The organism is Planktothrix mougeotii LEGE 06226 (assembly GCF_015207485.1).
Classification (GTDB): domain Bacteria; phylum Cyanobacteriota; class Cyanobacteriia; order Cyanobacteriales; family Microcoleaceae; genus Planktothrix.
Genome location: NZ_JADEWU010000040.1, coordinates 1 through 49679, shown reverse-complemented (window position 1 = coordinate 49679; position 49679 = coordinate 1). Strand labels below are relative to the sequence as shown.

At 41.3% G+C, this 49679-nt stretch carries 51 protein-coding genes and 1 pseudogene; 31 read left to right on the top strand and 21 right to left on the bottom strand.

What is annotated here, in order from left to right; all coding sequences use genetic code 11:
- Positions 1-775 precede the first annotated feature (775 nt).
- On the bottom strand, positions 776-1408 hold the full coding sequence (locus IQ236_RS16650; protein WP_193870326.1) for a hypothetical protein: 633 nt from the start codon (positions 1406-1408) through the stop codon (positions 776-778).
- Between the two features lie 161 nt (positions 1409-1569).
- Here IQ236_RS16650 and IQ236_RS16645 point away from each other — a divergent pair, with 161 nt between their 5' ends.
- Positions 1570-1797, top strand: a complete 228-nt coding sequence (locus tag IQ236_RS16645; protein ID WP_193870325.1) for a hypothetical protein — start codon at positions 1570-1572, stop codon at positions 1795-1797.
- Positions 1781-2020 carry an EndoU domain-containing protein gene (locus IQ236_RS16640; RefSeq protein WP_193870324.1) on the top strand — a complete coding sequence of 80 codons (240 nt, stop codon included), beginning with the start codon at positions 1781-1783 and terminating at the stop codon, positions 2018-2020. Before IQ236_RS16645 ends, IQ236_RS16640 begins: the two co-directional genes overlap by 17 nt.
- A 41-nt stretch (positions 2021-2061) precedes the next feature.
- On the opposite strand, the gene IQ236_RS16635 is transcribed toward IQ236_RS16640, so the two are convergent.
- The gene (locus IQ236_RS16635; protein ID WP_193870323.1) at positions 2062-2517 is read right to left on the bottom strand and encodes a KGK domain-containing protein; all 456 of its coding nucleotides are present in this window, start codon (positions 2515-2517) and stop codon (positions 2062-2064) included.
- Positions 2518-2751: 234 nt separating this feature from the next.
- Here IQ236_RS16635 and IQ236_RS16630 point away from each other — a divergent pair, with 234 nt between their 5' ends.
- The 6 genes and pseudogenes from IQ236_RS16630 to IQ236_RS16605 all read left to right on the top strand — a co-directional run.
- The gene (locus tag IQ236_RS16630; protein WP_193870322.1) at positions 2752-4890 is read left to right on the top strand and encodes a heavy metal translocating P-type ATPase; all 2139 of its coding nucleotides are present in this window, start codon (positions 2752-2754) and stop codon (positions 4888-4890) included.
- A 19-nt stretch (positions 4891-4909) separates the two neighbouring features.
- Positions 4910-6364, top strand: a complete 1455-nt coding sequence (locus tag IQ236_RS16625; RefSeq protein WP_193870321.1) for an amidohydrolase family protein — start codon at positions 4910-4912, stop codon at positions 6362-6364.
- Complete coding sequence (locus IQ236_RS16620; protein WP_193870320.1) at positions 6361-6801, top strand: nuclear transport factor 2 family protein; 441 nt, start codon at positions 6361-6363, stop codon at positions 6799-6801. The genes IQ236_RS16625 and IQ236_RS16620 overlap by 4 nt, the downstream gene beginning before the upstream one ends.
- Positions 6802-6805: 4 nt before the next feature.
- Positions 6806-7558 (top strand): SDR family oxidoreductase, encoded by a 753-nt coding sequence (locus tag IQ236_RS16615; protein WP_193870319.1) that lies wholly within the window; start codon positions 6806-6808, stop codon positions 7556-7558.
- A gap of 240 nt (positions 7559-7798) precedes the next feature.
- A complete protein-coding gene (locus IQ236_RS16610) occupies positions 7799-8809 on the top strand; it encodes a sulfite exporter TauE/SafE family protein (protein ID WP_193870318.1) in 1011 nt (336 codons plus the stop codon).
- 159 nt (positions 8810-8968) lie between these two features.
- Positions 8969-9187, top strand: a pseudogene (locus IQ236_RS16605) (zinc ribbon domain-containing protein); the annotation flags it as partial.
- A gap of 55 nt (positions 9188-9242) precedes the next feature.
- Here IQ236_RS16605 and IQ236_RS16600 read toward each other — a convergent pair.
- Complete coding sequence (locus IQ236_RS16600) at positions 9243-9446, bottom strand: hypothetical protein (protein ID WP_228041682.1); 204 nt, start codon at positions 9444-9446, stop codon at positions 9243-9245.
- Positions 9447-9477: 31 nt separating this feature from the next.
- On the opposite strand from IQ236_RS16600, the gene tpiA reads away from it, so the two are divergent.
- From tpiA to purC, 3 genes are all read left to right on the top strand, one after another.
- The gene (tpiA, locus tag IQ236_RS16595; RefSeq protein WP_190517286.1) at positions 9478-10203 is read left to right on the top strand and encodes a triose-phosphate isomerase; all 726 of its coding nucleotides are present in this window, start codon (positions 9478-9480) and stop codon (positions 10201-10203) included.
- Between the two features lie 104 nt (positions 10204-10307).
- On the top strand, positions 10308-11189 hold the full coding sequence (gene folP / locus IQ236_RS16590; protein WP_193870317.1) for a dihydropteroate synthase: 882 nt from the start codon (positions 10308-10310) through the stop codon (positions 11187-11189).
- 96 nt (positions 11190-11285) lie between these two features.
- On the top strand, positions 11286-12017 hold the full coding sequence (gene purC / locus IQ236_RS16585) for a phosphoribosylaminoimidazolesuccinocarboxamide synthase (RefSeq protein WP_193870316.1): 732 nt from the start codon (positions 11286-11288) through the stop codon (positions 12015-12017).
- A gap of 124 nt (positions 12018-12141) precedes the next feature.
- Here the strand turns inward: purC and IQ236_RS16580 are convergent, their stop codons facing one another.
- Positions 12142-12915 carry a class I SAM-dependent methyltransferase gene (locus IQ236_RS16580; protein WP_228041680.1) on the bottom strand — a complete coding sequence of 258 codons (774 nt, stop codon included), beginning with the start codon at positions 12913-12915 and terminating at the stop codon, positions 12142-12144.
- A gap of 792 nt (positions 12916-13707) precedes the next feature.
- Between IQ236_RS16580 and IQ236_RS16575 the strand changes: the two genes are divergently transcribed.
- From IQ236_RS16575 to IQ236_RS16565, 3 genes are all read left to right on the top strand, one after another.
- On the top strand, positions 13708-15048 hold the full coding sequence (locus IQ236_RS16575; RefSeq protein WP_193870314.1) for a bile acid:sodium symporter family protein: 1341 nt from the start codon (positions 13708-13710) through the stop codon (positions 15046-15048).
- A gap of 106 nt (positions 15049-15154) precedes the next feature.
- The gene (locus tag IQ236_RS16570; protein ID WP_190516961.1) at positions 15155-16096 is read left to right on the top strand and encodes a spermine/spermidine synthase domain-containing protein; all 942 of its coding nucleotides are present in this window, start codon (positions 15155-15157) and stop codon (positions 16094-16096) included.
- A 264-nt stretch (positions 16097-16360) separates the two neighbouring features.
- Complete coding sequence (locus tag IQ236_RS16565; protein ID WP_193870313.1) at positions 16361-16957, top strand: M23 family metallopeptidase; 597 nt, start codon at positions 16361-16363, stop codon at positions 16955-16957.
- Between the two features lie 403 nt (positions 16958-17360).
- Here the strand turns inward: IQ236_RS16565 and IQ236_RS16560 are convergent, their stop codons facing one another.
- The gene (locus tag IQ236_RS16560) at positions 17361-17738 is read right to left on the bottom strand and encodes a hypothetical protein (RefSeq protein ID WP_193870312.1); all 378 of its coding nucleotides are present in this window, start codon (positions 17736-17738) and stop codon (positions 17361-17363) included.
- Positions 17739-18275: 537 nt separating this feature from the next.
- Between IQ236_RS16560 and IQ236_RS16555 the strand changes: the two genes are divergently transcribed.
- Complete coding sequence (locus IQ236_RS16555) at positions 18276-19745, top strand: CIA30 family protein (RefSeq protein WP_193870311.1); 1470 nt, start codon at positions 18276-18278, stop codon at positions 19743-19745.
- Positions 19746-20001: 256 nt separating this feature from the next.
- Positions 20002-20889: a carbohydrate ABC transporter permease gene (locus tag IQ236_RS16550; protein WP_193870310.1), complete on the top strand. Its 888-nt coding sequence runs from the start codon at positions 20002-20004 to the stop codon at positions 20887-20889.
- Between the two features lie 45 nt (positions 20890-20934).
- Here IQ236_RS16550 and IQ236_RS16545 read toward each other — a convergent pair whose 3' ends face one another.
- Entirely contained in the window at positions 20935-21321 is a 387-nt protein-coding gene (locus tag IQ236_RS16545) for a winged helix-turn-helix transcriptional regulator (RefSeq protein WP_193870330.1), read from the bottom strand.
- A gap of 426 nt (positions 21322-21747) precedes the next feature.
- Between IQ236_RS16545 and ppsA the strand changes: the two genes are divergently transcribed.
- A complete protein-coding gene (gene ppsA / locus IQ236_RS16540; RefSeq protein ID WP_190516973.1) occupies positions 21748-24291 on the top strand; it encodes a phosphoenolpyruvate synthase in 2544 nt (847 codons plus the stop codon).
- 127 nt (positions 24292-24418) lie between these two features.
- On the opposite strand, the gene IQ236_RS16535 is transcribed toward ppsA, so the two are convergent.
- A complete protein-coding gene (locus IQ236_RS16535) occupies positions 24419-25318 on the bottom strand; it encodes a tetratricopeptide repeat protein (RefSeq protein ID WP_193870309.1) in 900 nt (299 codons plus the stop codon).
- Positions 25319-25511: 193 nt separating this feature from the next.
- Here IQ236_RS16535 and IQ236_RS16530 point away from each other — a divergent pair, with 193 nt between their 5' ends.
- The 4 genes from IQ236_RS16530 (at position 25512) to IQ236_RS16515 (ending at position 28100) form a co-directional block, all read left to right on the top strand.
- Entirely contained in the window at positions 25512-25829 is a 318-nt protein-coding gene (locus IQ236_RS16530) for a hypothetical protein (protein WP_228041679.1), read from the top strand.
- A 7-nt stretch (positions 25830-25836) separates the two neighbouring features.
- Complete coding sequence (locus IQ236_RS16525; RefSeq protein WP_193870308.1) at positions 25837-26265, top strand: DUF488 domain-containing protein; 429 nt, start codon at positions 25837-25839, stop codon at positions 26263-26265.
- 61 nt (positions 26266-26326) lie between these two features.
- Positions 26327-26632 carry a hypothetical protein gene (locus IQ236_RS16520; protein ID WP_193870307.1) on the top strand — a complete coding sequence of 102 codons (306 nt, stop codon included), beginning with the start codon at positions 26327-26329 and terminating at the stop codon, positions 26630-26632.
- A gap of 211 nt (positions 26633-26843) precedes the next feature.
- Complete coding sequence (locus tag IQ236_RS16515; RefSeq protein ID WP_193870306.1) at positions 26844-28100, top strand: hypothetical protein; 1257 nt, start codon at positions 26844-26846, stop codon at positions 28098-28100.
- A gap of 29 nt (positions 28101-28129) precedes the next feature.
- On the opposite strand, the gene IQ236_RS16510 is transcribed toward IQ236_RS16515, so the two are convergent.
- A complete protein-coding gene (locus IQ236_RS16510; RefSeq protein WP_193870305.1) occupies positions 28130-28945 on the bottom strand; it encodes a carbohydrate ABC transporter permease in 816 nt (271 codons plus the stop codon).
- A gap of 277 nt (positions 28946-29222) precedes the next feature.
- Here IQ236_RS16510 and IQ236_RS16505 point away from each other — a divergent pair, with 277 nt between their 5' ends.
- Together IQ236_RS16505 and IQ236_RS16500 are read left to right on the top strand one after the other, a co-directional pair.
- On the top strand, positions 29223-29918 hold the full coding sequence (locus tag IQ236_RS16505) for an aldehyde oxygenase (deformylating) (RefSeq protein WP_190516983.1): 696 nt from the start codon (positions 29223-29225) through the stop codon (positions 29916-29918).
- 128 nt (positions 29919-30046) lie between these two features.
- Positions 30047-31072, top strand: a complete 1026-nt coding sequence (locus tag IQ236_RS16500) for a long-chain acyl-[acyl-carrier-protein] reductase (RefSeq protein ID WP_193870304.1) — start codon at positions 30047-30049, stop codon at positions 31070-31072.
- Positions 31073-31220: 148 nt separating this feature from the next.
- Here IQ236_RS16500 and IQ236_RS16495 read toward each other — a convergent pair whose 3' ends face one another.
- The 3 genes from IQ236_RS16495 to IQ236_RS16485 form a co-directional block, all read right to left on the bottom strand.
- Complete coding sequence (locus IQ236_RS16495) at positions 31221-31691, bottom strand: DNA phosphorothioation-associated protein 4 (RefSeq protein ID WP_193870303.1); 471 nt, start codon at positions 31689-31691, stop codon at positions 31221-31223.
- Positions 31692-31708: 17 nt separating this feature from the next.
- Positions 31709-32320 carry a hypothetical protein gene (locus IQ236_RS16490; RefSeq protein WP_193870302.1) on the bottom strand — a complete coding sequence of 204 codons (612 nt, stop codon included), beginning with the start codon at positions 32318-32320 and terminating at the stop codon, positions 31709-31711.
- A gap of 146 nt (positions 32321-32466) precedes the next feature.
- Positions 32467-32796: a nucleoside triphosphate pyrophosphohydrolase gene (locus IQ236_RS16485; RefSeq protein ID WP_193870301.1), complete on the bottom strand. Its 330-nt coding sequence runs from the start codon at positions 32794-32796 to the stop codon at positions 32467-32469.
- Positions 32797-32936: 140 nt separating this feature from the next.
- Here IQ236_RS16485 and IQ236_RS16480 point away from each other — a divergent pair, with 140 nt between their 5' ends.
- From IQ236_RS16480 to IQ236_RS16460, 5 genes are all read left to right on the top strand, one after another.
- Positions 32937-33689, top strand: coding sequence for a class I SAM-dependent methyltransferase (locus IQ236_RS16480; RefSeq protein WP_193870300.1), 753 nt, complete (start codon positions 32937-32939; stop codon positions 33687-33689).
- Positions 33690-33819: 130 nt separating this feature from the next.
- Positions 33820-35268 (top strand): glutamate--tRNA ligase, encoded by a 1449-nt coding sequence (gene gltX, locus IQ236_RS16475; protein WP_193870299.1) that lies wholly within the window; start codon positions 33820-33822, stop codon positions 35266-35268.
- A 20-nt stretch (positions 35269-35288) separates the two neighbouring features.
- Entirely contained in the window at positions 35289-36464 is a 1176-nt protein-coding gene (locus tag IQ236_RS27805) for a CAAD domain-containing protein (RefSeq protein WP_228041678.1), read from the top strand.
- A 17-nt stretch (positions 36465-36481) separates the two neighbouring features.
- The gene (locus IQ236_RS16465; RefSeq protein ID WP_193870298.1) at positions 36482-36979 is read left to right on the top strand and encodes a hypothetical protein; all 498 of its coding nucleotides are present in this window, start codon (positions 36482-36484) and stop codon (positions 36977-36979) included.
- A 279-nt stretch (positions 36980-37258) separates the two neighbouring features.
- Positions 37259-37720, top strand: a complete 462-nt coding sequence (locus IQ236_RS16460; RefSeq protein WP_193870297.1) for a hypothetical protein — start codon at positions 37259-37261, stop codon at positions 37718-37720.
- 27 nt (positions 37721-37747) lie between these two features.
- Here IQ236_RS16460 and IQ236_RS28225 read toward each other — a convergent pair whose 3' ends face one another.
- Together IQ236_RS28225 and IQ236_RS16450 are read right to left on the bottom strand one after the other, a co-directional pair.
- Entirely contained in the window at positions 37748-40633 is a 2886-nt protein-coding gene (locus IQ236_RS28225; protein ID WP_322744210.1) for an SUMF1/EgtB/PvdO family nonheme iron enzyme, read from the bottom strand.
- Positions 40634-40916: 283 nt separating this feature from the next.
- The gene (locus IQ236_RS16450; protein WP_193870296.1) at positions 40917-41597 is read right to left on the bottom strand and encodes a hypothetical protein; all 681 of its coding nucleotides are present in this window, start codon (positions 41595-41597) and stop codon (positions 40917-40919) included.
- A 10-nt stretch (positions 41598-41607) separates the two neighbouring features.
- Here IQ236_RS16450 and IQ236_RS16445 point away from each other — a divergent pair, with 10 nt between their 5' ends.
- A complete protein-coding gene (locus tag IQ236_RS16445; RefSeq protein ID WP_193870295.1) occupies positions 41608-41904 on the top strand; it encodes a hypothetical protein in 297 nt (98 codons plus the stop codon).
- 131 nt (positions 41905-42035) lie between these two features.
- Here the strand turns inward: IQ236_RS16445 and IQ236_RS16440 are convergent, their stop codons facing one another.
- From IQ236_RS16440 to bchI, 5 genes are all read right to left on the bottom strand, one after another.
- Positions 42036-42683 (bottom strand): Uma2 family endonuclease, encoded by a 648-nt coding sequence (locus IQ236_RS16440; RefSeq protein WP_228041677.1) that lies wholly within the window; start codon positions 42681-42683, stop codon positions 42036-42038.
- 261 nt (positions 42684-42944) lie between these two features.
- A complete protein-coding gene (locus IQ236_RS16435; protein ID WP_193870294.1) occupies positions 42945-44204 on the bottom strand; it encodes an aspartate aminotransferase family protein in 1260 nt (419 codons plus the stop codon).
- 85 nt (positions 44205-44289) lie between these two features.
- Complete coding sequence (locus IQ236_RS16430) at positions 44290-44664, bottom strand: hypothetical protein (RefSeq protein WP_190517003.1); 375 nt, start codon at positions 44662-44664, stop codon at positions 44290-44292.
- 17 nt (positions 44665-44681) lie between these two features.
- Positions 44682-45203, bottom strand: coding sequence for a crossover junction endodeoxyribonuclease RuvC (ruvC, locus tag IQ236_RS16425; protein ID WP_193870293.1), 522 nt, complete (start codon positions 45201-45203; stop codon positions 44682-44684).
- A 123-nt stretch (positions 45204-45326) separates the two neighbouring features.
- Positions 45327-46421: a magnesium chelatase ATPase subunit I gene (gene bchI, locus IQ236_RS16420; protein WP_193870292.1), complete on the bottom strand. Its 1095-nt coding sequence runs from the start codon at positions 46419-46421 to the stop codon at positions 45327-45329.
- 125 nt (positions 46422-46546) lie between these two features.
- Between bchI and IQ236_RS16415 the strand changes: the two genes are divergently transcribed.
- On the top strand, positions 46547-47011 hold the full coding sequence (locus IQ236_RS16415) for a DUF29 domain-containing protein (RefSeq protein ID WP_193870291.1): 465 nt from the start codon (positions 46547-46549) through the stop codon (positions 47009-47011).
- A 35-nt stretch (positions 47012-47046) separates the two neighbouring features.
- Here the strand turns inward: IQ236_RS16415 and IQ236_RS16410 are convergent, their stop codons facing one another.
- From IQ236_RS16410 to IQ236_RS16400, 3 genes are all read right to left on the bottom strand, one after another.
- Positions 47047-47256 (bottom strand): type II toxin-antitoxin system HicB family antitoxin, encoded by a 210-nt coding sequence (locus IQ236_RS16410; protein WP_193870290.1) that lies wholly within the window; start codon positions 47254-47256, stop codon positions 47047-47049.
- A complete protein-coding gene (locus tag IQ236_RS16405) occupies positions 47253-47411 on the bottom strand; it encodes a hypothetical protein (RefSeq protein ID WP_193870289.1) in 159 nt (52 codons plus the stop codon). The genes IQ236_RS16410 and IQ236_RS16405 overlap by 4 nt, the downstream gene beginning before the upstream one ends.
- A 189-nt stretch (positions 47412-47600) precedes the next feature.
- A complete protein-coding gene (locus IQ236_RS16400; RefSeq protein WP_193870288.1) occupies positions 47601-48830 on the bottom strand; it encodes a molybdopterin molybdotransferase MoeA in 1230 nt (409 codons plus the stop codon).
- A gap of 397 nt (positions 48831-49227) precedes the next feature.
- Between IQ236_RS16400 and IQ236_RS16395 the strand changes: the two genes are divergently transcribed.
- A complete protein-coding gene (locus IQ236_RS16395; RefSeq protein WP_190517014.1) occupies positions 49228-49491 on the top strand; it encodes a hypothetical protein in 264 nt (87 codons plus the stop codon).
- Positions 49492-49679 lie beyond the last annotated feature (188 nt).

Genomic DNA, 49679 nt, shown 5'->3' with positions numbered 1-49679 from the left:
GAGGGATGGGACTTAACTCACGGAGTTTCACCCATAAATGTAATCAGTTATCACCAGTCTTAACACCTGGGTTAACCGTCCCATAAGCCTTTTAGCTTATTTTGGGTTAAACGAATCGCACAAACCGAAATCTATCAGCATATCTCAGGTATTACCCCTGAGCTTTAGCTTCTGACTTCATCTCTCATCCCTATAACATACGCTTTAGATTTGTAGCTACCTAACAGTATTCGACCTCTGTAGGGGTTAATAGGGACTTTTAACGTTCCTTGAAAATGGGTGTTATTGCCTTTAGAATCATCCTTTCCACCGGGGGTATTTTGGGAGTCTTAACAAGTGTTTTAAAGATAACCTTGTCTTTTGTAAGTGTCATGGATAAACCCTTACCCTTTCCCCTTGTTCTTTTTGAACGCAGCGTATCAAATCAATTTCGCTACATAACAGTTACGATGGTTCACGCCGGATGTTCACTTTCGTTATTCGTTGGCAATTGGCTAGAGAACTTTTCTTAGACATTTGATTTATGTCCGATTTCCCGTTATTCCCAGCTTCAGCATTTGATAATCAGTCTTATACTGTGGGAATTGCCTTCATCTCTCAGGGTTTTGGTTGCCTTACCTGTTAAAGTTCGGTAATCCGTACCCTTTGACTCCGAGATTGACCTTCCTTTGGGGTCACATTTTCAAAGTTAAGACAGACTCGACTGGTTTTATGATTGGAATGGATTCCTCTCTACCAGTTGTCTCCATCTGTCTCCCTGCCTACGTTTCGGGTTTTATCCCTGTACTTTCGCAGGAACGTTTCGCACATCCGTATCTGTAATACATAATAGCCAAATTTGATAGTTTCGCTTATCTAGTCCAAACCAAGTGACATCCCAAGCGACATCAGCAAACCACTCTGTCCAAGGTTCTTGAGAAATATACATCTGAACTTCGTCATAGCGACTTTGAAACAACGCCTCACAAAATTTCATCCCTAAATCTTTGGCTTGTTTCGCAGTTCCTTCAAATTCTTCATAAGCACCTCCAAACACTAAAATCTCGGCTAATTCTCCATCCAAGGTAAAGGAACTCGTATCGTCTGTTAAATCTAAGGAGGTTGCTAAGGGGAGTTCAATTTCTAATGCTGATAAACCATCCATCACCGGAGGTAAGGTAACAAATTGTTCAAAAAAATTGATTTCATTGAGTAAATCCCGTGAACCAAACCACTCTAAGACGGGGTGAGGAGAAAGTTGAAACCGAGCAAATTCTGCACCCCCATTCAGATGAGTTTTTCGTAACTGTTTTAAGAGTTCGTCAATGGCCGGATCTTTTAACGGCGCAGATACAACTTCTAATTCCTGCCACATTTCGTCAATTTCTTCTTCCGAAGGACGGTATTGCTCTCGATTGGGAACTAACATTAACCCTGATCTCCAGTTAACAACATTTCTTCTACACTTTACTGGAATCTTTAAAACCCGACAAGATTACCTCCTAAAAATATTATAAAAATTAACACAAAAAATTGATTTTTAATGGTATTGATACTGATAATATTATCATGAAACGACATTGAGAGAATATGCTTAGATTATTGTCCGTAATATCCCGTTTACATCTCCCTAAAACGTTATATTTACTCCTGAGTTTCACCCTATTAACTACATTCCAGCTTCTTAATGTTGTACCAAATCCGGCTTGGGCGGCAACTCCCTATCAGGGAATATTTACATTAACAAAAGCCTGCGATGCTACCCTATCCATTAGTGGCAACTCCCCCACTCCTTTAACAATTGACTCAACCTATTAAGGGTTATGCTTATACGTTGAATTCGGAAGAAACTTTAACCCTTGCTGCAAAAACCTTTAAGAATAACTTTATTAATGACCCTAAACCTACTGCTTGTCTAGTCAAAATAACCGATGATGGAAAAACCTTTACTAACGTTTTTGTTTCTAAAAATGGAGGAATTCGCACATTTTATAGTGATGCTACTCCTGATTATAAAAAAGAGCCTGCTTGTAAGGGTTAGTTGATTTCAAAAAACGGTTTCTAAGCATTTCCTAAATTCTATTATTGATAAATTTGTAGTTTTTGTCTTAATTCATCCAAGGAACTATCAGAGGTTTCTAATGGTTCTGGTTTATCAGGACAAAATTCTAGTTCGATTTCAATAGCAAGTGGAGGTTCTGATAAGTTATTATAGTTAGCGATCGCTTTAAACCTCAATTTTCCACTTTTCCAAGATGTATCACCTAATTTTAAGAGTTGACAATCAATTTCCTCACTAACTGTATTCCAGCTACTTTGATTGATTTTAAAAGAAAACTTATTATCAATATTATATTCTGAATTTAGCTGTGGAAACATGGATTTCAAATAACTATCTCGGCTGTTTTTATAAAAAAGGAATAGCATTTTCTGATTTAAACCATTAAGTAAATGTTCTTTGATTTTTTCTACAATAAATATATTCTTTTCATACATTAACATACAATCATCACTCAGCGTATAAAATGTATTATTCATGTTGTTTTATTCTCCTCTAAATTTAATCTAATATAGCAATTGTAAACCAGAAAAGGGATTTTCTTCAAAGCGAACCGTCACAGGTAAATGAGTCGCCATATCCACAATCATCTATCCACATCGGCAGTGAGAGAAATCTTTGTAATTTTTTAATGCGACTTCTCTGTAGAATGGGGCTGGGAAAATTTTCCGCCAAAGTTTCCAATCGTATCCAACGATTTTTTTTGCAGTAGTATGATGACAATCGATACCATCGGCTTGTCGCCCTTTGATCTCTTAGTGATGTTCGCCCTCGCCGGTGCTGGATCCCTGCTGCTGCGCCCGAAGACCTCCGCCAATCAAGGGCAGTCAACAGCCCCCAGCGCGCCTCTGCCGGCGGCGATGGAGCGTCTTGGCAAGCATTCATTCGAGCGCATCGCGCGGCTCACCTCAGTGGAAGACCCGGAGCGTTTGCAGCAGATCGCGTCCCTGTCGTCGGACGCCGACGCGGTACCCGACACCCATGAGCAGGCGGGCTATCGGGAGCTTGGTTACGCCTTGAGTGCCCTCGGCGTTGGCCTTGCCGGCCGGCTATTGTACCCGCCGCTAGCGGTGCTCAGCGCGCCCTTGTTGGCGATCATCGGTGTTGGTCGAGCGCGGCTCGCCTACCGCTCACTCAGTGAGCGGAGGCAATTAGACCTCAGTGCCATCGACACACTGATATGTATCGCGATCCTCGCCACGGGAAACTTTGTGAGCGGAGCCCTCGGCTACACTATCGTCGCGGCGAGTTCGATCATGCTGAGTCGCATCCAGACCAGTTCTCGCCGCAAGCTCATCGACATCTTCGGTCAGCGCCCGCGCACCGCTTGGGTGCGAGTAGACGGCGTGGTGGTCGAGCGTCCCATCGAGGAGGTAGTGGTGGGCATCGAGGTCGTCGTTGGTGCCGGCGAGGTCATCCCCGTGGACGGCGTGGTGGTTGAGGGCCAAGCGACCGTCGATCAGCAAGCATTGACTGGTGAATCGGAGTATGTGCTGCGCGAGCCAGGTGACACGGTGCTGGCAACCACTATGGTTCGGAGTGGGCGCGTGGTCATCTCCGCCGAGCGCACTGGGTCTGCTACCACCGCTGGACAAATCGGCGAGATGCTGGAACGGACTTCAGCAGATAACCTGGATGCACAACTGCGGAGCGAGCGCCTCGGCAACGCCTCGGTGCTGCCGACACTGGTACTGAGCGGCGTTGCTCTCGGCATCATCGGCCCCTCGGCCTCCCTCGCCAACCTGGTGGCGACCTATGGCTGGTCGCTACGGCTGCTAACGCCACTTAGCCTGTACAGCTTCCTGACTGTCTGCTCACGGCGTGGCATTTTAATCAAGGACGGTCGCGGGCTGGAAGACCTACCGAGGGTTGACACCGTGGTATTCGACAAGACAGGCACTCTGACGCTGGATCGCCTGCAAGTCACGGACATCCATTGCTTCGAGGCAATACCTGCCACCGAAGTGCTGCGCTATGCAGCGATGGCTGAACAGAGGCAGAGCCACCCGATTGCCCGGGCGATCCTAGACGAGGCTGCTGCCAAGGGGATCGCGGCGGAGGTACTCGACGACATCCACTACGAACTCAGCCGAGGCATCGCCGGCACCCTCGACGGTGTTGAGGTGCGGGTCGGCAACGAGCGCTTCATGCACGACAGCGGCATCGAAGTGCCGGCTGCTGTACACGCACAGCAGCAAGCGATTCAGGAGGATGGTGGCGGTCTAGTGATGGTGGCCCTAGGTGGCCGACTCATCGGCGGCATCGAATGGCGCGCCAAGCTGCGGTCCGAAACCCCAGCCTTAGTGGCGAGGCTGCGCCAGCGCGGACTCAAGGTGCTAATCATCTCCGGCGACCGCGAGGCACCGACTCGATCACTTGCACACGAGCTGGGTGTCGACGGCTACCATGCCGAGGTTCTACCCTCTGACAAATCCGGGCTCATCGAGGCGATGCAGGCGGACGGGCGCTCGGTCTGCTTTGTCGGGGACGGCATCAACGATACCCTCGCGCTGCGCGCATCCACCGTGTCGATCTCCCTTTCAGGTGGCACCTCGGCTGCGGTGGACACAGCACAGATCATCTTGATGGACGGAAGCCTGGGACAGCTTGATGGGCTGTTCGAGATCGCAGCCCGCTTCGATGCGAATATGTCTCGTAACTTCGCGACTTCCATCATTCCCAGCGTCATCTGTACCTTTGGTGCCTTTTTCTTGCACATGGGCTTCGTGTCCGCGATCGTCGTCCAGACCACCGGCATCGCTGTCGGTGTATGCAACGCACTCGGTGCGCGCCAGGCACAGATGGATCTCGACCCTGAGCCGAACAACTCCCCCCCAGTGGCATCCCTCTAAGTCAATAAAAGCATCTGTAATGAATAATTCAAGCACCTCCAGATCCGCCGATATCCGGGCGCGCCTCGGGCATCCGGTGATCGATGCCGACGGCCATTGGATTGAGCCGATTCCCTTATTTCTGGACTATCTCCAAGAGGTCGGTGGCACCGACATGCGCGATCGGGTCATCCGTGATGCCAAGCAAAGCGTTTGGTACGACCTGAGCCCGGAAGAACGGCTCGCGCGCCGACTGCCACGACCGTGGTGGTGGGGCGAGACCACCCACACGCTGGATCGCGCCACCAGTATGCTCCCCGATCTGCTGCACCATCGTCTGGACGAATTCGGTATTGACTTCAGCATCGTCTACTCGACCCTCGCCTTTGACTTCGTGGCCCACCCCGATGCCGAGTTGCGCCAGGCGGCTTGCCGGGCACTGAATAATATGAACCGCGATGCCTTCGATCCCTATCGCAAGCGACTTAGACCGGCAGCGGTGCTGCCGATGTTCACACCAGACGAGGCTATCACCGAACTCGACTACGCTGCCGGCGAGCTCGGCTTCAAGGTCGCCATGATCACCAACCACGTGCGACGGCCTATCCGCACGCATCTGGAGGCTGGTGTCGACCCGGCTCGTGCTGACTACTACATCGACAACTTGGTACTGGAGAGCGAGTACGACTACGACCCGCTATGGAGCAAGTTCGTCGAGCACCGCATTGCCGTCACCACCCATGCGGACAGCATCGGCTGGGGTGACCGACGATCGGGCAACTTTACCTACAACCACGTCGGACACTTCGCCGCAGCATCGCACGCATTCACCAAGGGCTTAGTCTTGAGCGGAGTGCTGCACCGCTTCCCGACGCTCAAGTTCGCAATGCTTGAGGGCGGCGTCGGCTGGGCTTGCAACCTGCTCACCGATCTAATCAGTCATTGGGAAAAGCGCAGGCCCGAGGCACTGATGGAGAACACTCTACCGACGAATCTTGATATGGAGCATCTCGCCGAACTCATGCGACGGCATGGGGGCCAGCGCTATGAGGACAAGCTTGACGAGCTGCTCGCCTGCGTCAGCATGGCTGCGCCCTTTATGTCACCGGCTGAGGCGGCCGCCCGTGAGTCCAAAGATGGCTTCGACGACTTCGCAGCCAATCCGATCAAGTCCGCCGAGGCACTGCGCACCCAGTTCGTCGAGCAACTCTATTTCGGCTGCGAGTCCGATGACCTCAGCACTGTGTGGGCTTTCGACAAGCACGGCAACCACCGCCTCAACACCTTGTTCAGCTCGGATTTCAGTCACTTCGACGTGGTGCATATGAACCGAGTCCTCGAGGAAGCCTACGAACTCGTTGAACACGAGATGCTCAACCCGGCGGAATTCAAGGAATTCACCTTCGGCAACATCGCCAAGCTTCACACCGCAATGAACCCGGACTTCTTTGTCGGCACGGTGGTAGAGGACGCGGTGAAGGAGTGGCAGGCATGAGCCTGGAAGCGAAACTCGCGATCCTGGAGCAGATCGCACGCTACTCCCACACCTTCGATGGCTGCGACGTAGATGCCTTCGCGGCGATCTTCAGCAAGGATGGGGTGTTTGAGGTCTATGCTGCGGACGCGGTGGAGCCCGAACTGCGCCTGGTCGGTCGAGCAGGCATCCAGGCTTGGGTGAGCGACTGGTATCAAAATCTGGAACCAGGCCGGCGTTCACGCCACTATCAGACGAACACACTCTTTCACACGCTCACGGATGAGAGTGCTGAAACCTCCACCATGCTCCTGTTAACGGTGCAGTTCGGTGATGAGCCACAGCCGAGGGTCAAGCTGACCGGTGTCTATCACGACCGATGGAAGCGGTCTGACGGCGGCTGGCTGCTGGTTTATCGTGCGCTGTCGCACGACCGCAGTACACCCCTTGAGGACTAATGCCATGTCGAATACTGCCAAACCAACTTGCAACCTAGCGGGAAGCGTCGTCGTGGTCACTGGGGCGAGCAAAGGAATTGGCCGCGCTATTGCCCTTCGTCTCGCCCAGGAGGGGTGCGCCCTGGTTCTCGTCGCCCGCAGCGAACACTTGCTGCAAGCGGTGGCGGCTGAAATCCACGAGCAGGTAGCGAATGCACCGCCCGTGAGCTTGGAAGTGGCTGACCTGAGCGATCCGGCTCACTGTGAGGCGCTGATCCCTAGTATCGAGGAAGCCTGCGGCCGTATCGACGTCCTCATCAACAATGCTGGGATCACAGGTCGCATTTGCCCTCTACACGAGTCCACGGCTGCAGACATCCGCCGAACTATCGACATCAACCTCACCACCCCGACCATCCTCACCGCCCAGGCATTGCGGGGCATGATTACGCGCCAGCACGGCACGATCCTAAACATCAACTCGATTGTGGCGAAAACCAGTTTCCCGAACTGGGGACCCTATTGCGCGAGCAAACATGGCATGCACGCTATCGCTGAGAGCGTTGCAGAGGAGCAGCGAGGCAATGGCATTCGGGTGCTCGGTCTGTATCTCGGTGCCGTCGATACTCCTATCTGGGACGGTGTGGCGGATAGCTCTGGGCGCAGTGCTATGCTGACGCCGGAGCGCGTAGCCGATGCCGCCGCCTTCATGCTGTTGCAGCCGGATGATACCTTCATCCCAGAGCTCGTGCTTCGATCCATGGCATTTGGCTTGTAGCCACCTTGATGCCTCGGCAGACCTCTGTGATCACCTGCTACTTTATCGCCGTGGCAGCCGGCGTTGTTTGGACGTTTTGGCTAGCCCGGATGATCCCCAATTTTATAGTGCCTCTGGGCAGAAATAACTACCCAGTCTTACAAGCCTCTAATTTAGGGAGTTTTTCACAAGCGATAAACAGCTATCAAAAAGATTTGGGAGTAAAGTGTCACCCCGTCAGTTATCCACCATTCAAAAACCATGAAAAATTTCAACTTCAAAATTAATCACTTTTTTTTCACGATTGTAATTATTACAATTTGGCTCATTTATATGAGTTATACTCATCAATGGAATTTATTCATAGAAAATTGGTTCATGTCAATAACGATGATATTTGGATCTTTTATTGCTGGAGCAACAGCCGAAGGAGGCGGAGCAGTTGCTTTCCCTGTTATGACTCTAATTTTTCACATCACACCAGATATTGCACGTAATTTTAGTTTAGCAATTCAAAGCATCGGTATGAGCGCCGCTGCTTACTTAATTGTTACTCAAAGAATTCCTATTAATAAAACTTATTTATTGCTCTGTAGCTTAGGAGGATTTTTAGGATTAATTTTGGGGACTTACTTAATTGCTCCTATCGTTTCTCCTCCTTATACTAAAATGTTTTTTGTTTCTTTATGGCTCAGTTTTGGAGTTATTCTTTTTAGCCAAAACATTAATGAATCACATCAAAAGACAGAATCTCTTCCGCCTCTATCTACAACTGACAAAAATATATTTATATTATTAGGTTTTTTAGGAGGTATGGTTGTTTCTATTGTTGGTACTGGCATCGATATACTAACATTTGCTTTTGTAACAGTCAAATATCGATTATCTGAAAAAATTGCTACTCCAACAAGTGTCTGTCTGATGGCAGGAAATTCTCTCGTTGGCTTTTTACTTCATGCTTTTTTGATTGGTGATTTTGGACTTCAAGAGTTTCACTACTGGTTAGTTTGTATTCCTGTTGTCGTCTTTGGTGCTCCTTTAGGAGCTTATTTCATTAACCAGAAAAGTCGGATTTTTATAGCAAATTTTCTCTTTTTCGTGTTAATTGCACAATTTATTGGTGCTTTAATAGTTATCCAACCAAGAGGTTTGTTAGCTTGGTTTACTTTAGGCACTTTTGTAACTGGGTTAATTCTATTTTTTAGTTTGAATCACATTGGCAGAACATCTAAAAAATCACAAGTGTTTAATTTAAAAAACCTTAAAAAGTGACAAGCAAGCTTTCAGCTTGATTTTGAAATCTTTTCGCCCCATTGAGAAGATTTTTATTAAGAATTAATCAACTGAACTAATTGCCCCTGCATAATACTTGCTAACCTTCTCGATAATATGACTGGGTTTCAAAAATACCAGTAAATCTGAGTAATATCTATAGAAATTGATCGCTTCTTCCCTAGTTCCAAAACCTGTTCAAGTTGTGGTCATATCGTGGATACCCTACCTCTGAATATCAGAGAATGGGATTGTCCAAACTGTCATACTCACCATGACCGTGACGCTAATGCCGCACTAAACATCAGAATTGAAGGTATAAGAATTAAAAATCAAGACGGAGGGAACCCCGTAGGAGTGCTGATGGAGCCTGTGTAAGACCCGCTCATTCTCGAATGGGAAGGCATCGGGCTGAGAAATCAGAAGCCAACACTTACTCGTAGAGAAGTGTTGGTAGTTCACGGATATTTAATTGATAAGTACCAGACGGTAAAATAATCGTTTTTATCTTTTCTGTACACTCCGCACTCCGCACTCTGCACTCCGCACTCCGCACTCTGCACTCCGCACTCTTGTCTTGACGGTCAAGTTCCGACGATAAAAATGTCCCGTAACGCTTTAAACTGAAGGGTGACATTTTATTGTGTTTAAGGTTAATTGCATTAGCGGTGAGAAAAGTCATTATTGCGGGTAACTGGAAGATGTTTAAAACCCAAACAGAAGCTCAAGAGTTTCTGCAAGGGTTTACCAGTCATTTAGATGAAACCTCGGAAGACCGGGAAGTGGTACTTTGTGTACCATTTACCACCTTGGGGATTATGTCCAAAAGTTTACATGGGAGTCGCATTCTCCTCGGCGCTCAAAACATACATTGGGAAGATTCTGGAGCTTACACGGGGGAAATTTCTGGCCCGATGTTACTAGAATTTGGTATCCGCTATGTTGTTGTGGGTCACAGTGAACGACGTCAATATTTTGGCGAAACTGATGAAACGGTAAATTGGCGACTCAGAGCGGCTCAACGTCATGGGTTAACACCAATTTTATGTGTAGGAGAAACGAAACAACAACGAGATGCTGGGGAAACAGAACGTCTGATTTTCTCTCAGTTGGAAAAGGATTTAATCGGTGTTGATCAAAACAATTTAGTGATTGCTTATGAACCGATTTGGGCAATAGGAACCGGGGATACTTGTGAAACCACAGAAGCTAATCGTGTGATTGGTTTAATTCGCAGTAAATTAATCAACCCTAATGTAACCATTCAATATGGTGGCTCTGTCAAACCAGATAATATTGATGAGATTATGGCACAGCCAGAAATTGATGGGGCATTAGTGGGAGGGGCAAGTTTACAACCTGAAAGTTTTGCCCGAATTGTTAATTATCAGTAATCAGTTATCAGTTATCAGTTATCAGTTAAAGCGTTTACCGATTAAATTTATATTTTTCCCCTCTGTTCCCTGTTCCCTGTTCCCTGTTCCCTCTTATCAAAATTATGACGGCTGTTCTTAACCCTTTAACAATTAAAAAAACTTGTTTTCAATGGGGAAAACGAACTTATATTATGGGGGTTTTGAATATTACCCCGGATAGTTTTAGTGATGGCGGAGATTTTAATAGTTTAGAACGAGCTTTCAACCAAGCTCAAAAAATGGTGGAAGCCGGAGCGGATATCATTGATATTGGTGGACAATCTACTCGACCGGGTGCGGAAACTGTTAGTTTAAAGGAAGAATTAAACCGTGTAATTCCTCTAATTCAGGAGCTTAGAAATAGTTCAGATGAACTGTTAGCTAATATCCCCATTTCTGTTGATACAACTTCCTCCCAAGTTGCTCAAGCAGCCGTTCAAGCGGGAGGAGATATAATTAATGATATTTCGGCTGCAACGTTTGATCCGAAGATGTTGTCGGTGGTGGCTCAATTAAAGGTTCCTATTATTTTAATGCACCTTCGAGGCACACCGAAAACCATGCAAACTTTAACGGATTATCACGATTTAATGGGAGAATTAAGACAATTTTTAGAAGAACGAATTCAATCTGCTATTGATCACGGAATTCCTAGAGATTATATTATCATTGATCCCGGTATTGGTTTTGCTAAAACCGTTGTCCAAAATTTAAAAATATTGAGAGATTTAACCGAGTTGCGATCGCTCGATTGTCCTATTTTAGTCGGAACGTCTCGCAAAAGTTTTATTGGTCATCTTTTAAACCAACCTGACCCGAAACAACGGGTTTGGGGAACAGCGACAACCTGTGTAGCAGCCATTGGGAATTCTGCGGATATATTACGAGTTCATGACGTTCAAGAAATGGTAGATGTCAGTCGAGTTGCTGATGCCATTTATCGGGTGAGTCTTGAAAAAGATTAGGAAGGATTATGACGGCAAAAGTAGCTATCTCGGTTAAAATTAAGGTAGATCTGATTTATCAATAAGCCGTATTTAACGTTTAAACTCCATATTTCTATGTCTACTCCTGAAAAACTCTACGAAGGTAAAGCAAAAATCATCTATGCAACGGATGACCCGGAAATCTTACTCGCCTACTTCAAAGATGATGCCACGGCTTTTAATGCCCAAAAACGCGGGACAATTCTAGGCAAAGGGGAAATTAACACTGCTATTTCTAGCCATTTGTTTCAACAGTTAGAAGCTCAAGGCGTTCCCACCCATTATATTGATTGTCCTGCACCTAATGAAATGCGGGTGAAACGGGTAAAAATTGTTCCCGTAGAAGTCATTGTGCGGAATATTGCGGCGGGAAGTTTATGTAAACAAACTGGAATTGCTGTTGGGACACTGATTGAACCGCCCATAGTAGAATTTTGCTATAAAAATGATGAATTAGGTGATCCATTATTAACTCGTGAACGTCTGTTATTAATGAAGTTAGCAACGCCAAAGCAATTAGAACAAATCACCCAGTTATCCTTACTCATTAATCAACTTCTCTCCGACTTTTTTAATGAATGTGGGATTACGTTAGTTGATTTTAAATTAGAATTTGGGATGACCTCGGATGGTCAACTGGTACTAGCGGATGAAATTAGCCCTGATACCTGTCGATTATGGGATCAATCGGAAACAGACCCCGACCGTCGAGTCTTGGATAAAGACCGTTTTCGTCGAGATTTAGGAAATGTTGAATCTGCCTATCAACAAGTTCTTAAACGGGTTTTAGAACACACACCCAACTGATCTTAAAAGGGAGAAACCGAAGTCTCACCTCGAAAGGCTAACTGTTGACCCTGGGCTCCTTTTTCGGTCAACAGTTAACACTTAACAATCAACTCCCCTCTTCTTCAGGAATTGCTGATGGGGTTTAATCCTTATTTTTAGTGGCGACAATGCGAATCCGCTTATAGTCCGCAATCCAAGAGCCATTCTTGAATAATTTGGGGCGCAAGCGAGTTTCGATATCAGTCATAATATTGAGTTGTTTAGAAAGGGGAACCCCCTCAAAGAAATTTCCGGCAAACATCTTCAGCCAATTTCTTAACCCTTTGTCTCCATCATTTAATGCAGTTGGACGTTCCATTAATGTTGCTGACTTGAGTTGGAAGCCTTGTGATTCTAAAAGCATTCCATATTCAGCAATACTCGGAAAATACCAAGGATTTAAGGTTTTGTTTTGAGGATATCCAGCCGCATCTAAGGCTGCATAAATTGCGGCAATAATGGTATCAATATTTCCCTTGCCTCCAAATTCTGCAACAAAACGCCCTCCGGGTTTTAAGACACGCCAAACCCCATCCACAACTTTTTCAGGTTGTTGAATCCAATGTAAAACAGCATTGGAGAAAACTGCATCAAACTGTTCAGTCCAGGTTAAGTTAGCTCCATCTGCCACTAAAAAATTTAGGCCTGGGTAACTTTGACTAGCGCGTTTAATCATGGTTGAAGCCTTGTCAATTCCGATCACTTCAGCCCCAGTGTTTGTAATTTTATAGCTCAGATGACCTGTGCCACAACCGAGATCAAGAATCTGCTCTCCTATACGGGGATCAAGCAATTCCAATAGATCTACGGCTAAGTTAGAGACAAAGCTATGATGACTGTCGTAGAGTTTTGCATCCCAATGAGGCACAGGAGCCATAGGAGCATAGTTTACGGTCTTAGTGTTCATTAGGCAGTCAGGCAGAATTTGTTTGTCACTTTTTAGTATGCAACATTCTGTTCATGATTTGCTAAAAATTAAGGAAAGTTTAGACTTATTTCAAGGGGGAGAATTTATACTGAAGTCCAAAGGTAGATTCTACCGATAAAAGCGTCTTTTGACCCCCTTGGGATTGGGAAATAGGAATCTTTTTATACCGTCTGTGAACCCTGATTTCATCTAGTTGAAGATAGAGATTTACTCAACCCCTTATTTTACTTTTATAAAAGGCTTTAACAGTCTCAGGAAAGGGTTATTACCGAGGGGATAGTTTTTTTAGGGTTAATTAGAATTGACAAAAAAAACTCAATATGATAGAGGTTGCCGTTGACAAATTTGGGTTCAACAAATCTGTCCTAAACACATTTTAACTTTACATAGGGGAAACCCTATTAAGCCCTAAGAAGGATGCAATTTTAAAAGGAAATAGTTTGTAGAAGGAATAGGACAAACTGTCATACTGAGATCAACCTAGGATTAACTCTTGCGTACTGAATGTGAGGATTTTGGGGTTCTCGTGTAATGGGGCTGATAATATTCAGGCTATAATCTAACTCCATCAAGGTTTTCAGAATTTATTATTCCGACACTTGTACCAGCAGTTACTTTTGATCCTCAGTACCCAGGACAGCTAAATTTATGTTTTTATGGAAATCCCCTCTTATTTCTAAAAGAGTTTCTAGTCCAGTTTTTCTGATCCGTTTTCTTGCCGTTTTCACACTGATCTTAGCAGTGACCTTGTACTCAGGGACGCTCACATCCTCTGCTATCACTAACAACGCCTATTCTCAGGAATTGATCGCCCAGTCTCCAACACCAACTTCCGATCAACCGTCTCCAAGGGCACCAGATGAAATTCCCACCTCAGATACAGCTTTATTGTTTCAAAATAACCGTTATGCAGTGAGAGTATTTCGACTAGGGAACAAAGCTTATGTCAATATCTATGACAAGGAAAACAAAACCCTAACCCTTAAAAAAATACCTGTTTCCATTACTCTAGCTAAAAACCCTACAAAAGATCCGATTAAATACGTTGCTGTGATCGGTAATCAACAATATATCGTGCTGATTAGTCCCTTGGGTTCTTCAGAGTTAACGATTGTCAAGGGGGGAACAGTTGTCTATCGCCAAGGAAGTAATCAGGTTGAAGTTGCTCAAAAAGTCCCCGGTGTCTCTGACCAAACTGTATCTGTCAATCCCACCGTTGCCTTGATCAAAACAATATTTATTAATTATGCCAAATTAACCCTCTTTATTCTGATGTTTTCGATGGCAATTCATTGGAAAATTGAGGATGTCGTCTGGCTCTGGAAGCAACCATCTCTCCTGTTGCGATCGCTATTCTCGGTGTTAATTGCAGTGCCCTTATTGGGCGTTTTAACCGCATTCATTCCAGGTTTAACAGTAGCACAACGGATTGGTATTGGTGCAATGATGGCTTGTCCGGGCGCTCCCATGATTCCCTTTAAAAGTCTCAAAGCTGGGGGAGAGCCTAAGTTTATTGCTAGTTTACAGTTTACGGTCTGTGTTCTAGCCATTGTTAGTATTCCCTTAACGGCTTTAATTCTGAGTCAGTTCTATCCCAATCAAGCTTGGTTATCCCCACAAGACATTGCTAAACAAGTGTTGTTTGCTCAGGTGTTACCGATGGGAATCGGCGTTTTACTAGCTGAATATATACCCCAGTTAGCAGAAGATTGGGTAGAACCCGTCAACAAAATTGCCAAATTGATGCTTTTACTAGCTCTGATCATTCTACTGGCTATCAGTCTGGACAAAATTCTGAGTGCTGGATTGATAGCTTACTTGGCGATTGGTTTGCTCTCGATTGCTTCGCTGGTGTGTGGTCATGTTTTGGGTGGCCCCAAACCGGAAACGAGAACGGTTCTAGCTTATGCAACCGCAACTCGTAATGCGGGTTTAGCGGTTCTACTGGTTAGCTTGAATTTCCCCAATTTAGATTTTATCAAAAGTGGCATTATCGATACGCTGATTACCTATGCCTTAATTGCTGCGATTGTTTCTATTCCTTATACAGCTTGGCGTAAACGAACACTGGTTAAGAATTAGAGACGATAAAATTAAGCTTCAGTTAAGCAACATTTAATATTTTGTCCTAGCTCCAGAATGTTCTACCCTAGAACATTGGATCTGTATATTTCCAGGAGAAGTGATTATGTCGGGTAGTGAACTAAAAGCTGATTTTTGGGTAAGCGAGTATATCACACCTTGGGATATTTATGTACATGGAATTACCCAAGTATTAGCGTATAAAAAAACCCAGTATCAAGATATGTACGTTGTGGAAACGGGTGCCTATGGAAAAGCCTTAGTTCTTGATGGTAAATGGCAATCTTGTACGGGAGATGAATTTCTCTATCACGAACCCTTAGTTCATGTCGCTTCGGTTTATCACGGTTCTCCCAAAAAAGTGGCGGTTTTGGGGGGGGGAGAAGGAGCAACAATTCGAGAGGTTTTACGTTGGAAAACCATTGAATGTGTAGCTATGATTGACCTGGATGGAGATGTGGTGGAAGCCTGTAAACAACATCTGCCAGAAATGCACCAAAATGCTTTTGATGATCCTCGCACGCAACTGATTATCGGGGATGCGATTGACTTTTTAGAGCAGACTCAGCAAAAATGGGATATTGTGATTTCGGATTTATCCGATCCCATTGAAGAGGGGCCATCCTTCAAATTATTTACTAAAGAATATTTTGAAAAAATTCAGCAAATTTTAACTCCCGATGGTTATGGGGTGATTCAAGCTGGCCCGGTTTCCCCCAATGAAATGAAACTGCACGTTCGTTTGGTGAATACTCTGAAAACGGTATTTCCCCAGGTTCACTCTTATACCAGTTATATTTCCACCTACGGAAGTCCCTGGAGTTTCATTATCGTTTCTAACCAACCGATGAATACTCGTCCTGACCCCGACAGCGTGGATCAACTGTTGCAAGACCAAACCATCGGGGGATTACGGATGTTTGATGGAACAACAATGTTAGGAATGTTACAAGTACCCAAACATTTACGGGATGCGATCGCCTCTGAAACAGAGATTTATACTTTAGCTGAACCTCCGAAATTCTTTGGTAAAGGAGCCAATGCTTAATCCATGATAGAAGGAAACAGGAGGACGCTTCTCGTTGTCCACCTGTCTCCTGATTCTGTTGATTAACTTTAACCAAAATCTAGTACAATACACCCTGAACCCTCGACAATTGTTCTCAGTGAGCTTAAAACCAGGGGGCATCTGTTGCATAAAATATTTAAGTTAAATTCTAGTGAACACCCTGAGAAAGTGTTTTTTGGACTGGAAAAATTAGGCAAAATCCGATTCATAAACCCTTCTTGGTGATTGAGGAGTCAAACCTGAATGACAAAATCTAAATTCTTGCGTCCCCACACACTTCTTTTATTAGCGGGATTAATGGGTATGAGTTTGGTCGGACTGGGATGGAAACAACAGTTCGCCAAAGCTCAACCGACTGAAGTAGCAACGGGTTTAAACTGGTCAGGAGCATCGTTTCCCGTTGAAAACTTTCAAGACTATACCTCTCCTTTTGGCTATCGGGGAGAAGGGTTTCACTATGGTTTAGATTTGGCAGCCCCTCAAGGCAGTTATATTCGGAACTGGTGGCAAGGGACGGTGGTAGAAGTGTGGCAAGATGGCCGTTGTGGTACCGGGATTGCCATTCAGTCTGGCCAATGGGAACATATTTATTGTCACGTTCAAGGGACTGTGGAAAAAACCAGTCAAGGCACTTATTTTATTGACCGAGAAGGGGGTATTCAACTTTGGGAAGGTCAGCAAGTTCCTTCGGGGACGAGAATTGCCAGAGTGGGGATGACCGGACGGACAACAGGCCCTCACCTCCATTGGGGTTTAAAACATAGTGGCCGTTGGGTTGATCCCGGTCGGGTGTTACGCTCGATGTACAATCAACAAATTCAACAAGCCAGAGGCAGTTAAGGAGACGATTTCAGGGACTTAGTGAAGTTTTGTAAAAAAATCCCGTGATGTTTGATACAATAAAATTGTGAGATTTGAAAATTTATACCCGCAGGCAGATTAAGAAAACGGCGTTTAGGTTATTCAAATCGCAACAACAACGGTATTTTTGACACTCCCCCGCCAAGCTATGTACTGGGCAGGGGATTCTTTTTTCAGCGAATCAACTTGCTCTGACAAGACGGATTTTAGCAAATTTTGGGGTTAGGTTGAAGGATCGCAACTTTATCTAACCCTAATATTGTACCCTAAAAATAGCGAGATTTTTGTAAGTTAACAACATTTAATGCAATATGTTGAACGCGACGGAGAAGTCCGGGGGGGTCAGATTTTTGGGGATAGGGTTGGCGTAGATTCCATGAATTTAATTGAAGGCTACAGTTTGAATTCTACCCCTAATTTTTTGAGCGAATAAAACGATTTTTTGAATAATATATCTTAAACTTTGAGGAAATTGAACCGCCCAAATATTAATGATTAAACAAGTTGTTCCTAAGAGTAATAAAACATAGGTCGGAATCATCACAACACCAATCATAAACCAGGTAAAAACGTGCAGTACCATTAATCCTGAATATAAACTAGCAAACCCAGAAATTAACAAAATTTGAGATTGAGGACGATTTAAACCGATAAAAATTAGGGTTTGTAAGGTAGCCAGTAAATTAAACGGCACTAAAAAAGCACAAATTCCTAAACAGTTATTTCGAGAGAACTCAGCAATTGTTGTGAAATCTATCATGATCAAAACTCTTCTTTTTTTGCTTTTTGAGATGGGGAATTTAATAATTTTTCTGTTTTGGGCTTCTCCACTATAGCGTTTTTATTGAATTTGTGAAATATTCTGTTCCTTTGGATTTTACAGAACCGTCACAATCTCTATCCAATGATTGGTAAATTGAGTTTTTGGAGATTAATTTCTGTCCTCCTTAATGTCTATGGTTGACTATTTCTTGTTTTTTAAAGCAGTTGTCCAAAAATTGGTAAACATCATTAAGAAACTACCAATAATAATCACTAAAGCAAGTCCAACGGGGATCGCTGTTTCTAAATCTATACTTTCCATTGTCATTGGCTAAATTTATTCAAGAGATACCTTAACACAGATGTTTATTCTTGGGGAAGGTGAAGCTTGTTATTCTCATTTTGGCTATGTACCCGCTTTAGTTCCCCTTTTCAAAGACCTTGAGCAACTTTGGCTTTCTTCTGTTACCATTAAATTTGTTACATATCTTAATCTATAACACCAGTTCCTTAACAAAATTATACGGAGAAGGCAATGACAGAACCACAAAAAGGACAATGGGATGGGGGTCGGTTTCTGAAAACCCTGGCTTATTTTAAGGTTATTCCCTTTATTGGTAATATTAACTGGATACAAAATTTATTAGGGGGTGGGGCAAAAAAACGGCAAGAAAAACCCAATATTATATTAGTCGTGGGTGCGACGGGGGGAGTGGGAAAACGAGTGGTTCAACGGTTACAACAACAAGGCATTAAAGTGCGTTGTTTGGTTCGGGATGCCAAAAGAGCAAGGACAATCTTAGGAAATTCGGTAGAATTAATGGAAGCAGATTTAACCCTTCCTGAAACCTTAACCCCGGATGTCTTTCAAGATATTAACGCGATTATTTGTTGTAGCGGTACAAAAGTCCAACCCGTTGAAGGAGATACACCGAACCGAGAAAAATATTATCAGGGAATTAAGTTTTATATGCCGGAAGTAGTTGATATACCGGAGTTAGTGGAATATAAAGGCATTCAAAATTTAATTAATGCTGCATTTCCCAGCCTTAAAAAAACAGGAGATAAAATTTTATTTGATTTTACCCACCCCACTGAAGACGTTAAGGAAATTTGGGGAGCATTAGATGATATTGTTATGGGGGGTATTAGTGAAAGTTCGTTAAAGTTAACACCAGATGGCGCATTATTTACGGGATATGTTTCAACGGCGAATTCTGGGGGGTTTGTTTCCGTGCGAACTCGCAATTTTGAACCTTCTTTAAATTTATCTGATTATCAAGGAATTGAATTACGGGTTAAAGGCGATGGAAAACGCTATAAATTTATTATTCGCTGTAATGAAGGTTGGGATAGTGTGGGATATTGTTATTCTTTTGATACCGTGTACAATATTCCTATTACCATTCGGATTCCCTTTGAGAAATTAATTCCGGTGTTTCGTGCTAAAACCTTAAATGAAGGAAAACCTTTTAATGCCAGTCAGGTATTTTCCTTACAATTAATGTTGAGTAAGTTTGAATATGATGGCGCATTAAATCCTAAATTTGAACCCGGACTCTTTCAATTAGAAATTGAATCGATTAAAGCCTACGGTGGAACCATTTTACCTCGATTTGTTCAGGTGAGTTCTGCGGGGGTAACTCGTCCAGGAAAACCCGGATTAAATTTAGAAGAAGAACCTCCGGCGGTGCGTTTAAATGAACAATTAGGGGGGATTTTAACCTGGAAATTACGAGGAGAAGAGGTGATTCGTTCGAGTGGTATTCCCTATACAATTATTCGTCCCTGTGCATTAACTGAACAACCGGGAGGTTCTGTGTTAAAATTTGCCCAAGGAGATACAATTAAAGGACAAGTCAGTCGAGAGGATATTGCTGAATTATGTATTCAAGCGTTAACTCAACCAAAAGCTTGTAATACGACTTTTGAAGTTAAAGCAGAACCAGATAGTCCAGCCTCAAAAAATTGGGATGAGTTATTTTCTCAACTCAAATCTGATTAATAGGGAATTACGAATTACGAATTACGAATTACGAATTACGAATTACGAATTACGAATTAGAATGGGGAATAGGGATTGCTATCTATTATTTCCCTAGTTTAAAATCAAAAATACCCCGATATCTTTGTAGGGGCGACGCGCGCGTCGCCCCTACAGTAGATGTCATTTTAGGTCGGTTGTACAACGGACATAAAACAGCCAGAAGTATTATCTGGTGTTCCCTGTTCGTAATTCGTAATTTCCTCTTCCCTACTCTATGTTAAAGTTTAAATCCGTTTTAACGCCGTATTTATTTCTATTTCCCGCTTTATTAATGCTGACTTTAACTGTATTTTGGCCAGCGTTACAAGCGTTTTATTTAAGTTTGTTTAGTTATGACTTACTCACACCGCCAGAATGGGTTGGTTTCAAGAATTTTCAACAGTTATGGACAGATGAGGTCTTTTGGGAAACCTTAAAGAATACCTTGCTTTATTTAATTATTGTTGTTCCGATTTTAGTTTTTGCACCTTTAGCTTTAGCGATTTTAGTGAATCAAAAATTACGCGGAATTAATGGCTTTAGAACCGCCTATTATGTTCCCGTCGTGATTTCAATGGTGGTGGCGGGTATTGCGTGGAAATGGTTATATGCAGAAAATGGGTTTTTAAATCAACTTTTAAATGCGATTTCTTTTCCGCCTATTCCTTGGTTAACCAGTCCCCATGTCGCCTTATTTAGTGTGATGGCGGTGACGATTTGGAAAGGATTAGGGTATTATATGGTGATTTATTTAGCAGGATTACAAGGAATTCCCTTAGAATTGTATGAAGCCGCAACGATTGACGGTTCTGATGGGTTAAAAAAACATTGGGATATTACCTTACCTTTAATGAAACCTTACATGGTTTTAGTGGGGGTCATTTCAGCAATATCCTCAACGAAAGTGTTTGAAGAAGTGTATATTATGACCCAAGGAGGGCCAAGAAATAGTTCTAAAACGATTGTTTATTATTTGTATGAACAAGGCTTCCAACAATTAGAATTTGGTTATGCTTGTACCATTGGATTAATTTTATTTTTAATCGTTCTGGGATTATCGATTTTACGATTAGGGATTGAACGGTTTAGCGAGACTGTTAACAGCAATAGTCCGTTGCTGTAACAGACCCGGTACTCGGTACCCGACAGCCAACACCCGACACCGATTTTAAAGCTTGATGGAACAGTGACAGGGTTCTTGCTGTAATAATTGTTCTCCAGCTTGTTTTAAAGCTATTAATACAGGTTGCAGTTGTCGGCCTTTATCGGTTAAGGAATATTCAACATGAGGGGGTATTTCTGCATAGACCTTTCTTTCAATAATACCATATTTTTCTAATTCTCGCAGGCGAATTGTCAAGGTTTTCGTACTTATTCCGGGTAAAGCGTCTAACAATTCATGGGTACGACAATTCCTGATTAGTAACTCCCGCAAAATTGAGACTGACCATTTGCTGCTGATGATTTGCACAATATATTGAATCGGGCAAGTGTTTTGATTCTGGGAGCTTGCAGAACCAAAGTCTGGTTTTTCGAGACAAGGGGTAACATTCATTTGCAACATTTGTTAACATTAATCCCAAGAGCCTTAAGGATTCAATCTTTTTTAAGAATAGCCTATAATTCCCAAATGGCAACTATCTTTTACTTTTGGTAACTATGTGAATGAAGGGAACCTATATTGAAATCACGATAGAAAGTAGTACGCTTTGAGATAGAGGGAAAACAAACCCTCAGTTGAGGCCGAAAGTTCACACCTAGAGAGAAAAAAACGGAAAAAAATCTTAAGAACTGCCAAGTTCACCGATTCAAGATTCAGAAGTTCTAAACATTCATATTGAGTATCGAGTGATTTAGAACCAGTTAACTCAGAATGTACGGGTAAGGATAAATACATTCTGACCTAAGTTTGAACTTAAATAAACAATAAAGATTGACTGAATTCTAACAAAACAGTCATTCCAATTGGAGGAATTTAAAAATGGTTGACGCTTATGCAACGACGGGAACAGTAAATTCAGAAGCCAAAGAAAAAGCTTTTGTACTTTGGTTTGATGAAGTTGGAATTTCTGATATTCCGTTAGTCGGTGGGAAAAACGCATCTTTGGGCGAAATGATTCAAGAACTCACCCGCCAAGGTGTAAATGTTCCCAATGGATTTGCGACTACTGCTTATGCTTATCGTTATTTTATTGAGTCTGCGGGTTTAGAGAAAAAACTACGAGAACTATTTGCAGACCTCGACGTTGAGGATATGCCGAATTTGCGGCAACGCGGCAAACAAGCTCGTTCATTAATCCTTGACACTCCGTTTCCAGCCGACTTAGAAGAAGCGATTACCAGCGCTTATAAAAAACTTTGTGAACGCTACAGTACAGATGGGGATTTTTGCAACCAATTTGGCGAAGAATATAAGGAAGAATGCAAACGTTATGCCAATGATGTAGACGTTGCTGTTCGTTCCTCCGCCACCGCCGAAGACTTACCCGATGCTAGTTTTGCGGGACAACAAGAAACTTATTTAAACGTTTATGGCGAAGAAGGCGTATTAGAATCCTGCCATAAATGCTTTGCTTCGATTTTCACCGACCGGGCAATTTCCTATCGGACGATTAAAGGCTTTGATCATTTTAACGTAGCTCTCTCCGTTGGTGTCCAAAAAATGGTGCGGTCTGACCTCGCCAGTTCTGGGGTGATGTTCTCCATTGACACTGAAACCGGATTCAAAAATGCCGCGTTAGTAACAGCCGCCTATGGGTTAGGAGAAAACGTTGTACAAGGTGCGGTGAACCCGGATGAATATTTCGTGTTCAAACCGACTTTATTACAAGGCTTCCGTCCAATTTTAGAAAAACGCTTAGGAACTAAAGAACTGAAGATGGTCTATGACATCGGCGGTTCTAAACTGACGAAAAACGTTTCTGTTCCTCAATCTGAGCGGGAAAAATATTGTATTAACGACGATGAAATTCTGCAACTAGCGAAGTGGGCTTGTATTATTGAAAACCACTATTCGCAAGTTCGGGGTACTTACACTCCGATGGATATTGAATGGGCAAAAGATGGTATTACCGGACAATTATTCATCGTCCAAGCTCGTCCTGAAACCGTACAATCGCAAAAATCCGGTTCCGTTCTGAAAAACTTCAAACTCAAAGGAACCAGCAACGTGCTGTCACGGGGTCGCGCCGTGGGTGAAATGATTGGTCAAGGGAAAGCGCGAGTGATTCTGGATGTTCATAAAATTGATGAATTCCAAGCGGGTGAAGTGTTAGTCACCAATAAGACTGACCCCGACTGGGAACCGATTATGAAGAAATCCAGCGCTATCGTTACCAACGCAGGCGGACGGACGTGCCACGCCGCTATTATCGCCCGTGAAATGGGAATTCCAGCCATTGTCGGTTGCGGCGATGCCACCTCGGTGATTAAAAACGGACAAGAAATTACCGTTTCCTGTTCCGAAGGAGAAGAAGGTCGGGTTTATGAAGGCTTAGTTCCCTTTGAAGTTCAAGAAACCGTTCTCGATAATCTGCCGAAAACGCGGACGAAAATTTTAATGAACGTCGGGAACCCGGAAGAAGCCTTTGGGTTATCCGGTATTCCTTGTGATGGTGTGGGGTTAGCGCGGCTTGAGTTTATTATTGCCAACCATATTAAAGCCCACCCGTTAGCGTTGTTGAAATTTGACCAACTCGAAGACGAATTAGTCAAACGGGAAATTGCTGACCTGACCAAACTTTATCCCAATAAACCCGACTTCTTTGTAGATAAACTGGCTCATGGTATCGGCATGATTGCGGCGGCGTTCTATCCCAATCCTGTGATTGTACGGATGTCCGACTTCAAGAGCAACGAATATGCGAACTTGTTAGGCGGTCGTCAGTTTGAACCGAAAGAAGAAAACCCGATGATTGGTTGGCGGGGTGCGTCTCGTTACTATGACCCCAACTACCGCGAAGCTTATGGGTTAGAATGTGTCGCCCTGAAACGGGTTCGGGACGAAATGGGCTTAACCAACGTGGTGCCGATGATTCCCTTCTGCCGCACTCCCGATGAAGGTCGCAAAGTGTTAGCGGAAATGGAAAAACACGGTCTGAAACGGGGTGAAAATGGGCTGCAAGTCTATGTGATGTGTGAACTGCCCAGTAACGTGATTTTCGCCGATGAATTCGCCCAAGTGTTTGACGGGTTCTCCATTGGGTCTAATGACTTAACCCAATTAACGTTAGGGTTAGACCGTGACTCCGCTTTGGTTGCCCATATCTTCGATGAACGCAACGAAGCAGTCCGGCGGATGGTGACCATTGCCATTAAAGCGGCTAAAAAATATGGTCGCAAGATTGGGATTTGTGGTCAAGCACCGAGCGATTATCCAGAGTTTGCACGCTTCTTAGTTGAACTGGGAATTGACTCGATGAGTTTGAACCCTGACTCTGTGATTAAAACGATTCTGGACATTGGCAAGATGGAAGAATCTGGCACATTGTTAGATGAAGTCATGGACGTTGCCAAAGCCAAATAAATCCTCGTAGAGACGTGCCACGGCGCGTCTCTCTACAGGGATAGTTTGCTGAATTTTAAGGATTAAAATAATGAGGGTATGGCGATGCTGTACCCTTTTTTAATGAGCTTAATATTATATGATTATTTCAATATTGGTATTGTTGCCTGAGTTGGCGTTGTATAAGTTGATAAGACAAAAGTTGATAGGCTTCTTCTAAGTTTTTCTTCACTAAAGCCGAATTTGGGTCAAGGTTCAATGATTTTTGATACTCGGCAATTGCTTCTTCAAGTCTTCCTTGACTAGCCAGTGCAACACCAAGATTATTGTAAGCAAGAGCTAACTTAGGATCAAGTTCGATAGCTTTTTGATATTGTTCAATAGCTTCTGAAAATTTTCCTTGACCAGCCAGTGCAGCACCAAGATTATTGTAAGCCATTGCTAATTTAGGATCAAGCTCAATAGCTTTTTGACATTGTTCGATAGCTTCTGAAAATTTGCCTTGACCAGCCAGTGCAAAACCTATATTATTATAAGCCATTGCTAATTTAGGATCAAGCTCAATAGCTTTCTGGCATTTTTCGATAGCTTCTTCTGATTTTCCTTGAGTAGCAAGTGCGTGACATAGATTATTGTAAGCCTCAACTAATTGAGGGTCAAGCTCAATAGCTTTCTGGTATTGTTCGGTAGCTTCTGGAAATTTTCCTTGACTAGCAAGTGCAAAACCAAGATTATTGTAAGCCATTGCTAATTTAGGATCAAGCTCAATAGCTTTCTGGCATTTCTCAATCGCTTCTTCTAATTTTCTTTGACTAGCTAATGCAAGACATAGATTATTATAAGCAATGGCAAATTTAGGATTCTGTTCAATAGCTTCGTTATATTTTTCGATAGCTTCTTCTAATTTTCCCTGCTGATAAAGTTCAAATCCCTCATTATTTCTAACCTTACTCTGAAAAAACGCAATTAACAAAAAGATGCACAAGGAAGAGGCACAGGCTACTAAGGAAACAGCGAATATTACAGAAAATAGTTTTAACTGTTTCATATTACACCTTACTTTTAGGATATATATAATTATAGTATAGCCTGATTGTTTAAGTATATTTTATAACAAAAGTTATCATACTAAAGTTAGCGGGATGGTCTGCTGAATTTTAAGGGTTAAAATAATGAGGGTATGGTGTTGTCATACCCTTTATTTATGGGCATAATCTTGCCAGTGAATCTATTAGATTTTTATGGAAACAAGGAAAATTTTGATTGCGACTAAAACCTATCTTTCAATTAGTGACTGGGAAATTTCTCAACTTTATCGAAAATGTAGAGATCAATCAAAAAAATATCTTTTGGAAGAACGAGAAGCAGAAGCACTAGAAAAAGTCCGAGAAAAGTTAGAGGTTGACTTTTTAAACAAAAAAGATTTATACTTTATTGTTGGCAATTTAAAAGATCATCGACAAACTTTTATGATTATAGGTTTATTTTATCCGCCTATCCCTAAAAATAATAAGCGATCTGAATCTAGCTATCAGCAATTAACGTTGTTTGATTCCTAATAAAAATATGAAAACAAAACTTTCCAACTTGAAAAAAAGGCTGATCTTAACCTTTGGATATGGTAATCGAAAAAATTATGATATATTTTTAGAATATCTGAAAAAATATCAGGTTAATTTTGTCATTGATGTAAGAATGACTCCCCGCGCTTGGAGTCGGAAATGGTATGGGAATAAACTTCAAGAAGTTTGTGAAGCTCATAATGTTAAATATATTTCTAAAACTGCTTTAGGTAATACATCCGGTCAACAAAATTGGATTCCTCCTGACCGAGAAGCAGCAGATATCGCTTTAGGTGAAGTTGCTGAATTAGCTGAAAAAGGAACGGTTTTATTGTTGTGTGCTGAAATGAACTTTCATAGATGTCATAGAACAGATGTTGCTAGTCATCTAATTAAACTAATTTCTAATAGCCAAATTGAACATTTAGAGTAGATGAACTTAATTTTTTTAAAATATTATTTTAATTAAAAGTGCGATCGCAACTTCTGAAACAATGAATCAACCCTTAAATATTCCCTCTCATAGCGATTTATTTGAACCCACAATTAAAGCTCTTAAATTTTTAGGAGGGTCAGGAACAGTTCAAGAAATTTATGATAAAGTCTGTGAACTTCAAAGTTTTTCAGAACAGCAACAAAGTATTTTACATAAACAAGAAGCAACCCGTGACGGTGCGCCTGTATTGGATTTAATTGATGGAGAACAACTGTGTCAAATTCTCAAAGATTTGAATTTAGGAGTCGAAACAAAAATGATTGAAGTGGTTGAAATTGATCAAAATTGGTTTAATCATTTATAATTGCTATATAGTGAGTCTAAATCAATTGTATAACTGTTTTGATTCCAAAATTATCGTAGGGGCGAGGCGCGCCTCGCCCCTACCGAGAAATTATAGTATTTTTTGGGATTAATCATCAAGTTTACTATTTTATACAATTCATTTATAATTGCTATACTATAGTTAGCAATAATTGTTTTTTATCCATTAAACACTCTACTAATTCTCGATTATGCTTGTATTTTTTATTCATGGTGTCGCTACCAGAGATGCTTGCTACTCATCAAATTTACAACAACTGATCAAAACAGAATTTAGTCACCGGGAAGAAAAGAATCCTCATTTTTATGCTAGTTTTTGGGGTTCTGCCTTAACGGATATGGGGAAAATATGGAATGGTATTGATGAAGATTTAGCAGCCGTTAAAAAGAAATATTCTAAAAGTGATAGTGAAGAGTTTTTTCGATATCGATCATTTAGAGAAGGCTTCTTTTCTCAATTTCTTGGAGATTTCTTTACCTATATGAATGCTGATAAGGGTCGAGAAGTTCGCAAAATAATCGCTCAACAACTCTATAATTTTATTAAGCAAAATCCTGATGATTCTGAACTTCATATTGTTGCCCATTCCTTGGGAACTGTGATTTTATGGGATGTTTTATTTTCTGATCGATTTTCAGCAAAAGACCCCGCTTTATCAATTCGAGCTATGATTCAAGAATTGGAAAATCAGACAGATGTACAACTTAAACATCAGGTTAATTTGAAGAGTATCACGATTATGGGTTCTCCCATTTTATTTGTTAACATGATGTTAGATGTACGTCCTGAAAAAGTTAATCAATTGGCTCATTCCTATTCTTCTGAACAGCCTTTAAGATGGCTGAATTTAATTCATGCTTCGGACTTAATTGCTTATCCCTTAAAAGCAAGTTTACATCTAGCTGAAAATAGTTGTCTGAAATTCAAAGATGAGTATTTATTAGAGGATGTTAACTTGGCTGAAAAAACAGCTAGAAGTTTAGGTCAAACTGACTTAGCGATGGTTTTAGGTTGTAGTGATGCCCATAGTAGTTATTGGAATTGTCCTCAAACTGCTAGATTAATTACTAATAATATTTTGAATCAACGAAAAGTGATTTTTCAAAATTTCTTAAAAACCGTAATTCACCATTTATCTCAAGTTAAAGGAATGACACCGATATCCGAAGTTATGGGAATCCAACTTATTAAGGGGATGACACCGATATCCGAAGTTATGGGAATCCAACTTAATTATCATAGCAAGAATATTCGGAAGGGAGATCTTTATTTAAAATTTCCTGATAAAAGTGGGAAAATTTATTTATATGTTAATGCTATTAACGTACATCATGTTTATGTCTTAGATAGTGATGATGAACTGCAATTCGGTGGTTATGTGGGTTGGATAGATCAGGAAGGGTTAATGAAAAAACTAGAGTTAATCAGGGGTTTGATTAACCGTTAATGGATATCATATCGCTTCTAAACTATTGCTTAATTCTTAATTCCAGTTGTGGCAATCCCGCGAATAAATTGTTTTTGCCCGATTAAAAATAATACAATTACAGGAATTGAGGAAATGACAACCGCCGCCATTAATAATGACCAACTGCTGGTAAATTGTTCTTGAAATTCAGCTAAAACTAACTGCACGGTTTTTAATTGGGGTTTAGTGGTAAATACTAGGGGTTTAAATAAATCATTCCATTCCCCAATAAAAGTAAATAAAAATAACGTGACCAGGGCAGGTTGAGCTAAAGGTAACATGATTTGCCATAAAATCTGCCATCGATTGGCTCCATCTAAGGCGGCAGATTCTTCTAACTCTACGGGAATTGTCAGGAAATATTGACGCAAAAGGAAAATTCCAAAGCCATTCACAGCCGTTGGTAAAATTAAAGCCCAATAGGTATTGAGCAGATGTCCCCACTTCAACACTAAAAAAATCGGAATCACTAATAACTGAAAGGGAATCACCAGGGTGGCGATAATGATTAATAATAGAGTCCGACGTCCGGGGAACTGTAATCGAGCTAAGGCGTATCCGGCTAAAGCCGAGGTGATGACTTGAAATGCGGTTACTCCTAAAGCCACTAACGTCGAATTAGCAAAAGCTAACAGAAATTTTCCTCGATGCCAAGCTTGCTGATAGTTAGCAACGGTGAACTGAGTTTCTCCAACAACGTTGGGAGTTGAGAAGGAAGTCAGCAACACCACCAATAACGGTAATAATACAACCCCAGCCCCAAGTAAAAGTAGACCCCAACTCAATCCAACTAATATTTTTTCCCCTTCAATTGCTGTTTTCATAAGTCAGTCATGGACTCTAATCCTAATGATATTCACTTCCCCTCTTAATTTTGCATCAAAGATCATCCCAGATTGAGAAAAACATCAATCAATTTGAGGTTGAACGACATCCCACGCTGAAAAGACGCGGGTTTTGTGCGAGAATCGCTATAAGCTTAATTAAGTAGTTTCTCAAAAAATAGACTCTCCAACCCTATCTTAAGGTTGCCCCAAAAAGGGGTAGGGAGTTTGTAAACTAGCTATAATAACTCATTTGCGATGAGGAGATTGTACATCTATGCCACAGCTTGAAGCTATTCCAGCGATTGACTTCCAATCGGAAACCTATAAGGATGCTTACAGCCGGATTAATGCCATTGTGATTGAAGGGGAACAGGAAGCTTACGACAATTACATCAAGCTGGGTGAAATGTTACCAGAGCATCAAGAAAATTTAGCGCGTTTGGCTAAAATGGAAATGCGCCATCAGAAAGGGTTTCAATCCTGTGGTCGGAATTTAGCCGTGACACCGGACATGGAATTTGCTCGTGAGTTCTTTTCTTCCTTGCACCAAAATTTTAAGGATGCAGCCGCAGAAGGTAAACTCGTCACCTGCTTGCTGATTCAATCTTTAATTATTGAATGCTTTGCGATCGCAGCTTACAACATTTACATTCCCGTTGCCGATGATTTTGCCCGCAAAATTACCGAAGGGGTAGTTAAAGATGAGTATCTGCACCTCAACTTTGGGGAAGAATGGCTAAAAGCAAATTTTGAAGCCTCCAAAGGGGAACTGGAAGAGGCTAACCGCCAAAACCTTCCGATTATTTGGAGAATGCTCAACGAAGTAGCCGATGATGCTCACGTTCTGGGCATGGAAAAAGAAGCCTTAGTTGAAGATTTTATGATTGCTTATGGGGAAGCTCTAAGCAATATCGGATTTTCAACCGGCGATATTATGCGGATGTCCGTCTACGGTCTAACCGCAGCCTAAAATACCCTGTGGATTTTAGAGCAAATTGATGGGAGCATTGGCAGACTGGAAGCGGAGAATGGTTTTCCGCCCGTCTGCGGCTTCTGACGTTAAAATCTAAAATCCATCTTAAAATTTACAGTTGAATCATGTTTGGTTTAATCGGTCATCTTACAAGCCTAGAACACGCCCAAGCCGTAGCCAGAGATTTAGGATATCCTGAATATGCTGACCAGGGGTTAGATTTTTGGTGTAGCGCCCCGCCTCAAATCGTCGATGATATCAAAGTCACGAGTATTACTGGTCAAATCATTGAAGGTAAATATGTGGAATCTTGCTTTTTACCGGAAATGTTAGCCAGCCGTCGAATTAAATCGGCGACTCGCAAAATTATTAATGCAATGGCTCATGCTCAAAAAAATGGCATTAATATCACGGCTTTAGGGGGATTTTCCTCGATTATTTTTGAAAATTTTAACTTAGAACAAATTAAGGAAGTTCGTAATATTAAGTTAGAGTTTGAACGGTTTACAACGGGAAATACCCACACTGCTTATATTATCTGTCGTCAGGTCGAAAATGAAGCGACAAAGTTAGGGATTGATTTAGCCAAAGCAACCGTTGCGGTTTGTGGCGCGACGGGAGATATTGGTAGTGCGGTTTGTCGTTGGCTTAACCGTCTGACAGAAGCCGGAGAATTGTTATTAATTGCCCGTGATAAGGAACGCCTAAATGCTTTACAGGAAGAATTAGGACGGGGCAAAATTATGGGGTTAGAAGAAGCCTTACCTCAAGCTGATATTATTGTTTGGGTTGCCAGTATGCCCAAAGGGGTAGAAATTGACCCCAATACGTTGAAGAAACCTTGTTTGCTAATTGACGGCGGCTATCCTAAGAATTTAGCCACAAAAATTCAACATCCTGAAATTTACATTTTAGATGGTGGAATTGTTGAACACTCCCTTGATATTGACTGGAAAATTATGAAAATTGTCAATATGAAGTTACCCGGTCGTCAACTGTTTGCCTGTTTTGCCGAATCAATGTTATTGGAATTTGAGAAAATTTACACCAATTTTTCTTGGGGTCGAAATCAAATTACCCTGGAAAAAATGGAACACATTGGCAATGTTTCTGTTAAACATGGATTTAAACCTTTAGCTTTACCGTTGTAAGGGGTTGGGAGGTTTAAAGCTTTTCAGGTCTTGCTTATTAACTTTTAATCTTAAGGGTTTATAAGCAAGCTAAACTTTTCCTTAGAAACAGACACTAATATTAATAATCAATTATCAATCAATTTTTCATCTATCTTAAGACAGAAATTTAACCCAGGAAACGACTTAAATCAAATTCGCCTTCCGGTTGATTGGGGCGATCGCGTTCTGCCATTAATATTAATAATAATCGATCTGAATAATCAACAGTCCCACGACATTCCTCTCGTAATATTTCTAACCCGCCATTGGCATATTCTTCAAAAATTAATGCTCGTTGTTCTTCGGCTTCGAGTTCAAAGGGAGATAAAATTTTAGGGTTTTGGGTTTCGGCGATCGCCACTAATTTAATCATAGCATCATATCCCCTAGAAATAAAAACTTCCATTGAAATCGGCCCAGGATCACGTTTAGAAAGTCCATCAACGGGAATTCGTTTTTTCCGTCGTTTTCCTAATAATGCAGCAAAAGCAATAACATCTGCATAGGTTTGAAACGGCCCGGTTTTGCCTTCAATTTCTGTCAGCGATCGCACTAATTCTGCTTTATCTTTCGCAATTCTAATTCGGGTTACTGCCATGAGAGTTAGAGTTAAGATTAACCATTATTTAATAAATCAGAATCACGTAATTTTTGTTTAACTTCATCCTTAAGAACCGCCATTTTTTTCTTTTCTCCTTGAATACTTTGAGGAATTCCTAGTGCTTTTGCTAAAGATTTAGTTCGATCTAAGGTTAAACGGTTGATATCGTTTAATTGAGTAATGGAAAAAGACTGTAATAATTTGATCACTCGTTTGCGATTTTCGGATTTTTGTCGAGGCGAAATCGGAAAAGATGGGGGTGAGGTTTCTGTTGAAATCGCAGGATTTTCTACAACTTCAACTGTTAATAGGGTCAAGGGTTTTTCCTCAACACTATTAGGTTGTTCTAAGATCAGGGGAACTTCTGTTTCCGCTTGGGGAAGAATCATAATTGGTTCAACCCCCACTCCTATTTTAACTATCTCCTCTGCAATAATGGTAACAACGGGTTCCGCTTCAGAGGTAGAGGGAGAAGGTTTTGGAGATAAATTAGATTTCCAATAAGCTTTCCAGAGTTCGCTGGCATAGATCGAAGGATACACCATTGACCACCCAACCAGTTGGGAATAAACAACAGGTAAGGTATAGGAAGCTTTTAACCAGGGTAGGGAATAATAAGTAAACATTAACCGATCTTGAATTAATTAAAATTGACGTTTTACTGATAATACCGCATTTTTTTGCAAGAGTACATCAGTCAAAACCCAGAACCTTAACCTGTTGTTTTTTCGGGTGATTTTTTTGGAATTGAAACTCAAGAGTCTTTCCAAATTTAGGCGATGGCTTCTGTCCAGAGTAATTTAATTTTGTGTTCAAAGCCTCCTTTTTCGGCCCGTTTATGATCTCGTTCTAATAAAATCCGTTCATTTTCAATTCCGTAACTTTCCATTAAAGCTTCTACCACTTCTAATAAATCTGCTAATTCATAAACTAATTCCTGATCAGAAGCTTGGACAACTTCTTGAGCTTCTTCCAGAATTTTATCCCGTAAAGCTTGACGATATTCAGTTTCCGATAATGTGGTAATATCACACTGATACCCTGATTTTTGAATCAGTTCGGGAATGCGATCACGCACTAATTTGTTATAGTCTCGACGCAAGGGATAATTCTCCTATAAAATATGGTGGAACAGGCATCTTGCCTGTTAAATATTAAATTGATCCTTTACCCAAAACCCATTTAAACGATTGCACCCATTCTTTCTAGTTTAACAACAATTTTCATCCAATGTAAACTACTATGAAACCTGTGTATCAATATTTATCCTTTATTATTTGTAGCGTTGCGGTGTTTTTGGGAGGATATTTACTTAACCCCTATCCCACTATCGCCTTAACGTCTGCTCAAGTTGCTCCCGTTTACGAATATCGCACTTTACATCATCCCGATGGTATTGGTAAATTTTATTTAGGTCGGGAAATTGCTCAAGTCATGGGTCATGAAGGCGCCCGATGGTTAGAACGTCCGAGTCGAGAAACCTCTGAACACCCTCAACAAGCGATCGCAGCCTTAGATTTAAAACCGACGGATAATGTGGCAGATATCGGCGCAGGAACCGGATATTTTACCTTTAGAATTAGTCCTTTAGTTCCCTTGGGAAAAGTGTTTGCAGTCGATGTACAACCGGAAATGTTAGCGTTAATTAATTTTGTAAAAACTCAGGAAAATATTCCAAATATTGAACCGATATTAGGAACAATTGATCATCCTAATTTACCTGAGTCTAGTCTTGATTTAGCACTAATGGTGGATGCTTATCATGAATTTCAATATCCCCTAGAAATGATGCAAGGTATTGTTAAAGCCTTAAAACCGGGTGGACGAGTTGTATTATTAGAATATCGTCAGGAAAATCCCTTTATTTTAATTAAAGAACTTCATAAAATGTCAGAAAAACAAGTTAAAAAAGAAATGGAAGCCGTCGGTTTAAAATGGCGAGAAACGCAATGTTTTTTACCTCAACAACATTTTTTAGTCTTTGAAAAACCTTAACCTTTAACTCGCTTTGGAGAAAATTTTGCGCGCAGAGGACTAAATAATGGTAAACTAATAATATCTGTGTATTTTCACAATCTACGGGGCAATCCTCCCCTGTTAAATTAAAATTGATATTGAATTGATTATGACTGTTAGAGTTCGTCTTGCTCCAAGTCCAACCGGAAATTTACATATAGGAACGGCTAGAACTGCGGTATTTAACTGGTTATTTGCGCGTAACCAAGGCGGTACATTTGTTTTACGGGTTGAAGATACCGACTTAGAACGGTCTCGCCCCGAATATACTGAAAACATCCTCACGGGGTTAACGTGGTTAGGCTTAACTTGGGATGAAGGGCCATTTTATCAATCTGATCGTTTAGAGTTGTATGGTCAAGCCATCCAAACCTTATTAGAAAAAGGGTTAGCTTATCGTTGCTATTGTACCCCAGAAGAATTGGATGCCATGCGAGAAGCCCAAAAAGCCAATAATGAAGCGCCTCGCTATGATAACCGTCATCGTCATCTCACCCCCGAACAGCAAGCCCAATTTGAAGCGGAAGGTCGTCAAGCAGTAATTCGGTTTAAAATTGATGATGATCGAGAAATTAGTTGGACAGATTTAGTTCGCGGAAAAGTCACTTGGAAAGGCAGTGATTTAGGCGGAGATATGGTGATTGCTAGGGCTTCTAATCAAGGTGAAATTGGGCAACCGCTTTATAATTTTGTCGTGGTTGTTGATGATATTGATATGAAAATTACCCAGGTTATTCGGGGTGAAGATCATATTTCTAATACGCCTAAACAAATTTTACTTTATGAAGCGTTAAATGCAGCTATTCCTGAATTTGGTCATACACCATTAATTTTGAATGCTGAGGGACGTAAATTATCAAAACGGGATGGCGTTACCTCAATTTCTGATTTTAAAACAATGGGATATACCCCAGAAGCGTTAGCAAATTATATGACCTTATTGGGTTGGACTCCCCCCGATGCCACTCAAGAATTATTTACTTTAGAAGAAGCAGCCAAACACTTTAGTTTTGAACGGGTGAATAAAGCCGGAGCCAAATTTGATTGGGATAAATTGAATTGGATTAATAGCCAATATCTTCATAAAATGCCCATTCCCGAATTAACAGCTTTATTAATTCCCTATTGGCAAGAAGCGGGTTATCAATTTGACTCTAATTCAGATCAACCTTGGTTAGAACAGCTTACGGCATTAATTGGCCCTAGTTTAACGACCTTAAAAGATGCCGTTGAAATGAGTCGATTATTTTTCACCCAAACCGTAGAGTTAGACGAAGAAGCAAAAACGCAATTGCAACAAGAAGGTGCGATCGCAATTGTGCAGGCAATTCAGGATAAAATAACCCAACAACGGGATCAACCCTTAACATCAGATGCTGCTAAAGCAATGATTAATAGTGCGATGAAAGAAACAAACGTCAAAAAAGGGTTAGTGATGCGATCGCTCAGAGCAGCTTTGATGGGAACAATGCACGGCCCAGATTTAATCGAATCTTGGTTATTGTTCCATCAAAAAGGGATTGATTTAATTCGTTTTCAAACTGTTTTACAGGGTTAATTTTTAACGAGGCAGATATCATGGCAAATTCTCCCAGATCTCGCAAATCATCCGATGCTAAAGGCAATTCTTCCCAATCTAAAAAACCTAAGCCTACCGTGAATTCAACACCCGCCCAAGCATCTGAAGCAGAAACGGGAGTTGATTCCCCCCTATCCCCATCTTCAGAACCTCCGGTTGCTGAAACTCCCGTTGAGGAGTCTGTCACCCCAGCAGAACCCATCACGGATGAAGCAATTGTAGAGCAGGTGCTTGAAGAGTTACCCCCGGTGGAAGAACCGACATCGGAACCTGTAGCTGAGGAACCTCCGGTTGTGGACGAACCGACACCGGAACCTGTAGCTGAGGAACCTCCGGTGGAAGAACCCACATTAGAACCGATAACTGATCAAGCGATAGTGGAACAGGTTCTCGAAGAGTTACCGCTTGTAGATGAACCCACGCCGGAACCTGTCGTTGAGGAGCCTGTAGCAGTGGAAGAACCCACGCCGGAACCTGTCGTTGAGGAGCCTGTAGCAGTGGAAGAACCCACACCGGAACCTGTCGTTGAGGAGCCTGTAGCAGTGGAAGAACCCACACCGGAACCTGTCGTTGAGGAGCCTGTAACTGATGAAACAGTCGTGGAACAGGTTATTGAAGAGTTACCTCCAGTCCTTGAACCGACACCGGAACCTGTGACGGATCAAGCGATCGTGGAACAAGTTCTCGAAGAGTTGCCTCCGATTGTTGAACCCGAACTTGCTGAACCTCAACCCCAATGGGTTAATACTTCAGCAACGGAGGTTTTATTCAATGCTGAACCCGTGACAACCCCTGCGACTAAAGTTGAGGTGGTTATTGATTCTCCAACTTCATTCTCTTATGATTCTGTTAACCAATCCTTACAACCTATGAAAGAAGAAATTCTCGCGTTTTTATCTCAACTTCCCGAAAATTTAGGAGGTTTCTTTAAGGAATACAAGCGTCCTTTAACCACTGTGGGTTTATTAATTGCCCTGTTAATTACCTTTAAAATTTTAACAGGATTAGTGGAAATTATTAATGAAATTCCTCTAATTAAACCTACGTTTGAAACCGTTGGTTTGGGATATTCTGCTTGGTTTATTTATCGTTATCTGTTGAAAGCAGAGACTCGTAAGGAACTCAGTGCCGATTTTAATACCCTCAAAGAAGAAATTCTGGGTAAAAAATCATAAATAAAACAGTTCCAACAATGACTAATGCAACTCTAAAACACTTAGCATTGGGCGTTGTGATGATGACGGTTGGGGGATTACTGCCTCGTACAGTTCAAGCTCAACCGTTTAACGCCGCATCCACCCCCATGTTTGAAGATATTACCCTAACTCCTCAGTTTAGGCCCGACCCGATGCTAATTCGAGGATTAAGTGGGGGGCCAGCTTTAGCAAAAGATATCGCCGGACGAGAAGATACTCAAACCGGGACTTGTCAGGGTTATGTGGATCAACAACCGGATCATACTTTAATTTTAACCAGTTTTTTTGATTATTTAAAACTCCAAGTCCAAAGTAGTGAAGATACGGTTTTAGTCATTCGAGGGCCTGGAGGAAGCTGGTGTAGTGATGATTCTAAAGATATTAATCCTAGTATTGAAGGTCAATGGTTATCGGGAAAATATGAGATTTGGGTGGGTTCTTATAAACCCAATACCTATCACCCCTATATCATTTCAATTACAGATAAACAATAGTGTTGGCTTAAACCTTTGTCACTCTAACGATTGCGATCGCCGCTTTAATTTTATAAGACAAAAACTGTGGGGGCTCAGAAACCGGGTTTCTTTAGCAATATTTCTGTTAAGCAGTCAAGATAACGGCAGAAACCCGGTTTCTCAATACAACGTAGGTGATCAGAAACCGGGTTTCTTTAGCAATATTTCTGTTAAGCAGCAAAGGTTACGGCAGAAACCCGGTTTCTCGATACAACTGTGGGGGCTCAGAAACCGGGTTTCTTATCCTATCTTTCTATTATGCAGCAAAGGTTACGGCAGAAACCCGGTTTCTCGATACAACTGCGGGGACTCAGAAACCGGGTTTCTTATCCTATCTTTCTATTATGCAGCAAAGGTTACGGTAGAAACCCGGTTTCTCGATACAACTGTGGGGGCTCAGAAACCGGGTTTCTTATCCTATCTTTCTATTATGCAGCAAAGGTTACGGCAGAAACCCGGTTTCTCGATACAACTGTGGGGGCTCAGAAACCGGGTTTCTTATCCTATCTTTCTATTATGCAGCAAAGATTACGGGAGAAACCCGGTTTCTCGATACAACTGCGGGGACTCAGAAACCGGGTTTCTTTAGCAATCTTTCTATTATGCAGCAAAAGTTATTGCAGAAACCCGATTTCTAACAAAACCCACCCCCTGAAAAAAAAATTTTTAAACGCGCTGACGCGCGAAAAGGGAAGAAGGGAAAAGAAGAAAGAAGGGTAAAGGGCAAAAGGGCTAAAGGACAAAGGGCTAAAGAGTCCACGCAGGCGGGAGGGAAACAACACGAAATCCGAAGTACCTGTTCCGACTGACCGGCACGTACCTGTAACGATAGGCACTGCGACAAACCCAGGGATTGCCGTAACACGAACCACCGCGAAGCACCCGGTATTGAGTATTTCCGCCCGACTCCCAAACACTTCCATCATCTGGCGCACCAGTATAATTTTCATGCCAAGGGTCGGCGCACCATTCCCAGACGTTACCGTGCATATCGTATAATCCAAAGGCGTTGGGCTTCTTGAAACTACCGACATCGGTGGTTTCCGCACAATTACCGCCATAATTAGCTAAATCGGCTGTAATTGTTTCGCCAAAATGGAAAGGACTTTCAGTTTTAGCACGACAGGCGTATTCCCATTCCGCCTCAGAAGGTAAACGATAGGTTTTACTTGTTTTTTGGGAAAGTCGCTGACAAAATTCTTGCGCTTCGTGCCAAGTTACACTATCAACGGGTCGGTTTGCGCCTTTAAAACTAGAAGGATTATTTCCCATAATAGCTTCCCATTGAGCTTGAGTAATGGGATATTTTGCCATAGAAAATGCAGCAATATTAACTGGATGTTGGGGATATTCGTCGCTACTCGCATTTGCTTCATTTTGAGCCGCACCCATCATAAAGGTTCCCCCAGGAATTGATACCATTTCTAAACTGATATTATTGCCTAAATCCTGTTTAAAAAATTCAGCCCGACGGCGTTCTCGTTTGGTTTCCTTTCCTTGGGCGTTAACAGTAATGACATCAAATTCAAATTCCTTTTGGCGACGGCGTTTTTCGGCTTCTTCCTGACGTTTTCTTTCTTCCTCCTGACGGCGTTTTGTTTCTACTTCTGTTTGTTGCTGACGGCGTTTTTCATCCCAAACTCCTTGAGCAACATCCCGATTATGGGCAACTCCGGGTAAATTAGGATTGAGGGCGAGACAGGAATTATAATCTGCGATCGCTTTTTCGTACTCGCCTAATTTATAATAAGCATTAGCGCGATTGTTGTAAACTTCGGCATAATTGGGATTTAATCGCAAGGTTTGGTTATAATCCTCTATTGCCGCTTGATATTCTCCTAATTGCATATAGGTGAATCCGCGATTATAATTGGCATCGGGGGAATTCGGTTCAAGTAACAACACTTGGGTAAAATCATCAATGGCGGTGGTATATTCTCCCTGTTGACAATGGTTTTGTCCCCGTTGATAACAAGCTTGAACAATATTAACGCGGTGAGTTTCTCCCAAAGATTCTAACAAATTATTGATTTTTTCAATATAGTCTAAATCCTCAGCCATGACTACAGAATTAACTCTGTCCCATAATTCAGAAACCTCAGAAACCCGGTTTCTCAAAGAAACCGGGTTTCTTAACTTCAACCAATATTCAACAGAATTAATTAATTGATTTTTCGCCCAAGATTGATTGGGTAAATTGACTAAACCTTGTGCTAATTCTAGGATTAATTCAGGGAGACGGTGAGAACTTTCTGCTTCTAGGATTTTGTAGATTTGTTCATAGCCAGAAATGACCATCCCTATTACTGAATCTGCAACTTCTCCCTCTGGGATATTCTGAGTTAAATCTGGGAGTAATTGCGGTAATAAAGGCGTGAAATCATGGAGAAACAAATGATGAGTGTCAGCTATCCAACCTGCGACCAAACAATGACAGGTGATTAAAAACTGGTACAAATCTTCAAAATGCTTGCTATTAATTTTATAGTGAATTTCTAACTCATCATCGTCTATTCCCTCCTCTCGTAAACTTTGTTCTTCTTCCCAAATTTTGAGATTAATTTCATTATCCCCGCCCCGTTTATCAATATCAGCTTGGGTTTTTCCCAGTGCTAATAGTTTGTCTTTTGTAACTTTCCATTTGCGGGCGCGAGTTTTAGCAGAATTATATAAAATATCCCGATAGGAGAGTTGAGAAATAATCGTTTGATAGGAAAAATCAGGCTGTCCTGTTGTCCAATAAGCGATTCTGAAATTGAGATAATCTCCATCAAATTCCGACTCTAATATTAATGTCGGTTCTGATTGTAGCATCCCGAATAAAGCTTTAATACTGGCTTCACTATGAAAACGTTTACTTTCCCAAGCGCCTGCTAAAAATTCTATCAATCTTCCCTGTTGAGAATACTGATCAAAAAAATCGCGCATTTTTTGATTTATAGTTAATTCAATATCGGGGAAATTTTGCGGGGTGGTGGCAAATTTTTCAAACTGAACTTTAGGGGGAGCGATAAAAACCCGCAGGGGAATTAAACTTTTATTACTGTAGGATTCTAAAATTTGCGCCGGAGGTAAGGTTAACGGCCAATTAGCAAAAATTTTCTGAACTTCTGCTTGGTTATGAGCAACTTTTAGGGCGGTTTCCCGTTGATATTCAGCAATAATTAATTGGGTTTCTCGATTATATTGGGCTAATTCATTTTGCAGTTTTTCTTCCTGTTCAAAACGCCAGCGTTGGAACTCTATATTGCTTTTATGGATGGCTAAATTAACGCTTTGGATATATTCTTGGAGTTCCTTTTGAAATTCTCGATTTTTTTGATTTTCGATATATTGTGATTGAATCTGTGCTAATTGAATTTGTTGTTGTTTTTCCGCTATTTCGGCATTATTAGCAACCTGGACACATTGTAATTTGTACTGTGCTAATTGAATTTGTTGTTGTTTTTCCGCTATTTCGGCTTGAACTTGTTGTCGTTTTTCCTCCATTGCGACATTGTTCGCAACTTGAATAACCGTATTTCTGGCTTGGGTATCAGCTATGTATTTTTGAGGAAGAAATACAGATTCAAACCCTCTCTTGATTTTATCCCACAATCCCATTTTCGCATCTCCTGGTAATAAGCGTGTCATGAGTTAATCTCCTGTTAATAAATTATAGGGTTTATCTTTATAATCAACCCCTGAAATCAATTTTGGGGTAGTGAGGTGTTCACGCCTCTAAGCCCTGAAGGGCTTACTACTCGTAGTGAGTCCTTCAGGACTCTCAGTTTTGGGGTAGTGAGGTGTTCACGCCTCTAAGCCCTGAAGGGCTTACTACTCGTAGTGAGGTGTTCACGCCTCTAAGCCCTGAAGGGCTTACTACTCGTAGTGAGTCCTTCAGGACTCTAAGCCCTGAAGGGCTTACTACAATGGACTAACCTGGACTAGAGGTGTTAAAAACTAACACTGTTGCCGCCCAAATGGGTGTTTTTCCTTCAGCAAAAACCGCCCCATCTAAGGTATAAGCATGACCTTTTGTATCAACCCAACCAATACATTTATCATGGGCATCATAGACCTTCATATCAGCGCCTAAATGCCCCATATAATGGTGGCTCGTGTTATAAAATTTTTGCCCCTCAATATGTCCGGCTTGTCCGCCACTATCCCAATAAACATCACCATCTGCATAAATATGAACGCTATTAGAATCTCCACTTTGTACATAATTAAACGTTTGCATTTCGGAAAAGGTAGACATTTGTTGCGAGTGATATTCTATGCCAGAATTGTGATAGGATTGATCAGGGGTTGAATAGTCGGTTTGTGCGGGCTGCTGATAAGGATTAAACTGTTCTAACTCCGCCCCATTGGGATGTAATTCTGGAGTTTGAGGGTCAAGGTCAGAGATAAAAGACGAGTGTAAACCTTGATAATATTCTCCATGTCCACCTAAGTTAGAGATATCAAAATGAGGATGATGGGGGTCGTGGCTATGGAAATCAGGTGCAGAGGGAATCTGTTGTTGATGGGGGTCAATTCCTAAAGATTGTATTAAATTATTAAAGATAGAATCCAGGTTATGCTCGTCGCCATTGTCGAGAGGATTATTCATAGAAAAAAGCATGGGAGTGTGGAAACTCAGCGTCTTCAGACCTGAGAGGAAACACGACTCAGGGGAATTTATTCCCCGTGAATATTGGATTGGGAATCGACAAAAATTTTTGTATTTGCCGATTCCCGGTTTTTTTGGTATTTCTACCACACCTATTGCTAGGGTGAAGTTAGCTTCGCCAATGTTATCGGTCGGTAACTATCTCAAAAGCACTGTTTTACCCCTCGTAAAACTGTTTAACTTTCGAGTTCCAGAGCAACGGACTAGCTACGCATCCATTGGTGGGTTCTTTAACGCTTGCCGATAACGTAGTCAGTTAAGACTTAGGCTGGTCAGCTATCCAAAGAGGAGGCATGAAGCCCCGTCTCTTCAGAGCGGGGTGCTGACGGCTATGATCCAAAATATTTAACTTTGTATTATAACGTAGTCATCATTTATTTAACAAGGAATGAACTGTCTAACAAAACTTCTAAAGGCTTTTAACGTTGCGGTTTCTCCGTCGATTAAACTTTGACGAATATATTCGGGAATGATTTCTAAAGGTAGCCAGGGAAAATGTAAACTTTGAGTGACTTGCTGATAAGATTGAGTCGTTTGATCTAAAATAAAAACTTCTAGTTTTCTGCCATTATAGCACCACAGTTCAGGAACTCCAAAGGCTGCATAAATCGGACGTTTATCTAAAGAACTGCTAGTGATATCAATTTCTAAAACTAAATCGGGTGGGGGGTCTGATGCTAAATCAATATTCTGTTTATGTCTAACTAACGGTTCATTTTCTAAATAATAACAAGAATCCGGTTCTGCACCTTTTAAGACTTCTTCTCGTTTTAATGTTAAAGAACCCATTTTTTTAAGATTTAGGTTTAATTCATCTGCAATTACTCCGATTAAACACTCAATAAACCGATTATTATTTTCATGTTCTCCTAATGGAGTCATAATTTCTAATACTCCCTGATCATAATATAAACGAGCCGAGCGATTATTTCCTAAATCGGTTAATAAATTGATAAACGTTGTCCAACTTACCTGCTTTAACAGGGTGCGTTGTTCGGGTAAAAGTAATGTTGTTGTTGTCATCATAGGTTTACCTCCATCCATTTATTATAACAATACATGAGTTATTCAGCTAGGCTAGAACTTTTAATCCCATGAATAAAATTTCCTGGAATTTTATTTAAGTCATTAATATAATAATCAAGGCGATCAATTTTTAAACGATGTAATCCATTCTATATCGCTATCGGATTAAAAAAGCCAAGGATTTATTAAAAATTTAGCTTGAACCCTAAAATATTCCCTACTCTTTTTCAATTTAAGAAATAAGAATAGGGAATTTTACACTTAAGCGGTTAACTGTTCTAACGCTTTTTCAACTGCTTGTAACGCTGTATTAACTTCCTCCTCGGTCACAATTAAAGGAGGTACAAACCGTAACACCTTCGGGCCAGCAGGAACTAATAATAATCCCGCTTCCATTGCCACTTTTACCACTTCTGGAGAGGTTAATTCCACATCTTGTTTTAATTCCAAACCATTAATTAAACCCCAACCTCGGACTTCAGCAATTAAATTCGGATATTTTTGAGCAATTTCTGTTAATTTGCTGCGAAGTTGTTCACCTCGTTTTTGTACATTTTCCAGAATATTTTCTCGTTCTAAGGTTTGACAAACTGCCAACGCCACCCCACAAACAAACGGATTTCCGCCAAAGGTAGACGCATGACTTCCGGGTTCAAAAACATCACAGAAGGCTTTACACATCATCGCGCCAATGGGAATTCCACCCCCCAAACCTTTCGCCGAAGTGAAAATATCGGGTTCAATTCCTAAATTTTCATAACCCCATAATTTGCCACTGCGACCCATGCCAACTTGGACTTCATCTAATATTAATAGAATGCCTTTTTCATCACAAATTTGACGAATTTTTTGGAAATATTCAATATTCCCAGGACGCACACCCCCTTCTCCTTGCAGTGCTTCTAACATAATCGCGGCAACCCGTCGTCCGTCTTGATCAACTTCGGAAATTGTTGCTTCTAAAGCTTCAATATCATTATAAGGAATATAAACAAATCCGGGGACTAACGGACTAAACCCTTTTTGATATTTTGGTTGTCCGGTCGCCGTAATTGTTGCTAACGTGCGACCATGAAAACTGGCATGGGCGGTTAAAATAACCGGGTCTGTAATATTTAATTTTTCATGGGCATATTTCCGGGCTAATTTAATCGCGCCTTCGTTAGCTTCGGCCCCAGAATTACAGAAAAAAGCTTTATCTGCACAGGAATGATCGGTTAACCATTTGGCTAATTCTCCTTGCACGGGAATATAATATAAATTAGAAACATGGTGCAAAGTTTTAATTTGCTTTGTCACCGCTTCAATTAAAGCAGGATGGGCGTGTCCCAGGGTACAAGTTGCAATTCCGGCGACAAAATCCAAGTATTCTTTACCCTGTGTATCCCAAACCCGACACCCTTCTCCCCGCTCTAATGCAATGGGAAAACGAGCGTAGGTATTCATGACATGAGAATTAAAGTCATCAATACTAAAATGATTGGTAACAGGGGGTTGTTTCACTAAGGTTTCTGGACTCACAAATCACTCCTGAACTCGGTTGGTGTTTGATTCTCAATTTTAGGGTAAATTTTTCAGTTTAGGGGGTTGTTTTGTTAGAAGATCCCTATAATTTATATTCTAAGGGTTCACAAAATTCATTAATTCCCGATTTTACCGCATAAAGAACAACGGGAGTAATTAATAATGCAGGACATTGATTTTCTGCAATTAAAGATTCTACCATCGCTTTAATATTGCCTTGAATTAATTCTTCTCGGAGGTCTTTATTACATAAACTCACGCGATATCGTTTCGCTAACCCATCTAACCAATTTTCCGAAGTATCGGGTAATTGCCCAACATGAATTGCCATTTCTATAGCCGCATCTTCGAGATCTCCTTCACAATCTTCAATTCGATCTAAAGCTTCTAAAGCAACAGAATATTCAGCCAGTTGTGAGCGAAATTGAGCAATTTCTTGAGACGTTAGAATAATCATAACTAACTCGTTAAACTTCAGGAACTTAATGGGTATTGAAACATGATATCAGGATCAAACCAAGCGGTTAGGGCAACGGCTAAAGCATCAGCAGCATCATCCGGTTTCGGAATTTCTGTTAAATTCAGTTCCCGTGCAACTGCTTGCTGAACCTGATATTTATCCGCATTGCCATGTCCTGTCAAAGCCTTTTTAACTTGACCCGGAGTAAACTCAACTAAGGGAATCTGATGTTGAGCTAAGACTAATAATAACACTCCTTTTGCTTGAGCAACAGCAATAGTATTTGCCATGCGATAAAAAAACAGCTTTTCAACAATCGCTAAATCCGGTTTAATATGAGTTAATAATTGGTTTACATCATCATAAATAATACATAACCGTTTCCCTAATTCCGTTTTTGCGGGTGTTTTAATGACCCCAAAATCAATTAAAGAAACCGCTTCTTGTTCCTGAGTTTTATCATTAATTTGACACTCAATAGCCCCAAATCCTAATATTGCCAAACCCGGATCAAACCCTAAAATTATTTTTTTCATAAAGCGAAATAGCAGCAGGATAATGAACGATTCAGGAACATAACCATCATTTAATATCCTAACTGCCTTAGCTACTGCTCTAACTCTTACACTGATAACTGATAACTGATAACTGATAACTGATTATTGTTCTTCAGGTAAACCAAATACTTGACGGAAAACCTTCTGCACTTTAAAACCAGAATCAATGGTTTCTAAAGGATCTTTCCGCAAACGATGACGTAAACATAAAGTAATTACCCGTTGAATATCATCAAGGGTTACTTCTGTACGTCCTTCCAATGCTGCTAAAGCTTTTGCAGCCCGGTTACTAACAATATCTCCCCGTAAACCATCCACATCTAATTCTGAACAAACTTGGGAAATTTTGACCCGTAAATCATAATCTATTTGCACAGAAGAAAGAAGGGTTTGAGCCTCTACAATTTTATGTTGTAATTGGTGTTGATCGTTAAGATGATTTTGTAAAAAAACTTCAGGATTTTGATCAAAAGAAGTTCGTTCTTCAACAATTTTAACCCGTAAATTCGGCTCTTTTACCGTTCTAATTTCGGCGTGCATTCCAAACCGATCTAATAATTGCGGACGTAACTCCCCTTCTTCCGGGTTTCCAGAACCGACTAACACAAACCGTGCGGGGTGACGAATAGAAATCCCTTCCCGTTCAACGGTATTCCAACCACTCGCCGCCGAGTCTAACAATACATCAACCAAGTGATCATCGAGGAGGTTGACTTCATCTACATACAAAATTCCCCGGTTAGCCTTAGCTAAAAGTCCCGGTTCAAAGGCTTTTACCCCTTCCGATAAGGCTTTTTCAATATCAATTGTCCCACAAACCCGATCCTCAGTAGCGCCTAACGGTAAATCCACCATCGGGACTTTTTTGCGAGATACCGGAACATCCTGATGCTGACTCAACCGTTCCCGCACGTTATCACTCATCAATTCTGCGTCGGTGGGATGGCTATTAAACGGGTCATCCGCAATGACTTCAATTTCCGGGAGTAAGTCGGCTAAGGCGCGAATGGTGGTTGATTTCCCCGTCCCGCGATCGCCCATAATCATCACACCACCGATCTTGGGATCGATAATATTTAAAATCAGAGCCAGTTTCATTTCTTCCTGGCCGACAATTGCGGTGAAGGGAAAAACAGGACGACGAGCCAGGTTGACCGTTGTTTGTGTATCTGTTGGCGTGACGACAGTTGAACTCACAGTTTACTCTCAATTTCTAAATATTACCGTAATTTATTTTTGCACATTCAGGGGACAATGGATTCAGTGCTCGGTCAAACTTCAGTCATTAAAAATTATTTCATTTTTATTTAATCTTTTTAAAAATGCTTAAACATCTCTATGAAAAAGATTTCCAACTTTGGATTCAACAAACTATTGAACAGTTACAACAGCAAAATTTTACCGCTTTAGATGTGGAACATTTAATTGAGGAGTTAACCGAGTTGGGGAAATCGGAAAAAAATCGTCTTGAAAGTAATTTAATGGTCTTACTCGCCCATTTACTCAAGTTAATGGTTCAACAAGATGCACCGGAAATGATGAAAGCAAGTTGGTATAATTCCGTTGATGAACATCGTCAGCGTGTTCAAAAGCAACTGCAACAAACTCCTTCATTAAAATCCTTTTTCACCACAGCTATTCAAAACGCCTATATTGATAGTCGTCGGTTAGCGATTAAAGAAGGAAAACGCGCTCAATTTGGAGTTCGTATTCCTCATGAAGAAGAATATCCAAAAGTTTGTCCGTTTTCAATTGAACAAATTTTAGATGAAGATTTTTATGGTTAAAATTACTAACTAATAAACCGATTTATGAAGATCAACTAGACTTTAATTGTTAAAGGCTTAGGAAGTTCTTTTCCTCTGGCTTGATAATCTTCAATTAAAAGTTCTAATACTTCTTGACCACTTTTTAAAGCTTCTTCGTAGGTTTCCCCGTGAGTATGAGCATAAGGCCCAAATTCAGGTAAACTCACTACATATTTTTGATCTGCTTCTGACCATTGAATTAAAATACTATATTGAAAGTTCATTGTTCATATTCATAAACTAAAGCACCTAAGACATTCAAATAGTCTTTCTCATCTTGACTTAGTTTCCCTTTATCTAATAATTTATCGATAATAGTTTGAGTCAATTCTAATTCTTCCTCAGACGTTATGGGACGCGGAGGAAAATTTGCAAGCAATTTAATGTAATCATTAGAAGCTAACATTTTTAAATGAGTGTAACCTGGATCTTGTAGTTGGGTCAGGTGCGTGCGCGGAGCTTACGCACCCTACGGATAAAATCAGACTTTTAGATGTTTGTCAAGTAGTTTTTACTAAAAGTTGAAAAGTTGAGAGATTAGTGTTAAGTTCTTTGTAATATCCAAAAATTAGCGAACTTTCAACACCTGAACGAAATCACCTGCTTTAACTTCAGATTGACCAATGGGTAAAACCGCTAACCCTGTTGTTTGTGCTAGATTAATTAAATTACCTGAAATCTGACTTCCCGGTGCTAATTGAAATTCATATTCACCCTTGACTAATTGTAATTGACCCCAGAAATAAATTTCTCGTTTCCCTCCTCCTTTTAACTTTTGAAGCGATCGCGCTTTCACAAATTCAGGTTGCCAAAATTGCGGTAATAATCCCGATTTTTTCTTGATGACAGGTTGCACAAATCGCCAAAATGTAACTAACGCTGAAACCGGATTTCCCGGTAAACCAAAATATAGACAATGGGGAAAACTCGCAACGGTTAACGGTTGTCCGGGTTTAATTGCTACGGCTTGGATATGAATAGTTCCGCCTAATTCGGTTAAAATTTCCTCAACATAATCATAATCTCCAACCGAAACGCCCCCCGTTGATAGGACAATATCGGCTTTTTCTAGGGCGTGAGCGATCGCATTTTTTAACACCTCTCGTTGATCAGGGATAATGCCAAAAGAAATCGGTTCAGCCCCTAAATTCGCCACCACCGTTGCTAAAGCATACTGATTAGAATCTACTAACTGTCCCCGCTTCAACGGTTCATCTGGAGTCACTAATTCATCTCCTGTTGATAATAACGCCACCCGTAACCTTCTATAAACAGGAATATGGGTACATTGAGCCGCTGCTAATACTGCAATTTCTGGCGCTTCTAAGGGAATTCCAGGTATTAACAAAGGTTCCCCAGCTTTATAATATGATCCTTGATAGCGGATAAAGGCATGGGGTTCTGGAGCAGATAGAATTTTTACTCGATTTCCTAGCCGTTCTGTCTCTTCTTGAATCACAATTGTATCCGCCCCTTTAGGTAAACAAGCTCCTGTAAAAATTCGCGCCGCTTGTCCGGTTTTAATTGTACATTGGGGAGCATATCCGGCTGGAATTTCTTCAATAATTTCTAATTCTTGAGGATGGTCTATCGAAGCATTCACCACATCTTCATATCGCACTGCATACCCATCCATTGCCGAATTATCCCAATGGGGAAAATCTAATTGACTGACTAAAGGTTGAGCTAAAACTCGTCCAGAGGCAGTTAATAAACCGACAACTTCTTGATCAGATTCACCATCGAGAGGTTGTGCTAAATTTAATAGAATTGATTCAGCTTGGTCTACAGGTAACATTCTGTTTTCTCCCGATAATGAAGGCAATATTTTAAAGGATTTTATTGCTATAACTCTGAATATTATCCCATTCTAAGAGAATTTACACCCAGGAAGAGGAGAAAGGGCGCGAGGAGATGGATCATCTTCAACCGTCAACAGCCAGTAGGAACGGGCGATGGCGTGTCTCTACACCGTCAATTGTCAACAGTAAACCCCCTCTGCTTCCCATTTTCCGTGACACAGATCACAAAAATATACGAAATTGATCATCGTTCTTGCCCGTTAAATATCACTGAAATTAATTACAATATCGATCATAATTAGACCAATCTCAGGTGAACAGCGAATACATAAAGCCAACTTCTGAGTTTTACAATATAAAGTTTATAAACTCCCTCGCTTTAATGTAACTCCTATGAAACCAAACCGTAGCAAAAGTATCATTCCTGATCCGCAAGATTGGATTACAGAGCATTATGTGTTGGCAAGTTTTGCCCATACGTTGAGTACGCTTAAGCATCTTTTAGGGGATGAAGAGACTCAAGCCGATCCTGAAATTTCCTATACTCATGAAGGAGAATTAGTGATTGGCACTGAAACGATCAATCTTTTAAAAGAAAGCTATGGAGATGATCATTGGCGTTATCTCGAAACTTATCTTTCAGCCTGTAAATTTTAAATCAACTAAGATTCCGAATTGAATTTCCAGGGAAAAACACTGCCACAGAAACCTGAAAAAACCTGGCAATTTCTTCTATTTGTCGCTTCATAATATCTCGTTGTCCATTTAAAGCATCCGATACAATTCATTCTGTTTTAACAATAAAAACCCATCCCCTCATCCCCTCATCCCCTCATCCCCTCATC

What these genes read in the sequence shown, in the direction of transcription:
- IQ236_RS16395 (WP_190517014.1), top strand. Translation starts at nt 49,228, where the DNA reads ATGAAACCAAACCGTAGCAAAAGTATCATTCCTGATCCGCAAGATTGG.
- IQ236_RS16445 (WP_193870295.1), top strand. Translation starts at nt 41,608, where the DNA reads ATGGGAGTGTGGAAACTCAGCGTCTTCAGACCTGAGAGGAAACACGAC.
- IQ236_RS16525 (WP_193870308.1), top strand. Translation starts at nt 25,837, where the DNA reads ATGAAAACAAAACTTTCCAACTTGAAAAAAAGGCTGATCTTAACCTTT.
- IQ236_RS16615 (WP_193870319.1), top strand. Translation starts at nt 6,806, where the DNA reads ATGTCGAATACTGCCAAACCAACTTGCAACCTAGCGGGAAGCGTCGTC.
- IQ236_RS16465 (WP_193870298.1), top strand. Translation starts at nt 36,482, where the DNA reads ATGACTAATGCAACTCTAAAACACTTAGCATTGGGCGTTGTGATGATG.
- IQ236_RS16555 (WP_193870311.1), top strand. Translation starts at nt 18,276, where the DNA reads ATGACAGAACCACAAAAAGGACAATGGGATGGGGGTCGGTTTCTGAAA.
- IQ236_RS16430 (WP_190517003.1), bottom strand. Translation starts at nt 44,664, where the DNA reads ATGATTATTCTAACGTCTCAAGAAATTGCTCAATTTCGCTCACAACTG.
- IQ236_RS16440 (WP_228041677.1), bottom strand. Translation starts at nt 42,683, where the DNA reads ATGATGACAACAACAACATTACTTTTACCCGAACAACGCACCCTGTTA.
- IQ236_RS16600 (WP_228041682.1), bottom strand. Translation starts at nt 9,446, where the DNA reads ATGTCACCCTTCAGTTTAAAGCGTTACGGGACATTTTTATCGTCGGAA.
- IQ236_RS16635 (WP_193870323.1), bottom strand. Translation starts at nt 2,517, where the DNA reads ATGAATAATACATTTTATACGCTGAGTGATGATTGTATGTTAATGTAT.
- IQ236_RS16545 (WP_193870330.1), bottom strand. Translation starts at nt 21,321, where the DNA reads ATGAATGTTACCCCTTGTCTCGAAAAACCAGACTTTGGTTCTGCAAGC.
- IQ236_RS16550 (WP_193870310.1), top strand. Translation starts at nt 20,002, where the DNA reads ATGTTAAAGTTTAAATCCGTTTTAACGCCGTATTTATTTCTATTTCCC.
- purC (WP_193870316.1), top strand. Translation starts at nt 11,286, where the DNA reads ATGTCTACTCCTGAAAAACTCTACGAAGGTAAAGCAAAAATCATCTAT.
- IQ236_RS16450 (WP_193870296.1), bottom strand. Translation starts at nt 41,597, where the DNA reads ATGAATAATCCTCTCGACAATGGCGACGAGCATAACCTGGATTCTATC.
- IQ236_RS16500 (WP_193870304.1), top strand. Translation starts at nt 30,047, where the DNA reads ATGTTTGGTTTAATCGGTCATCTTACAAGCCTAGAACACGCCCAAGCC.
- ruvC (WP_193870293.1), bottom strand. Translation starts at nt 45,203, where the DNA reads ATGAAAAAAATAATTTTAGGGTTTGATCCGGGTTTGGCAATATTAGGA.
- IQ236_RS28225 (WP_322744210.1), bottom strand. Translation starts at nt 40,633, where the DNA reads ATGACACGCTTATTACCAGGAGATGCGAAAATGGGATTGTGGGATAAA.
- IQ236_RS16565 (WP_193870313.1), top strand. Translation starts at nt 16,361, where the DNA reads ATGACAAAATCTAAATTCTTGCGTCCCCACACACTTCTTTTATTAGCG.
- IQ236_RS16505 (WP_190516983.1), top strand. Translation starts at nt 29,223, where the DNA reads ATGCCACAGCTTGAAGCTATTCCAGCGATTGACTTCCAATCGGAAACC.
- IQ236_RS27805 (WP_228041678.1), top strand. Translation starts at nt 35,289, where the DNA reads ATGGCAAATTCTCCCAGATCTCGCAAATCATCCGATGCTAAAGGCAAT.
- IQ236_RS16625 (WP_193870321.1), top strand. Translation starts at nt 4,910, where the DNA reads ATGAATAATTCAAGCACCTCCAGATCCGCCGATATCCGGGCGCGCCTC.
- IQ236_RS16645 (WP_193870325.1), top strand. Translation starts at nt 1,570, where the DNA reads ATGCTTAGATTATTGTCCGTAATATCCCGTTTACATCTCCCTAAAACG.
- IQ236_RS16515 (WP_193870306.1), top strand. Translation starts at nt 26,844, where the DNA reads ATGCTTGTATTTTTTATTCATGGTGTCGCTACCAGAGATGCTTGCTAC.
- folP (WP_193870317.1), top strand. Translation starts at nt 10,308, where the DNA reads ATGACGGCTGTTCTTAACCCTTTAACAATTAAAAAAACTTGTTTTCAA.
- IQ236_RS16410 (WP_193870290.1), bottom strand. Translation starts at nt 47,256, where the DNA reads ATGAACTTTCAATATAGTATTTTAATTCAATGGTCAGAAGCAGATCAA.
- IQ236_RS16560 (WP_193870312.1), bottom strand. Translation starts at nt 17,738, where the DNA reads ATGATAGATTTCACAACAATTGCTGAGTTCTCTCGAAATAACTGTTTA.
- IQ236_RS16520 (WP_193870307.1), top strand. Translation starts at nt 26,327, where the DNA reads ATGAATCAACCCTTAAATATTCCCTCTCATAGCGATTTATTTGAACCC.
- IQ236_RS16535 (WP_193870309.1), bottom strand. Translation starts at nt 25,318, where the DNA reads ATGAAACAGTTAAAACTATTTTCTGTAATATTCGCTGTTTCCTTAGTA.
- gltX (WP_193870299.1), top strand. Translation starts at nt 33,820, where the DNA reads ATGACTGTTAGAGTTCGTCTTGCTCCAAGTCCAACCGGAAATTTACAT.
- IQ236_RS16480 (WP_193870300.1), top strand. Translation starts at nt 32,937, where the DNA reads ATGAAACCTGTGTATCAATATTTATCCTTTATTATTTGTAGCGTTGCG.
- IQ236_RS16460 (WP_193870297.1), top strand. Translation starts at nt 37,259, where the DNA reads ATGCAGCAAAGGTTACGGCAGAAACCCGGTTTCTCGATACAACTGCGG.
- IQ236_RS16415 (WP_193870291.1), top strand. Translation starts at nt 46,547, where the DNA reads ATGCTTAAACATCTCTATGAAAAAGATTTCCAACTTTGGATTCAACAA.
- IQ236_RS16495 (WP_193870303.1), bottom strand. Translation starts at nt 31,691, where the DNA reads ATGGCAGTAACCCGAATTAGAATTGCGAAAGATAAAGCAGAATTAGTG.
- IQ236_RS16400 (WP_193870288.1), bottom strand. Translation starts at nt 48,830, where the DNA reads ATGTTACCTGTAGACCAAGCTGAATCAATTCTATTAAATTTAGCACAA.
- IQ236_RS16620 (WP_193870320.1), top strand. Translation starts at nt 6,361, where the DNA reads ATGAGCCTGGAAGCGAAACTCGCGATCCTGGAGCAGATCGCACGCTAC.
- IQ236_RS16630 (WP_193870322.1), top strand. Translation starts at nt 2,752, where the DNA reads ATGATGACAATCGATACCATCGGCTTGTCGCCCTTTGATCTCTTAGTG.
- IQ236_RS16570 (WP_190516961.1), top strand. Translation starts at nt 15,155, where the DNA reads ATGTCGGGTAGTGAACTAAAAGCTGATTTTTGGGTAAGCGAGTATATC.
- IQ236_RS16490 (WP_193870302.1), bottom strand. Translation starts at nt 32,320, where the DNA reads ATGTTTACTTATTATTCCCTACCCTGGTTAAAAGCTTCCTATACCTTA.
- ppsA (WP_190516973.1), top strand. Translation starts at nt 21,748, where the DNA reads ATGGTTGACGCTTATGCAACGACGGGAACAGTAAATTCAGAAGCCAAA.
- IQ236_RS16650 (WP_193870326.1), bottom strand. Translation starts at nt 1,408, where the DNA reads ATGTTAGTTCCCAATCGAGAGCAATACCGTCCTTCGGAAGAAGAAATT.
- IQ236_RS16510 (WP_193870305.1), bottom strand. Translation starts at nt 28,945, where the DNA reads ATGAAAACAGCAATTGAAGGGGAAAAAATATTAGTTGGATTGAGTTGG.
- IQ236_RS16610 (WP_193870318.1), top strand. Translation starts at nt 7,799, where the DNA reads ATGAAAAATTTCAACTTCAAAATTAATCACTTTTTTTTCACGATTGTA.
- IQ236_RS16530 (WP_228041679.1), top strand. Translation starts at nt 25,512, where the DNA reads ATGGAAACAAGGAAAATTTTGATTGCGACTAAAACCTATCTTTCAATT.
- IQ236_RS16580 (WP_228041680.1), bottom strand. Translation starts at nt 12,915, where the DNA reads ATGGCTCCTGTGCCTCATTGGGATGCAAAACTCTACGACAGTCATCAT.